63 protein-coding genes and 1 pseudogene (1 of these 64 running past the window's edge) are annotated in these 57671 nt (G+C 45.4%); 9 read left to right on the top strand and 55 right to left on the bottom strand.

The window, feature by feature from the left end; all coding sequences use genetic code 11:
• Both FYJ59_RS05895 and FYJ59_RS05890 read left to right on the top strand, forming a co-directional pair.
• Window positions 1-435 carry the 3' portion of a Rep family protein gene (locus FYJ59_RS05895; RefSeq protein WP_154495916.1) on the top strand. Its footprint begins 1062 nt before the window's first position, so the window shows 435 of its 1497 coding nt (coding positions 1063-1497); its start codon lies beyond the left edge, outside the window; the stop codon is at window positions 433-435.
• A gap of 179 nt (window positions 436-614) precedes the next feature.
• Window positions 615-1940: a plasmid recombination protein gene (locus FYJ59_RS05890; protein WP_205839466.1), complete on the top strand. Its 1326-nt coding sequence runs from the start codon at window positions 615-617 to the stop codon at window positions 1938-1940.
• Between the two features lie 181 nt (window positions 1941-2121).
• Here the strand turns inward: FYJ59_RS05890 and dtd are convergent, their stop codons facing one another.
• Window positions 2122-2571 (bottom strand): D-aminoacyl-tRNA deacylase, encoded by a 450-nt coding sequence (gene dtd, locus FYJ59_RS05885; protein ID WP_154495913.1) that lies wholly within the window; start codon window positions 2569-2571, stop codon window positions 2122-2124.
• Window positions 2572-2575: 4 nt separating this feature from the next.
• Window positions 2576-3916 (bottom strand): AI-2E family transporter, encoded by a 1341-nt coding sequence (locus FYJ59_RS05880; RefSeq protein ID WP_154495911.1) that lies wholly within the window; start codon window positions 3914-3916, stop codon window positions 2576-2578.
• Window positions 3917-4059: 143 nt separating this feature from the next.
• Between FYJ59_RS05880 and FYJ59_RS05875 the strand changes: the two genes are divergently transcribed.
• A complete protein-coding gene (locus FYJ59_RS05875) occupies window positions 4060-4791 on the top strand; it encodes a tRNA 2-thiocytidine biosynthesis TtcA family protein (protein WP_154495909.1) in 732 nt (243 codons plus the stop codon).
• Complete coding sequence (locus tag FYJ59_RS05870) at window positions 4787-5866, top strand: tyrosine-type recombinase/integrase (RefSeq protein ID WP_328597212.1); 1080 nt, start codon at window positions 4787-4789, stop codon at window positions 5864-5866. The genes FYJ59_RS05875 and FYJ59_RS05870 overlap by 5 nt, the downstream gene beginning before the upstream one ends.
• A gap of 44 nt (window positions 5867-5910) precedes the next feature.
• Here the strand turns inward: FYJ59_RS05870 and FYJ59_RS05865 are convergent, their stop codons facing one another.
• Window positions 5911-6306: a LysM peptidoglycan-binding domain-containing protein gene (locus FYJ59_RS05865; RefSeq protein ID WP_154495905.1), complete on the bottom strand. Its 396-nt coding sequence runs from the start codon at window positions 6304-6306 to the stop codon at window positions 5911-5913.
• Window positions 6307-6498: 192 nt separating this feature from the next.
• Between FYJ59_RS05865 and lexA the strand changes: the two genes are divergently transcribed.
• The gene (gene lexA / locus FYJ59_RS05860; RefSeq protein WP_022153059.1) at window positions 6499-7116 is read left to right on the top strand and encodes a transcriptional repressor LexA; all 618 of its coding nucleotides are present in this window, start codon (window positions 6499-6501) and stop codon (window positions 7114-7116) included.
• 54 nt (window positions 7117-7170) lie between these two features.
• Here lexA and FYJ59_RS05855 read toward each other — a convergent pair whose 3' ends face one another.
• The 6 genes from FYJ59_RS05855 to FYJ59_RS05830 form a co-directional block, all read right to left on the bottom strand.
• On the bottom strand, window positions 7171-7797 hold the full coding sequence (locus FYJ59_RS05855) for a cytidylate kinase-like family protein (RefSeq protein ID WP_118550395.1): 627 nt from the start codon (window positions 7795-7797) through the stop codon (window positions 7171-7173).
• A 59-nt stretch (window positions 7798-7856) separates the two neighbouring features.
• Window positions 7857-8567 carry an ABC transporter ATP-binding protein gene (locus FYJ59_RS05850; protein WP_118691897.1) on the bottom strand — a complete coding sequence of 237 codons (711 nt, stop codon included), beginning with the start codon at window positions 8565-8567 and terminating at the stop codon, window positions 7857-7859.
• Between the two features lie 14 nt (window positions 8568-8581).
• Window positions 8582-9340 (bottom strand): ABC transporter ATP-binding protein, encoded by a 759-nt coding sequence (locus FYJ59_RS05845; RefSeq protein WP_118550343.1) that lies wholly within the window; start codon window positions 9338-9340, stop codon window positions 8582-8584.
• 2 nt (window positions 9341-9342) lie between these two features.
• Entirely contained in the window at window positions 9343-10425 is a 1083-nt protein-coding gene (locus FYJ59_RS05840; RefSeq protein WP_154495902.1) for a branched-chain amino acid ABC transporter permease, read from the bottom strand.
• Between the two features lie 21 nt (window positions 10426-10446).
• Window positions 10447-11331, bottom strand: coding sequence for a branched-chain amino acid ABC transporter permease (locus FYJ59_RS05835; protein WP_154495900.1), 885 nt, complete (start codon window positions 11329-11331; stop codon window positions 10447-10449).
• 178 nt (window positions 11332-11509) lie between these two features.
• The gene (locus FYJ59_RS05830; protein WP_154495898.1) at window positions 11510-12727 is read right to left on the bottom strand and encodes an ABC transporter substrate-binding protein; all 1218 of its coding nucleotides are present in this window, start codon (window positions 12725-12727) and stop codon (window positions 11510-11512) included.
• 283 nt (window positions 12728-13010) lie between these two features.
• Between FYJ59_RS05830 and FYJ59_RS05825 the strand changes: the two genes are divergently transcribed.
• A complete protein-coding gene (locus FYJ59_RS05825) occupies window positions 13011-13220 on the top strand; it encodes a DUF378 domain-containing protein (RefSeq protein WP_154495896.1) in 210 nt (69 codons plus the stop codon).
• Here FYJ59_RS05825 and rsfS read toward each other — a convergent pair.
• The 43 genes from rsfS to FYJ59_RS05610 form a co-directional block, all read right to left on the bottom strand.
• Window positions 13217-13570, bottom strand: coding sequence for a ribosome silencing factor (rsfS, locus tag FYJ59_RS05820; protein ID WP_154495894.1), 354 nt, complete (start codon window positions 13568-13570; stop codon window positions 13217-13219). The two genes, FYJ59_RS05825 and rsfS, sit on opposite strands and share 4 nt — an antisense overlap.
• A gap of 18 nt (window positions 13571-13588) precedes the next feature.
• On the bottom strand, window positions 13589-14170 hold the full coding sequence (gene yqeK / locus FYJ59_RS05815; RefSeq protein WP_118550340.1) for a bis(5'-nucleosyl)-tetraphosphatase (symmetrical) YqeK: 582 nt from the start codon (window positions 14168-14170) through the stop codon (window positions 13589-13591).
• On the bottom strand, window positions 14163-14777 hold the full coding sequence (gene nadD / locus FYJ59_RS05810) for a nicotinate-nucleotide adenylyltransferase (RefSeq protein ID WP_154495892.1): 615 nt from the start codon (window positions 14775-14777) through the stop codon (window positions 14163-14165). The genes yqeK and nadD overlap by 8 nt, the downstream gene beginning before the upstream one ends.
• Window positions 14778-14817: 40 nt before the next feature.
• Window positions 14818-15108: a ribosome assembly RNA-binding protein YhbY gene (yhbY, locus tag FYJ59_RS05805; RefSeq protein WP_022153048.1), complete on the bottom strand. Its 291-nt coding sequence runs from the start codon at window positions 15106-15108 to the stop codon at window positions 14818-14820.
• Between the two features lie 31 nt (window positions 15109-15139).
• On the bottom strand, window positions 15140-16432 hold the full coding sequence (gene obgE / locus FYJ59_RS05800) for a GTPase ObgE (protein WP_154495890.1): 1293 nt from the start codon (window positions 16430-16432) through the stop codon (window positions 15140-15142).
• 83 nt (window positions 16433-16515) lie between these two features.
• Window positions 16516-16800 carry a 50S ribosomal protein L27 gene (gene rpmA / locus FYJ59_RS05795; protein WP_022153046.1) on the bottom strand — a complete coding sequence of 95 codons (285 nt, stop codon included), beginning with the start codon at window positions 16798-16800 and terminating at the stop codon, window positions 16516-16518.
• A gap of 3 nt (window positions 16801-16803) precedes the next feature.
• Entirely contained in the window at window positions 16804-17148 is a 345-nt protein-coding gene (locus FYJ59_RS05790) for a ribosomal-processing cysteine protease Prp (protein ID WP_154495888.1), read from the bottom strand.
• A 5-nt stretch (window positions 17149-17153) separates the two neighbouring features.
• On the bottom strand, window positions 17154-17459 hold the full coding sequence (gene rplU / locus FYJ59_RS05785; protein WP_022153044.1) for a 50S ribosomal protein L21: 306 nt from the start codon (window positions 17457-17459) through the stop codon (window positions 17154-17156).
• 170 nt (window positions 17460-17629) lie between these two features.
• On the bottom strand, window positions 17630-18274 hold the full coding sequence (locus tag FYJ59_RS05780; RefSeq protein ID WP_154495887.1) for a cytidylate kinase-like family protein: 645 nt from the start codon (window positions 18272-18274) through the stop codon (window positions 17630-17632).
• A 107-nt stretch (window positions 18275-18381) separates the two neighbouring features.
• Window positions 18382-19272, bottom strand: coding sequence for an L-serine ammonia-lyase, iron-sulfur-dependent, subunit alpha (gene sdaAA, locus FYJ59_RS05775; protein ID WP_154495886.1), 891 nt, complete (start codon window positions 19270-19272; stop codon window positions 18382-18384).
• Between the two features lie 2 nt (window positions 19273-19274).
• A complete protein-coding gene (sdaAB, locus tag FYJ59_RS05770) occupies window positions 19275-19937 on the bottom strand; it encodes an L-serine ammonia-lyase, iron-sulfur-dependent subunit beta (protein ID WP_154495884.1) in 663 nt (220 codons plus the stop codon).
• Window positions 19938-19951: 14 nt separating this feature from the next.
• Complete coding sequence (locus FYJ59_RS05765; RefSeq protein WP_154495882.1) at window positions 19952-20863, bottom strand: RluA family pseudouridine synthase; 912 nt, start codon at window positions 20861-20863, stop codon at window positions 19952-19954.
• Window positions 20863-21399: a signal peptidase II gene (gene lspA / locus FYJ59_RS05760; RefSeq protein WP_118550333.1), complete on the bottom strand. Its 537-nt coding sequence runs from the start codon at window positions 21397-21399 to the stop codon at window positions 20863-20865. Before lspA ends, FYJ59_RS05765 begins: the two co-directional genes overlap by 1 nt.
• Complete coding sequence (gene aroB, locus FYJ59_RS05755; RefSeq protein ID WP_154496003.1) at window positions 21392-22501, bottom strand: 3-dehydroquinate synthase; 1110 nt, start codon at window positions 22499-22501, stop codon at window positions 21392-21394. The genes lspA and aroB overlap by 8 nt, the downstream gene beginning before the upstream one ends.
• Before the next feature lie 108 nt (window positions 22502-22609).
• Window positions 22610-23146 (bottom strand): cell division protein SepF, encoded by a 537-nt coding sequence (locus FYJ59_RS05750; RefSeq protein WP_022154411.1) that lies wholly within the window; start codon window positions 23144-23146, stop codon window positions 22610-22612.
• Window positions 23147-23187: 41 nt separating this feature from the next.
• The gene (locus tag FYJ59_RS05745) at window positions 23188-23910 is read right to left on the bottom strand and encodes a YggS family pyridoxal phosphate-dependent enzyme (RefSeq protein WP_118550332.1); all 723 of its coding nucleotides are present in this window, start codon (window positions 23908-23910) and stop codon (window positions 23188-23190) included.
• A 31-nt stretch (window positions 23911-23941) separates the two neighbouring features.
• A complete protein-coding gene (locus tag FYJ59_RS05740; RefSeq protein ID WP_205839465.1) occupies window positions 23942-25426 on the bottom strand; it encodes an HlyD family efflux transporter periplasmic adaptor subunit in 1485 nt (494 codons plus the stop codon).
• A gap of 78 nt (window positions 25427-25504) precedes the next feature.
• Entirely contained in the window at window positions 25505-25924 is a 420-nt protein-coding gene (locus FYJ59_RS05735; RefSeq protein WP_118550331.1) for a twitching motility protein PilT, read from the bottom strand.
• An 87-nt stretch (window positions 25925-26011) separates the two neighbouring features.
• Window positions 26012-27004, bottom strand: coding sequence for a D-alanyl-D-alanine carboxypeptidase family protein (locus tag FYJ59_RS05730; RefSeq protein ID WP_328597208.1), 993 nt, complete (start codon window positions 27002-27004; stop codon window positions 26012-26014).
• Window positions 26988-27383: a methylglyoxal synthase gene (gene mgsA / locus FYJ59_RS05725; RefSeq protein ID WP_022154416.1), complete on the bottom strand. Its 396-nt coding sequence runs from the start codon at window positions 27381-27383 to the stop codon at window positions 26988-26990. The genes FYJ59_RS05730 and mgsA overlap by 17 nt, the downstream gene beginning before the upstream one ends.
• Window positions 27384-27414: 31 nt before the next feature.
• Entirely contained in the window at window positions 27415-28521 is a 1107-nt protein-coding gene (locus FYJ59_RS05720; protein ID WP_118546915.1) for an FtsW/RodA/SpoVE family cell cycle protein, read from the bottom strand.
• A gap of 26 nt (window positions 28522-28547) precedes the next feature.
• The gene (gene minE, locus FYJ59_RS05715) at window positions 28548-28832 is read right to left on the bottom strand and encodes a cell division topological specificity factor MinE (protein WP_118546914.1); all 285 of its coding nucleotides are present in this window, start codon (window positions 28830-28832) and stop codon (window positions 28548-28550) included.
• 11 nt (window positions 28833-28843) lie between these two features.
• Window positions 28844-29665 (bottom strand): septum site-determining protein MinD, encoded by an 822-nt coding sequence (minD, locus tag FYJ59_RS05710; protein ID WP_022154420.1) that lies wholly within the window; start codon window positions 29663-29665, stop codon window positions 28844-28846.
• A 41-nt stretch (window positions 29666-29706) separates the two neighbouring features.
• A complete protein-coding gene (locus FYJ59_RS05705) occupies window positions 29707-30378 on the bottom strand; it encodes a septum site-determining protein MinC (protein ID WP_154495878.1) in 672 nt (223 codons plus the stop codon).
• Between the two features lie 174 nt (window positions 30379-30552).
• On the bottom strand, window positions 30553-33438 hold the full coding sequence (locus tag FYJ59_RS05700; RefSeq protein ID WP_154495877.1) for a penicillin-binding transpeptidase domain-containing protein: 2886 nt from the start codon (window positions 33436-33438) through the stop codon (window positions 30553-30555).
• Window positions 33428-33967: a rod shape-determining protein MreD gene (gene mreD, locus FYJ59_RS05695; RefSeq protein WP_022154423.1), complete on the bottom strand. Its 540-nt coding sequence runs from the start codon at window positions 33965-33967 to the stop codon at window positions 33428-33430. The genes FYJ59_RS05700 and mreD overlap by 11 nt, the downstream gene beginning before the upstream one ends.
• Entirely contained in the window at window positions 33957-34760 is an 804-nt protein-coding gene (gene mreC / locus FYJ59_RS05690) for a rod shape-determining protein MreC (protein WP_328597207.1), read from the bottom strand. Before mreC ends, mreD begins: the two co-directional genes overlap by 11 nt.
• A gap of 83 nt (window positions 34761-34843) precedes the next feature.
• Window positions 34844-35854, bottom strand: a complete 1011-nt coding sequence (gene mreB, locus FYJ59_RS05685; protein WP_328597206.1) for a rod shape-determining protein — start codon at window positions 35852-35854, stop codon at window positions 34844-34846.
• Window positions 35855-35874: 20 nt separating this feature from the next.
• Complete coding sequence (radC, locus tag FYJ59_RS05680) at window positions 35875-36576, bottom strand: RadC family protein (RefSeq protein ID WP_154495876.1); 702 nt, start codon at window positions 36574-36576, stop codon at window positions 35875-35877.
• 33 nt (window positions 36577-36609) lie between these two features.
• Window positions 36610-36849: a DUF4321 domain-containing protein gene (locus FYJ59_RS05675; protein ID WP_022154427.1), complete on the bottom strand. Its 240-nt coding sequence runs from the start codon at window positions 36847-36849 to the stop codon at window positions 36610-36612.
• A gap of 172 nt (window positions 36850-37021) precedes the next feature.
• A complete protein-coding gene (locus FYJ59_RS05670) occupies window positions 37022-38338 on the bottom strand; it encodes a methionine gamma-lyase family protein (protein ID WP_154495874.1) in 1317 nt (438 codons plus the stop codon).
• On the bottom strand, window positions 38322-39296 hold the full coding sequence (miaA, locus tag FYJ59_RS05665; protein ID WP_118546908.1) for a tRNA (adenosine(37)-N6)-dimethylallyltransferase MiaA: 975 nt from the start codon (window positions 39294-39296) through the stop codon (window positions 38322-38324). Before miaA ends, FYJ59_RS05670 begins: the two co-directional genes overlap by 17 nt.
• A gap of 19 nt (window positions 39297-39315) precedes the next feature.
• On the bottom strand, window positions 39316-39792 hold the full coding sequence (locus tag FYJ59_RS05660) for an LURP-one-related/scramblase family protein (protein ID WP_022154430.1): 477 nt from the start codon (window positions 39790-39792) through the stop codon (window positions 39316-39318).
• A complete protein-coding gene (gene mutL / locus FYJ59_RS05655; protein WP_154495873.1) occupies window positions 39792-41864 on the bottom strand; it encodes a DNA mismatch repair endonuclease MutL in 2073 nt (690 codons plus the stop codon). Before mutL ends, FYJ59_RS05660 begins: the two co-directional genes overlap by 1 nt.
• Before the next feature lie 27 nt (window positions 41865-41891).
• Entirely contained in the window at window positions 41892-44549 is a 2658-nt protein-coding gene (gene mutS / locus FYJ59_RS05650; protein ID WP_154495872.1) for a DNA mismatch repair protein MutS, read from the bottom strand.
• 134 nt (window positions 44550-44683) lie between these two features.
• Window positions 44684-46333 carry a SulP family inorganic anion transporter gene (locus FYJ59_RS05645; protein WP_154495871.1) on the bottom strand — a complete coding sequence of 550 codons (1650 nt, stop codon included), beginning with the start codon at window positions 46331-46333 and terminating at the stop codon, window positions 44684-44686.
• Window positions 46334-46462: 129 nt separating this feature from the next.
• Window positions 46463-47515 (bottom strand): GGDEF domain-containing protein, encoded by a 1053-nt coding sequence (locus FYJ59_RS05640; protein WP_154495870.1) that lies wholly within the window; start codon window positions 47513-47515, stop codon window positions 46463-46465.
• A gap of 42 nt (window positions 47516-47557) precedes the next feature.
• On the bottom strand, window positions 47558-48967 hold the full coding sequence (gene miaB, locus FYJ59_RS05635; RefSeq protein WP_154495869.1) for a tRNA (N6-isopentenyl adenosine(37)-C2)-methylthiotransferase MiaB: 1410 nt from the start codon (window positions 48965-48967) through the stop codon (window positions 47558-47560).
• A gap of 35 nt (window positions 48968-49002) precedes the next feature.
• Window positions 49003-50235, bottom strand: coding sequence for a peptidase T (pepT, locus tag FYJ59_RS05630; RefSeq protein ID WP_154495868.1), 1233 nt, complete (start codon window positions 50233-50235; stop codon window positions 49003-49005).
• 150 nt (window positions 50236-50385) lie between these two features.
• Window positions 50386-51759 (bottom strand): alanine/glycine:cation symporter family protein, encoded by a 1374-nt coding sequence (locus FYJ59_RS05625; protein WP_154495867.1) that lies wholly within the window; start codon window positions 51757-51759, stop codon window positions 50386-50388.
• 114 nt (window positions 51760-51873) lie between these two features.
• Window positions 51874-52815: a hypothetical protein gene (locus tag FYJ59_RS05620; protein WP_154495866.1), complete on the bottom strand. Its 942-nt coding sequence runs from the start codon at window positions 52813-52815 to the stop codon at window positions 51874-51876.
• Complete coding sequence (locus tag FYJ59_RS05615; protein WP_154495864.1) at window positions 52812-54290, bottom strand: sensor histidine kinase; 1479 nt, start codon at window positions 54288-54290, stop codon at window positions 52812-52814. Before FYJ59_RS05615 ends, FYJ59_RS05620 begins: the two co-directional genes overlap by 4 nt.
• Window positions 54274-54936 (bottom strand): response regulator transcription factor, encoded by a 663-nt coding sequence (locus FYJ59_RS05610; protein WP_154495862.1) that lies wholly within the window; start codon window positions 54934-54936, stop codon window positions 54274-54276. Before FYJ59_RS05610 ends, FYJ59_RS05615 begins: the two co-directional genes overlap by 17 nt.
• 143 nt (window positions 54937-55079) lie before the next feature.
• Here FYJ59_RS05610 and FYJ59_RS05605 point away from each other — a divergent pair, with 143 nt between their 5' ends.
• The 3 genes and pseudogenes from FYJ59_RS05605 to FYJ59_RS05595 form a co-directional block, all read left to right on the top strand.
• Window positions 55080-55250: a spore coat associated protein CotJA gene (locus FYJ59_RS05605; RefSeq protein ID WP_154495860.1), complete on the top strand. Its 171-nt coding sequence runs from the start codon at window positions 55080-55082 to the stop codon at window positions 55248-55250.
• Complete coding sequence (locus FYJ59_RS05600; protein ID WP_235897932.1) at window positions 55247-55501, top strand: spore coat protein CotJB; 255 nt, start codon at window positions 55247-55249, stop codon at window positions 55499-55501. The genes FYJ59_RS05605 and FYJ59_RS05600 overlap by 4 nt, the downstream gene beginning before the upstream one ends.
• Window positions 55501-55695 (top strand): annotated as a pseudogene (locus tag FYJ59_RS05595) (manganese catalase family protein); the annotation flags it as partial. The gene FYJ59_RS05600 and the pseudogene FYJ59_RS05595, both read left to right, overlap by 1 nt.
• Before the next feature lie 100 nt (window positions 55696-55795).
• On the opposite strand, the gene FYJ59_RS05590 reads toward FYJ59_RS05595, so the two are convergent.
• From FYJ59_RS05590 to FYJ59_RS05580, 3 genes are read right to left on the bottom strand one after another with little or no spacing between them, the layout of a single operon-like run.
• Window positions 55796-56809: a GH25 family lysozyme gene (locus FYJ59_RS05590; RefSeq protein ID WP_154495853.1), complete on the bottom strand. Its 1014-nt coding sequence runs from the start codon at window positions 56807-56809 to the stop codon at window positions 55796-55798.
• 1 nt (window position 56810) lies between these two features.
• Entirely contained in the window at window positions 56811-57089 is a 279-nt protein-coding gene (locus tag FYJ59_RS05585; protein WP_154495851.1) for a phage holin family protein, read from the bottom strand.
• Window positions 57090-57107: 18 nt separating this feature from the next.
• Complete coding sequence (locus FYJ59_RS05580) at window positions 57108-57443, bottom strand: hypothetical protein (protein WP_154495849.1); 336 nt, start codon at window positions 57441-57443, stop codon at window positions 57108-57110.
• Window positions 57444-57671: the final 228 nt, after the last annotated feature.

Genomic DNA, 57671 nt, shown 5'->3' with positions numbered 1-57671 from the left:
ATCTGCCACGTAGAAAATCATGACGGCAAAAACTATTTAATCTGTGATAGTTCCTGTAAGCGTGGCAGTGTAGAAGAGAGACAATACCGCAAAGAAAAATATATGCAGTTCCGAGATATTTATAACGAGACTTTACAGAGCTACAAACCAGTAACCGGGGAAGTAGACTTTGATGATCTGAACGACTACGATTTTATGAAACCAAAGGATGCCCCGAAAAAAACTGCAAAAGAAATCAAAGCAGAAAAACTAGCGAAACTAAAAGATCAAGCAGAAGAAACATATTTCGAGCAATTTCCAACTATCGAAAAAATATCTGGCTCAAATGATGAAAGAGAAATCCTTGAAACATTCTTCCGGGTATATCCGGAATATGATGGACTTTTCACGGAAGAAGAAAAAGAAGCAATGAAAACATATCACTGCTTCACCTAAACACTCGGTAACCCAAAAGGCCCCCTGCAAGGGCACCCATCCGAACGCCAGTGAGGACGAGCGAAGCGAAGCCCCGTTAGGGGTGCTTTACCGCTAGGTAAAGTCTTAGGTGCAAGACCTAGTATTTTTAGGTCGGCAGGGGGACACTACATCACGAGATGACAGAAAGGCGGAAAAAAATGGCGAGCGCAAACTGGATGAAAATGAATAACCAAAAAGCCGGGGCAATGACGATACACCTTGGCACAGAAGAGCGAGCATCCCATGACCATAGCAACAAACATATAGACCCCGAAAAAAGCTATCTTAACACAACCATCGGATGCAATGACTACAAAGAAGCTCTTCAAAAGCTACGAGACAGAAATGCCGAAGTAGATAAAGTACTACCCCCACAGAGAGATATGGGGGCGAGACGTGTCGTAGCTTGTTCCATCGAAATCCCCTGCCCTTATCAGATACAAGAGCAGGGCAAAGACCAAGAATTTTTTGAGGTCATGTATAAAGCTATGCAGGATTATTTTGGCGCAGATAATGTCCACGGTGGTTTCGTACACAGAGACGAACAGCATCTGTATCACGATAAACATGGTAATGAGTGCATCAGTCTATATCATATGCACACGTTAGTATCACCATGCACAGATAAAGGCATCAACGGAAAAGCATTTGAAACGAAAAAAAGGCTAAAAGAATTTAATACACTTGTAAATCGAGAATGCGAAAGAGTTTTTGGAATCGAGTTAAACACCCACACGATGGAAGAGGGTGGACAATCCGTGGAACTGTTAAAAGCGCAGGAAGCTATAAATGTCGCAAAGGGCAAACTGCGCACCATCGAAGACACCATTGAAATGCAAACGGATACTCTGCACGGATTGGATTCTGATGTGTCAGAAATGACAAAGTTGTTAGAAGACAGCCATGAAGCACTGGAACAAAACAAAGAAGATGCCGCTATGATTCAGGGGCGTATCGAAACAAAGCAAAATATAGAACAGGAACTGGATAAATCTATCGAATCAAAATCAAAACAACTGGATAGTATTCAAGGGTCTGTCAAGGCTGCCAAGGACTTGCGGAAAGAGGAACAGGGTAAGGTATTGGGTCTATTTCAAAAAAAGACGGTAACAATACCATATGACGAATACAAAAGCCTGCAGAAGACCGCTAGAGCCGTAAATAACGTCATTAAGCAGGAAGAAGAAGTAAATCAGCGTAGTCAAGCCGTAAATGCCAAAGCAAGCCAAATAGAGCCGTTAAAAGCCGAATTGGAAAACAGCATCCGGGAATATCATGCAAAGACACGAGCCGTTGAAAGAGACTTCGACAGAAAGATGTCTATCTCTTTTGAGCAGGGAAAACAGGCAGGTAAAGAAGAAATCGAAAACCAAATGTCACAGTTACATAATCCGACAGGTCAAAGCTTCTTGGAAGTTTTTCAAACTGCGTGGTCACGTAAGCTCAAAAAAGAAAAATCTCATGATTACGGTATGGAACGATAAGACCTCGGGGAAACCCCGAACCCCGCCCCGCGCAGGAAGAAAAACATGGATTCGAGATGGAACAAGCTAGTCCTTACTACGATAGCAGACACCGAACCAACTATGCGCAAAAGACAAGTTTAACGAATAGTTCTATGAAAAGATGACTCTGTAACGCTTCTAAAAGCTTGTTTTGGCTGTTTTAGCAGATTTCCGCTGAATCCAGCAATATGGTGAATGGGCCGTCATTTAGCAGGGATACTTTCATATCAGCACCAAAGATTCCTTTTTCTACCTTGGTAATACTTTCGCGGCACCTGCTGATGATATATTCGTACAGTTCATTCGCCATATCCGGTTTACCGGCGTTGATAAAGGACGGACGATTTCCTTTTTTGCAATCTGCGTACAGTGTAAATTGTGATACCAGCAACAATTCACCGTTAACGGCATGCAGATCCAGATTGGTCTTGCCCTGGGCATCTTCAAAGATCCGCAGACCAAGAAGCTTTTTAATCATTTTATCGGCAATTTCCCTGGTGTCTGTCTCAGCCACACCGATCAGCACCAGAAATCCTTTGCCGATGCTGCCGGTTACCTCACCATCTACCTTTACCTCTGCATGCTGTACCCGCTGTATTACAAATCTCATCTGTCTACTTCTCTCCTACGTTTTTCTCTTCTTGATCTTTTTTATTCTGCCCAGAATCAACTTGATCTTTGATCTCATGATCCCTTTGCAGCCTGGAATCCAGCTGATGGAATCCTTCCTCATCAATATTCTTCAGATAAGAGTACTTTACAGTCTCTACCGGCAGCTCCTTTTTTCGAAGGAAGGTATTGACTACTGCCTTAATCGCCGCATAAATTACCGCAAAAATGGGCACACCGACGATCATGCCAAGGATTCCAAATAGCCCTCCGAATACCGTGATTGCAAAAATAACCCAAAATCCCGTAAGTCCTGTGGAATTGCCAAGGATCTTAGGGCCTAAGAAATTCCCGTCAAACTGCTGTAATACCAGAATAAACAGTACAAAATAAACACAGTTTAGCGGATGCATCGGGTCGACCACCAGGATCAGAATAGCACTGGGAATCGCTCCAAGATAAGGACCGAAGAAAGGAATAATATTCGTTACACCTACGATTACACTGACCAGAGCTGCATAAGGAGTCTGAAGTAAGGTGGTTCCGATAAAGCATAGACATCCGATAATAAAGGAATCTACGATTTTACCGCCAATGAATCCGATAAAGGTATTGTGAGTAAAACGAAAACTTTTGATCAGCCGATTGGCGGACTTCTGTTCAAAGAAAGCATATGCCATTTTCTTTGCCTGTCCGGCAAACTTTTCCTTGCTTGCCAGAACATAAATAGAAATAATAAATCCTATAATGAAATCCCACAGACCTTTCAGAATATTTATCACACTTAAGGATACTGTCATGATCACCTGACTGGTCTTGGTCAATACTGTATCATTTAACCAATTCTCCAGCTCTACGGAATATTTATCGATCAGAAATGTAATCTGACTGCCCAAGTCCGGATTATCATCCATAATCTTACTGATCCATTTTGTAAAATTGCTGATATAGGTATCAAAATTAGATGCAATGTTTACAATACTGGGAACAATCTGAGAAAGCATCATGGCAACCAGACTGTAGATCAGGGCAATAAACAAAAATGCTGTGATCAGAATGCCGATTCCACGGACAATGGAATTGCGCTTCTTATTTTCCTTCACCTTCAGCTTCCGGCACAAAGGGAATAACAGCTTTGTCTCTATATAATTCAATACCGGAGTCAACAAATATGCCGTCACCAGACCATATAACACGGGCATAAGAATTCCTGTGATTGTATGGAATCCTGTTTTGATACTGTTCCCATGGAATAACAGATAATAGAAACAGATACTGGCTGCAATGGTCAAAAATGCGGTCAGACCCCAACGAAAATATTTATTGTTTTTAAAGTCGTATTTCATTTAACTACACCTTTCTTCATAAAATCTTATCTCTTTTAATATACTATGGTTTTGCACCCACCACAAGAAGAAATCTGTCGTTTTTATTGAAAAAGAATTCCCGGCAGTATAAAATAGATACCAGTAAAAGAATGGAGTTAACAATGACATTACAAAAAGTATTGAGCCGTGTCAGACAGGCTGTGGATGATTATCATATGATCGAAGAAGGTGACCGGATCGCAGTGGGGATCTCCGGCGGTAAGGACAGCCTTACTCTCCTGCTGGCTTTATATGAACTCAGCAAGTTTTATCCGAAGCATTTTACGCTTATTGCAGTAACAGTCGATCTTGGATTTCTCAATCTGAATCTGGATGAAATCCGTACTCTTTGTGCTGACAGAAACATCCCATATACCGTAGTGGAGACTTCTATTGCCCAAATCGTGTTTGAAGATCGTAAGGAAGACAATCCCTGTTCCCTATGTGCCAAAATGCGAAAAGGTGCTCTGAACGATGCCATCAAGGCGGCTGGATGTAACAAGATTGCATACGCACACCATGAAGATGACGTGGTGGAGACTATGATGCTGTCCCTCTTCTATGAGGGTCGTCTGCATACATTCTCTCCGGTAACTCATCTGGATAAAACAGACTTGACCGTGATAAGACCTCTGATCTACATGAGGGAATCGGAAGTCATCGGCTTTGTGCACAAATATCAGATTCCTGTCGTAAAAAGTCCCTGTCCCGCCGACGGACATACCAGGCGGGAATATGTCAAAGAACTGCTTGGGAAGCTTAACAGAGAGAATCCAGGTGTCAAGGATCGTATATTTACGGCAATTCAAAAAGGAAATATGGAAGGATGGACCGATTACTTTGGCAGTCATTAAAGAAGAAAATTACCACGATGAACAAAATAAGAACAATATTCTGAAGCTTCGTAAGGTACTGGATACGCTTCCACCGTTCTGCAGGGATTTCTTTCGTGGGATCGAACCCTATACATCCACCAGAACCAGGCTTGCCTACGCTTATGACATTCGTCTCTTTTTTGAATTTCTTCATGAGACGAACAGCTTTTGTAAAAAAAGAGAGATTACCGAGCTGCCTTTGTCCGTTCTGGATATGGTACAACGGACGGATATTGAGGAATATCTGGATTTTATGAGCCTGTATCAGAAAGACGGAAAAGATATCACCAACGAGGAACGCGGCAAGGCAAGAAAACTTGCCGCTCTTCGGAGTTTCTATAATTACTATTTTCAGAGTGAACGCATTGAGAAAAATACCGCGGCACTGGTTCCCTTGCCGAAACGCCACGAAAAAGAAATCATCCGGTTAGAGCCCAACGAAGTGGCGATTCTGCTGGATCAGGTGGAGGACGGCACCAAGCTGACCAAAAAGGAACTGGAATATCATAAGAAAACCAAGCTCCGCGATGTGGCACTTCTGACACTTTTATTGGGAACCGGTATTCGTGTATCGGAATGTGTGGGACTGGATATTAACGATGTGGATTTCGATAACGGTGGCATCAAAATCCGGAGAAAAGGTGGGTATGAGGCAATCGTCTACTTCGGAGATGAAGTAGAAACCGCTCTGCTCGACTATCTGGAACAGCGGGAACATATCATTCCCGCGGAGGGACATGAAAATGCATTGTTTTTGTCCTTACAGAATCGTCGTATGGCAGTCCGTTCCGTAGAGAATCTGGTAAAAAAATACGCTTCCCGCGTTACCACCCTGAAGAAAATCACGCCCCACAAACTACGCAGTACATACGGTACCGAGCTATATAAAGAGACCGGCGATATCTATCTGGTAGCGGATGTCCTGGGACATAAGGATGTCAATACCACAAGAAAACACTACGCAGCGTTGGAAGAACAACGCCGTAAGCAGGCAGCTAATGCCTTTCACCTGCGGGAACACTCTGACAGACATTCGGAGCATCCGGACAACTAATAGCCGTGTGAAAAATAAGCTATCATGCTTATTTTTCACGCTAATTACTTCACAAAATCATAGGAATAATAGGGTACGATCAGTGTCTGTCCGGCACGGATGCTATCCTCTTCCGTCAGATGATTGATACTCTGTACTTCTGCAATATATTCCTTCTTATCCTTATATTCATCATAATCGATGTAATCATCGGACAGATCCCATAAGGTCTCTCCGTAGGCAACGGTTACCTGTGTATAATATTTGAACTTCAGCTGATCTTCTCCGGAGCTTGCCAGGGAACGGATTCCGTGATAGGACACTGCACAGAATGCAATCACACAGATGGTAGCAAGCATGGTAACTATTCTGCGCTGCAGCTGACGTCTCCGTCTCAGCTGTCTCTTATATATTCTTAACTCTCTGTCTGTCATATAGTATACACTCTTCTGTACTCTCATAACTCATTCACCTCATATAAGAAAACGTGTTCGGGAACATTTGTTCTTTATGTTTGTATTATATCGAACATGCATTCTGATGTCAAGCTCAAAATCGAACATATTTTTGGAATATATGTTTGCTTTTTGTTTTTTGCTATGCTATAATCGTTATATAAAACAACAAGAACCAGCATTTATCGGAGGTCATTTATGGGTTATGGAAAGATCACTGCCAAGCAGCAGGAAATATTAGATTATATCAAGGATGAAATTTTGAAGAGAGGTTATCCCCCTACCGTCCGTGAGATCTGTGAGACGGTGAATCTAAAGTCTACTTCTTCCGTGCATTCTCATTTAGAGACTCTGGAGAAGAACGGCTACATCCGCAGAGACCCGACCAAGCCCCGTGCCATTGAGATCTGTGATGACAGTTTCCAGATGGTACGTACCGAGATGGTAAGCCTCCCTGTCATCGGCAATGTAGCTGCCGGACAGCCAATCCTCGCTGAGGAGAATATTCAGGACTACTTCCCCGTTCCCGCCGATGTAGTTCCCAAGGGAGAATCTTTCATTCTGAATGTTCGTGGAGAATCCATGATCAATGCCGGTATTTTTAACGGCGACCGTGTCTTCGTACATGCTCAGAACACGGCACATAACGGTGAGATTGTCGTAGCTTTGATTGATGATTCCGCTACGGTCAAGACATTCTACAAGGAGAAGGGACATATCCGTCTCCAGCCGGAGAACGACACCATGGATCCCATCATCGTCGATGACTGCCAGATCCTTGGCACTGTGTTCGGTGTATTCCGCTTTTACAGATAGCAAAACAGCCTGCAGCGTGATTTGCTGCAGGCTGTTTTTAACTATATTTTACATTTAGTTCTCTGGGAATCTTACCTTCATATAAGAAATAATCTCATCTACGCATCTCTCATATCCCAGCTTAGAGCTGTCCAGACACAGATCGTAATTTCTTGCATCTGTCCATTCTCGTCCGGTATGATACTTATAGTACTCCGCACGGTGCTTATCCGTCTTATTGATAAAGCGCTCCAATTCCTTCGGGCTCATGCTATGCTTCTTCGCTGCGCCTTCCAGACAATATTCCTTCGGGGCATGAATAAACACGCTGAGGACATTTGGGTAATCCTTCAACACATAATCCGCACAACGACCGATAATGACGCAGGATTCCTCCTTTGCCAGGTCACGGATGATCTTCGCCTGATAGTTAAACAGGTTATCTGTAGATGTGAAATCATCGCTTTCCGGAGGGATCAGTTCTCCGTGATATTCTTTTCTGGCAATATGGAACAGACTGGTGTTTTTCACTTTTTCGTCCGCATTCACGAACAGAGCCTCATTGATTCCGCTGTCATCGCTGGCAAGCTTCATCAGCTCTTTGTCATAATAATGGACATTCAGCTTCTTTGCCAGCATCTCGCCGATGGTTCTTCCTCCGCTTCCATACTGTCTTGCAATGGTAATAACTACATTATTCATCCCAATCACCATACCTTTCTGTCTCTGCTGCTTCCACCCGCAGCGACTTACATCAAGGGTTATTCACCCAGATATGCTTTCTTAATGGAATCATTATTCAGAAGGTCACTTGCTTTGCCTTCCAGAACGATCTTACCGGTCTCTAATACATACGCTCTGTCTGCGATGGACAATGCCTTCTTCGCATTCTGCTCTACTAACAGAACCGTAGTACCGCTCTTGCTTACCTCCTGGATAATATCAAAGATCTCATTTACGAAGATCGGAGACAGTCCCATGGACGGTTCATCCATTAAAATGATCTTGGGATGAGACATCAAGGCTCTGCCCATTGCCAGCATCTGTTGTTCGCCACCGCTTAAGGTTCCTGCCATCTGGTTCTGACGTTCTTTTAAACGGGGAAAACGATCAAATACTGTCTCTAAGGTCTGAGCGATCTCTTCTTTATCTTTTCTAGTGTAAGCACCCATCATCAGATTCTGTAATACGGAAAGCTGTGCAAATACTCGTCTTCCCTCCGGTACATGTGCCATACCCATGGATACGATCTTGTGTCCGGGGATCTTAACCAGATCCTGACCTTCAAAAGTAATGGAACCTTCCTTCGGTGTCAACAGTCCGGATACGGTGTGCAGGATCGTCGTCTTACCGGCACCGTTGGCGCCGATCAGTGCAATGACCTCACCCTCATCTACATGGAAGGACACACCCTTTATGGCCTGTATCATGCCGTAATATACTTTGATATCATTTACTTCTAACATTGCCATAGCCATCTATCCTCCTATTCGCCCAGATAAGCCTTGATGACTTCCGGATTGTTCAGCACATCACTGGTCTTACCCTGACACAGCACACGGCCAAAATTCAACACCGTAAGTTCCTCACAAATTCCGCTTACCAGTTTCATGTCATGCTCAATCAGAAGGATCGTCATATCAAAATGCTCTCTGACAAAACGAATGGTATCCATCAGTTCCTGCGTCTCGTTGGGATTCATGCCTGCAGCAGGCTCATCTAACAGAAGAAGCTTCGGTTTGGTAGCCAGTGCTCTGGCAATCTCTAACTTTCTCTGTTTACCGTAGGGAAGATTATCAGCCAGTGTATCTGCTTCCGCTTCCAGTCCGAATACCTTCAGAAGCTCCATGGCTTCCTCCGTCATCTGCTTTTCTACTTTATAATATTTGGGCAGACGTAAAATTCCGGTAATGGTACTGTAACCCATGTGGTTGTGTAGTCCTACTTTTACATTATCGATTACGGACAGATCCTTGAAAAGCCGGATATTCTGGAAGGTTCTTGCGATACCTGCCTGATTGATGTCGATGGTCTTTTTGCCGGTGATATCCTTGCCATCCAGGGTAATAATTCCCTCTGTGGGTTTATATACGCCGGTCAGCAGATTAAATACGGTGGTTTTTCCGGCACCATTGGGACCGATCAGTCCATACAGTTCACCTTTTTCAATACTGATATTAAAATCATCTACCGCACGAAGTCCGCCAAAAGAAATGCCTAATTTTTTTGCCTCTAATAATGCCATGATTATTCAGCCTCCTTTTTCACAGACTTCTTACTCTTAAATCCGGCTGTTACTTTCTCTCTCCATTCAATACACTTCGGAGCCCAGTTAAACAGCATCATAACGATCAGTACGATGGAATAGATCAACATACGATAATCGTTCAGTCCACGTAAAAGTTCCGGCAATAACGTCAGAATTACAGAAGCAATAATGGAACCGCGGATGTTACCGATACCGCCCAGTACAACGAACACCAAAATCATAATAGACATATTGTATCCGAAGTTCTTAGGCAGTGCTGTCAGGGTAGACAGATTGTGTGCATACAATACTCCTGCCACGCCTGCGAGAGCTGCGGAGATAGAGAAAGCCATCAGCTTATATTTGGTAATATGAATTCCCACGGATTCCGCTGCAATGGTATTATCACGAATAGCCATGATCGCACGACCGTCTCTGGAATGGATCAGGTTCAATACAATGAACAGTGTAACCAGTAATAACACAATACCAATGGTAAAATTGGAGTCATGAGGGGTTCCGGTGATACCCTGCGCACCTTTAATAATGACCTGCCCGTCCTCTGCCATATTCAGATCCATAGTGTTGGTAAAGGAAATGTGGAAACCATTCTCATCCAGTCCCACAAACAGAATATTGACCAGATTCTTAATGATCTCGCCAAATGCCAGCGTTACGATGGCAAGATAATCACCCTTCAGGCGAAGTACGGGAATGCCGATCAGCAGGCCGAAAACACCTGCAAATACAGCGCCGATCAATAACGCGATGAAAAAGCGAAGTCCGGAAGGCATTGCGGTATTTTCCATGACTTTGGAGAAAAAGGCACTGGTAAAGGCACCGATACACATAAATCCGGCATGACCGAGGCTCAACTCTCCCAGGATGCCTACCGTAAGGTTCAGAGATACCGCCAGAATCGCATAAGTACACAGAGGAACCAATAAGCCCTGAAGCAGACTGCTTACCACTCCTGCAGATACAAGGATCTGCATGATCACATAGGCTGCGATCACCATTCCGTAAGTAATAAGGTTATCACGGAAGGTTTTATTCATTTTCTTATTTGATAATTTCTTCATATTATACACCTGCCTCTTCCCTTATACTTTTTCCTGAATATTTTTGCCAAACAATCCGGCAGGTCTTACCAAAAGTACAACAATCAATACTGCAAATACAATGGCGTCTGCCATCTGGGAAGATATGTAGGCTTTGCCGAAGATTTCAATAATACCGAGCAGGATACCACCGACCAAGGCGCCGGGGATGGAGCCGATACCACCGAATACAGCAGCTACGAAAGCTTTGATACCCGGCATGGAACCGGTATAAGGTGTCAGGGAAGGATATGCGGAACATAGCAACACGCCTGCCACTGCAGCCAGACCGGATCCGATTGCAAAGGTAAGTGCAATGGTTCCGTCCACATTAATTCCCATCAGCTGTGCTGCTCCCTTATCCTCGGATACTGCCAGCATAGCCTGACCTGCTTTCGTCTTATTAATAAATAGCATCAGACCGGCCATAATGATCAGACAGGAAACAATCGTTACGATCGTCTCACCAGTAATATTGATCTGTCCGTCTGCCAGCTTCAGCGCCGGAACAGATACTACAGAGGTAAATGCCTTCGCATTGGCACCAAAGATCAAAAGTGCCACATTCTGCAGCAGATAGCTGACACCAATGGCAGTGATCAGTACCGCCAAAGGGGAGGTTGCCTTTCTCAAAGGCTTGTAGGCTACCTTTTCAATAGCCATTCCAAGCAGAGTACAAGCAACAACAGCTGCCAGGACACCAATCACAGGAGAAATCCCCATGGTACTGCACATTGTATAAGTAATAAATGCACCGACCATAATAACATCACCATGTGCGAAGTTCAGCATTTTAGCAATACCATATACCATGGTATAACCTAATGCGATCAGCGCATAGACACTTCCAAGGCTGATACCGTTGATCAGATAACTGATAAAACTCATGTGAACTACCTCCATTCATGCGAATGCACAAATTATCATCTAAAATAAAGTATACTGAAATAAAGTATAACAGAACATACCGGGAAAAACAACTGCTCCCCTATTATTGCAAAGTATTTGACATTAAGTAAAGAGGGCTACCCTGCGGTAACCCTCTTTGGAAACTTTGTCAGCAAAATTACATAGCCTTGTAAGCACCATTCTCGATCACAACAGCCTTAGGAGCCTTGTTAGCCTCACCGTCTGCGGTCCAGGTCATGCCGCTACCGGTCAGACCATCTACAGTGATCTCTGTCATGGCAGCCTTCATACCATCACAAATATCAGAAACACTCATATCAGGAGTAACACCGCTCTTCTCGATAGCAGCCTTGATCACATAGATAGCATCATAGCTGTCTGCTGCGAACTGGTTGGGAGTCTCACCGTATTTTTCCTTATACTTAGTTACGAAAGACTGGGTCAGATCATCGGTTGCATCAGCTGCGAAAGGAGTTAACAGCATAACGCCTTCAGTCAGAGATACATCAAAGTTATCTACACCACCGAGAATACCATCCATACCGTCACATGAGAACCACTTGGGAGCATAACCCATAGCAGCTGCCTGTGTCAGGATAAGTGCGGATTCCTGATAATAAATAGGAAGGAATACCATGTCTGCTCCGGCATCCTTTGCCTTCTGTAACTGTACGGAGAAATCAGTCTTGTTATCAGCGGTAAAAGCTTCTGCAGCTACGATTTCAAACGGCTGATTCTCAGCTTCTTTTGCAAACTTTTCATAAATACCGGAAGAATATACATCGGAGCTGTCATAAATAACGGCAATCTTCTCAGCCAGACCATTCTCACCAATATACTGTGCGGATGCAAGACCCTGGTTAGGATCGGAGAAGCATACGCGGAAGTTGTTATCATACTGAACACATTCTACTGCAGAACCGGAAGGAGTAATCTGGAACATATTGTCCTCTTTGGTCTTGTCGGTAACTGCAATACATGCACCACTGGTGGTAGAACCATCAATGATCTGAGCGCCCCAGTCCTTTAATGCATTATAAGCATTTACGGATTTCTCAGCATCTGCCTCGTCATCCTGGAACTTGAATTCAACCTGATAACCGTTGATACCGCCTGCTGCATTGATCTCTTCTACTGCAATCTCTGCACCGTGCTGTACAGCCAGTCCATAAACTGCTGCGCCACCGGTAGTAGGTCCGATACCACCGATCTTAAATACGCTGCCGGATGCTGCACTGTCGGAAGCTGCTGCACTCTCAGTTGCTGCGTTTGTACCGGTTGCTGCAGAACCATTGTCTGTATTACCACAGCCAGCCATAGTCATTACCATAGCAGATGCTACGGCAACACTTAAAAACTTGTTAAATTTCTTCATAATATCTTCCTCCTTTTTAACAATGTATACAAATATACAATGTATAATTGTTATTTTTGTATATTACTCGCTTCTATTTCCTTTGTCAATGGATTTTATTTTCTAATTTGATGTTTTTTGACATTAAAATAGATCAACCAAGTTATATTTTAATATAATTGCAGTATATTTTTGACTCTGGTGGAAAGACTATCTACGAAACAATTATTTAAAAGAAACTTCAAAAAATGCCTGTATGGATTTTGCAACAGCAAATTTCATACAGACAGGATAAGGAGATTTTATGGGTAATAAATATTTGGACGGAACCGCTCTCACCATTGCCATAATCGGTGCCGTGAACTGGGGACTGATCGGACTTTTCCGCTTTGATCTTGTAGCCTTCCTGTTCGGTGACATGTCCTGGCTTTCCAGAATTGTATATGTGCTGGTGGGAATCAGCGGGCTCTATCTCGTCAGCTTCTTTCTCCATCTGGGAGACAACGAAGCTTAAAGTTCCTCTACGGGAATCTGTACGCCATCTCTCCAGATACGTTCCAGATCATAGAGCAGACGGTTTTCCTTGTCAAAGACATGTACGATCACGTCGCCAAAGTCTAACAGTACCCAGTTGGCTGTCTCATAGCCTTCGGTCTGTCTGGCAGGGAAACCGGCTCTTCCCATTTTTTCTTCCACATTATCACATAATGCCTGAATCTGACTGGAATTATTACCACCGGCAATAATAAAATAATCTGCGATCACAGATACATTACTGATGTCTATTACTTTAATATCTTCTGCTTTTTTATCATCCAATGCTTCTACGGCAAGCTTTGCCATTTTTCTGGATTCTTCGCTCATGCTTACTCCTCACACTTTCTATTTTATTGATTCATTCTTCTTATAATAGTTATAGGTTTCTTCTGTCATGGGATCCATCTCACCGTCTCCCGATTTCAGGTATTCCAGCGTATCCTCTAAAATCTTCGTCACGGCAGCATCCAGATCCGTAAATGCCAGGTGGCGGATCTGGGTAAGGTTCGGTGCCTGCTTTCGACCCGGTTCAATATAATCTGCAGTAAAAATGATCTGCTCCAGAAGAGTCATGCCCGGACGCCCTGTAGTATGATACAAAATTGCACTTAAAATCTCAGGATCTTCGATTTTATATTCCTTTTTCGCCAGATAGCTTCCCACTCTGGCATGTAAAAGATAGGGATTGCGCTTTTCCACATCCGTCGCGGGAAGATGATACTTTTCGCAGGCAGACAAAAGTTTATCATTTTCCATGCATTTGGCACAATCATGAAGCAGACCTGCGATCTGTGCACGCTCCACATCTTCACCGTATCGCATGGCAAGGGCCGCTGCCGTGTATTCCACACCTAATGTATGGGTAAAACGCTTGGGATCCTGTACTTTTTGCATCTCTTTGGTCAGTTTTTTTAAGATATCACTCATCCAGGTAAAGCCCCTTTTCTTCCATATATTCCCTCACTGCTTCCGGCACAAGATAGCGCACGGAAAGACCTTCGGATCTTCTTGCACGGATTTCCGAAGAAGATATCTCAATTCTTCGAAAAGAGAGCAGCTGTATCTTCGCAGAAAAATGTTCCTCCAACTGGCTGATCTTCTCCTTCATTCCCTTCATATCCGCATCTCCCCGTACCGCAGCTATAATCTCACAGGCAACAAACAGGCGGTCTGCGCATTTCCAGTGTTCCATCGTAAACAGACAGTCAGCTCCGCAGATGAAATAAAAAAGATGTTCCGGATATTCTCTGTGCAGCTGCTCCATGGTCTCATAGCTGTAAGAGTCTCCGGGACGTTTTATCTCGATGTCCAGGCAGCGGAATCTGTCGTTATCTGCGATAGCACGCTGTACCATGTCATAACGTTCTGTCCCGGGCAGAACCGTGATGCCCTCTTTTGTCTTCAGATAAGAACAACCCGTCGGTATCATCCAAATCTGGTCTAAGTGTGCCGACTCCAATGCCTGTTCTGCCAGCATCAGATGTCCTATGTGGATTGGGTTAAAGGTACCACCCATAATGCCTATTCTGCTCATACTTCATCCCTCTGTACGGATTCCGATTGCAATATAACGATTAACGAGGCAGTTCGATCTTCGGCTTGTCCTTGTCCGGCTTATACAGTACGATTTTTTTGCCGATGACCTGTACCACCTGGGAGTGGGTACGTTCTGCCACCATCTCTGCGATCGCTCTGGGGTCATCGAAACAATTCTTCAGCACGCCGATCTTGATCAGTTCGTTATTGTTGAAAGACTCACCGATGGCTGCGGTAAGTTCCGGAGTCAGGCTGGATTTTCCCACCTGGAAAATCGGATTCAGATTGCTTGCCAGACTCATCAAATAGGCTCTCTGTTTGCTCGTCATAATTTATTCCTTTCTCAAACGTTTCCATTTTTTACTTATAGTAATCAAAGGACAGACCATACATACGGACTGTATCACCCTCCTGGATACCTAAGCTTTCCAGTTCTTCCAGAATTCCGGCATCCTTCAGGAAATTCTGGAAGAAAGTAAATCCCTTCTCGCTGTCCAGATTTGTATAACCTAACATCTTCTCGATCTTAGGTCCTTCTACTACATACTCGTCCTCTTCCTCATCATAGGCTACGGTATAGGCATCGTCTACAGATTCCGTCATGCTATCCGGAAAGTACTCCTGTGCGAAGACCGTAGTCTCTTCTCCAATTCCCTGAAGCATTTCATTTACTTCATATAAAAGCTCCTTTACACCCTGACCGGTTACTGCAGACATAGGGAATACCTTTATCCCCTTCGGCTCAAACTCTGCACGGATCGCCTCCACGGGGTCGGAGCCGTCCTCGGTGTAAATAGCATCGATCTTATTCGCTGCAATTACCTGGGGGCGTGCAGCAATCTCCGGATTATAGGCTTCCAGTTCCTTATTGATGGCATAAATATCCTGAATGGGATCTCTGCCTTCCGTACCTGCCGCATCCACGATATGGATGATCACCTTGGTACGCTCAATATGGCGCAGGAACTCATGTCCCAGTCCCACGCCTTCGGAAGCACCTTCGATCAGTCCGGGGATATCCGCAATAACGAAACCACCGGTTCCTTCCAGATCCACCACACCTAAATTTGGATTCAGAGTAGTGAAATGATAGTTGGCAATCTTGGGTCTGGCATTGGTTACTCTGGACAGAAAAGTGGACTTACCCACATTGGGGAATCCCACCAGTCCTACATCGGCGATGACCTTTAGCTCCAACAAAAGCTCCAGTTCCTGCGCTGCCTGTCCCGGCTGTGCATACTTCGGAGCCTGCATGGTGCTGGTGGCATAATGCTGGTTACCGTTGCCGCCCTTACCGCCTTTTAGAAGAACAACCCGTTTGTTGTCTCCCGACATATCCGTAATTACCTGCCCGCTCTGTGCTTCTTTGATTACAGTTCCCGCAGGGACTTTGATAATAATATCTTCTCCGTCCTTACCACGGCAATTCTTTTTGCCGCCTTCTTCCCCGTCTCCGGCCTTGTACTTACGGATGTGCCGGAAATCGATCAGGGTATTCAGTCCCTCATCCACAACAAAGATCACGTCTCCGCCGTGACCACCGTCTCCACCGTCAGGGCCGCCACTGGGAACATATTTTTCACGGCGAAAGGACACATGACCATCTCCGCCTTTACCGCTTCTTACGTAAATTTTAGCTCTGTCAGCAAACATTTTGTTCTCCTTTCCGACAAAATCCTTTACGGACTAAAAGGGCTTCAAACAATCAGTATGTTTGAAGCCCTGGTTAAATCAACTTATTTCTCTACAGGATATACAGAAGCCTGCTTCTTGTCTCTGCCCTTTCTCTCGAAACGGAGAACGCCGTCAACTAAAGCAAACAGAGTATCATCTCCACCGATACCAACATTGACACCGGGATGGATCTTTGTACCGCGCTGTCTGTAAAGAATATTTCCAGCTTTTACAAACTGGCCATCAGCTCTCTTCGCACCTAATCTCTTGGATTCGGAGTCTCTACCGTTCTTAGTAGAACCAACTCCCTTTTTATGTGCAAAAAATTGAAGGTTAAAGTTAAACATGGTCTACACCTCCTCGATTTTTACTTGCAAATACTGTTCCCCGTACTGTCTGCTGAGATTCTGTAGTGAGAACACCATGGAATCCATCAGAAATACGGATTTGTCCTGCAGAACATTCCGAAAATCACATTTGATAAAGCCCGTCTCCTCATTCTGGGTCAGCTGAAGTTCTTCACCTGCCAGTTGTGAAAGCGATCCGATGGTACTTTGCACCAGTACAGAAATCGCTGCACAGAGGATATCCGGTTCCGTACCAAATAATCTTTTCTTGGCATATCCTGCATGCCCCATGCAGTAGAATCCACGATAGATTCCCTCATGGTCCTTACGAATGATAATAGTTGTCATAACGATTACGCGTTAATCTTTTCAATCTTAACCTGAGTGTATGCTTGTCTATGACCATTCTTCTTATGGTAACCGGTTTTTCTCTTGTACTTGTATACAATAACCTTCTTACCTCTACCCTGCTCCATAACAGTTGCGGTAACAGTTGCATTAGCAACGTCAGCACCAACCTTGAGGGTATTGTCACTTACTGCGATCACCTGGTCAAAAGTAACAGTATTACCAGCTTCTGCATCGATCTTCTCAACTTTGATCACATCACCCTCAGAAACTTTGTACTGCTTTCCACCTGTTGCAATAATTGCGTACATAATAAGGCACCTCCTATTATTTACTCGCTAACTTTGGTGGTGTAAGACCTTAAAATCCAACACACTTATACCTAGTTATGCGGCATACCGTAGTATAATAGCATGAGGTGCCCTAATTCGTCAAGATATAATTGTAATATTTTTTGAAAAAATTTCAAAATTTCAAATACTTACTTTTCCATAATGTCAGCGTTGTTTTTCTTCTCGAAATCTTCCACATACTGAATGATTAGTTTTACGGTTCCTTCGATTCCCAGGATACTACTGTTGATACACAGATCGTAGCTGTCAGCTCTGCCCCATTTCTTGGAAGAATAATAATTGTAATAACTCTGACGCTGCTTATCCTTCTTCGTGATCATTTCCTTTGCCTTGGCCTCTGTCAGATCATATCTGGCCATGATACGCTTGGTCTTCACATCATCATCACCGAAGATGAACAGGTTAATGCAGTTCTTGTAATCTGCCAGTGCATAGTCTGCGCAACGGCCAACGATAACGCAGGGACCTTCATCAGCGATCTTCTTAATCGTGTCGAACTGTGCCAGGAACACCTTGTGGCTGATAGGCATATCTACAAAAGAGGATGCATTGTAGCCGAAAGAATAAGTATCCATAACCAGATTATACAGGAAGGAATTGGTAGGTCTCTCATCATGATTCCGAATCATTTCCTCACAGAAACCACTTTCCCGTGCCGCTCTGGTAAGTAGTTCCTTATCATAACATTTGATTCCGAAATACTCTGCAACCTTTTCCCCGATCTCACGGCCTGCAGAACCAAACTGACGTCCAATGGTAATAATAGTATTCATACACACACCCACTTTCTGCTGAACTTGATAACTAGCATTTTTTATAGTTTTATTATACGTGATATTTAACAAAAAATCAATCAATTATCAGATTTTTTAGTCGCAATTCAACAATTTTTATGTGATGAGTACATTTTTTCTGCTATTTTCATGCCTTCTTCCGTATGCGCCAGTCCACCCAGTGCTGTTTCCCGCAGGGAAGCGTCCATTTTATCTCCCACTTCTTTCATGGCATCCATGACCTGATCCGGAGGGATACGGCTTGTAATTCCCGCCATAGCCATATCTGCAGCAGACATAGCATTCACAGTGCCAATCACATTCCGCTTTACACAAGGGACCTCCACCAGTCCTGCCACCGGATCACACACCAGTCCCAGCAGATTCTTCATGGCCATAGCCGCTGCAGTGGCGATTTGTGTGCAGTCACCGCCCTGGAGATATACCAGCGCTCCGGCAGCCATGGAACTGGCCGCTCCAATCTCCGCCTGACATCCGCCCGCAGCTCCGCTGATGGAAGAACGGGTGGCTATGATCTGCCCGATTCCCGCCGCCACGTACATGGCTTTCAGGATTTTATCGGTATCTTTGCACCGCTTCTGAAAATAAGGCACCAACACCGCAGGCAATACTCCGCAGGCTCCCGCCGTAGGTGCCGCTACAATACGTTTCATGCAGGCATTGGATTCACCCATCTGCAAAGCTCCTGCAATGCAGGTGTCCACATACTCCCCACACAGTGACTCAGTCACGGCACTATGAATATATTCCTCCATTCGTCTGCCATCACCGCCCACAAGCCCGCTGGAAGAATTCAGATTTCCTTCGTAAGTGGCTGCCGCAAGTAACATGGCATCCCAGGTGACCCGCATGTGTTCCATGCTGTCCTCTTCGGATACATTCCGCTCCGCCATATCGTCCTCTAAGATCACCCTCCAGAATTCCTTTTCTTCTGTATGACATTTTTGCAATACCTGCTCAAACGACTGATAAGACATGCTTAATCCTCCACATTGATATATGTCACCTTAATGATGCCATTCAGTTGCTCCAGCCATTCCACGGAATCTTGTGGCACCTCCTGATCCGTCTCTATGACCATAACTGCATAACCGCCTCTTTTATCCCGGTACAGCTGCAAGGTCGCGATATTGACATTTCTCTCCGCCAGCATGGTTGTCACCTGTGCCACATGTCCCGGTTGGTCCACGTTATGCACGATCAGCGTCGGTTTTTCTGCAGAGAAATTCACATCGATTCCGTCCAGTTTTGCGATCAGAATTCGTCCTCCACCGATGGACGCCGCCTGCACTTCTATTTTCCGTCCATGTTCCCCGGTCAGCCGCAGAACCGCCGTATTTGGATGAGCATCCTTAAGAGTAACGGTGGAAAACGAAAATTCCATTCCGTTTTTTTTCGCAAGTTCAAAACTTGTGGGAATCCGGATATCATCCGGCCGCATTCCCAGAAGTCCGGCGATCAGAGCCTTGTCGGTTCCGTGTCCGATTCCCGTGGTAGCAAAGGAACCATGCAGAAGGATCTCAGCCTTCCTCACATGGTCCTGAAGTAATTTTTCTGAAATATATCCGATCCGGACAGCTCCCGCAGTATGGGAACTGCTTGGGCCGACCATCACAGGTCCTAAAATGTCAAACAGATTCATAAACGCCTCATTTCTCACGCCAATACTTTCAGAAGATGTTCAAAATATTCCGGCAGAGGTGCGTCGATCTCCAGATATTCTCCGGTCGTAGGATGTATAAATCCCAATGTTTTGGCATGTAAGGTCTGTCCCTGTAATTTAAAGGGGCTCTTCCGATTGGAATACACCTCATCTCCCAAAAGCGGGTGTCCGATACTTGCCATATGCACACGGATCTGATGAGTTCTCCCTGTCTCTAATACGCACTCTATATAAGTATATCCCTGAAACCGCTGCAATACACGATAATGCGTCACCGCCCGTTTTCCGTTCTGAGGATTGACCGCCATCTTCTTTCGGTCATTCGGATGTCTGCCGATGGGCTGATCTATGGTTCCTTCCTCCTGCTCCAATTCCCCGAAACAGATGGCCCGATATCTCCGGTTAATGGAATGTTCCTTTAGCTGCTCTGCAATGCATCTGTGTGCTTTATCATTTTTGCAGGCGATCACGGATCCTGTGGTATCTCTGTCAATGCGATGCACAATTCCCGGGCGCAGCACACCGTTAATTCCCGACAGTTCATTCCCACAATGATACATCAGCGCATTCACCAGTGTACCGGTATAATGTCCCGCTGCCGGATGTACCACCATTCCTTTCGGTTTGTTCACCACAATGAGGTCCGCATCCTCATACAGGATATCCAGCGGTATATTTTCCGGTTCAATGTCCGGTTCCACCGATTCAGGAACGGAAAACACCACCTCATCTTCACACTTGACGCGAAAGCTGCCTTTTACAGGTTTCCCATTGACCAGAACATTTCCATCTTTGATCAGCTTCTGAATAAAAGACCGTGACAGTTCCTCCACCAACAGGCTGATGCACTTGTCGATCCGTTCGTCCTCCATGTCCTCAGCAATCTCAAATCGGAGTTCTTCCATTATTTCATCTCCCGATAACGGTTCTGCTTAAAATTAAGGAACTCCAGATCCTTTTCCTTATAGACAAACAAAAACAGAATAAACAGCCCAATCGTAGCGACCACCACATAAATATCCGCCACATTAAAGATCGGGTAATTGATCAATACAAAAGAAATAAAATCCACCACATAATCCAGACGGAATCTGTCGATCATATTTCCGATGCCACCGGCAATGATCACCGCGAGCAGAATATGAACAATACGGAATTTCTTCTGTTCGGGAAGCTTGAGTAGGAAAAACAAAAGCACTGCCAGGAATACGATCCCCACGAACAGAATAAACACTTTCTGGTTCTGCAGCATTCCGAAAGCAGAGCCTCTGTTCTCCAGATACTGCAGCTCCAGTACACCGTCAATAAGTACATAGGGCGCCTGCCCCTTCAGATGTACGACAGCCAGATGTTTCGTAAATTGATCGAATACCAAAAGTACCGCCGTGATCAGCACATCTATAAGTAACATAATAATACGACTCTTTTTTTCTTTATTCATGAGCATCCTCTTCACTAAAATTGATTTCTTCGATCGCAGCCAGAATCTCGTCATCTGTAACGGTTCTGTCGATGACTGCCTTACCGATCTTTTTAAGTAGAATAAATTTAATCTTACCGGCTTCCATCTTTTTATCGGATTTGGTAAGCTTCAGAATCTCCTGCGGATCAATATCATCCACGGAGATCGGAAGATAAAACGGTACGAACATATCGCGGATCTCATAGAATTCCTCCATGCTGAGCATTTCCTTTTTCCAGGAAATATAAGCAGCCGCCACGGTTCCCAGTGCAACACACTCCCCATGGTACAATTCAAAGTTTTTAGCCTTTTCAATAGCATGTCCGATCGTATGACCCAGATTTAAGAGTGCTCTGTCTCCCTGTTCGGTAGGATCCTTCTCTACCACCATCTTTTTAATGGAACAGGTACGGATCACCATCTCTTCCAAAGTGGCAGGCTCTCTCTCGCAGATCTCATACATGTTCTCGATCAGCCACTCATAAAATAAAGCATCCTTGATCAGAGCAGACTTCATAACTTCCGCAAAACCGGAATAGAACTGTCTCTCTTCCAGAGTCTTAAGTACCGAAAGATTCATATATACCAATCTGGGCATTTTAAAAGCGCCGACCATATTCTTATAACTGTCAAAATCCACGCCTGTCTTACCGCCAATGGAACTATCAACCTGCGCTAATAATGTGGTGGGAATCTGTACGAAATCAATGCCTCTTAAATACGTTGCCGCAACGAAACCGGTCAGATCGCCGGTCACGCCGCCGCCGAGTGCCAACAGCATATCCTTTCTGTCAAAGCCCTCTTCGATCAGATAACGATATACATCCTTTACCGTCTCCAGATTCTTGTTTTCCTCTCCGGCAGGAAATGCATATTTTACAATTTTGCAGCATTTCCCTTCTAAGAGTTCTGCAACCTGCGCTCCGTACAGTTCATCCACTCTGGAATCTGTGACAATGCATAATTTCTTTTCAGAAGCGCCCAGTTCCTGAAGTTCTTCCCATAAGCCGTCAAAAGACTGCTGAAATACAATATCGTAGCAAGGCTTTTTGTTGTAAAGCACCGGTAATCTCTGTGCCATATTTTCACCCTCCGGTTTGATTCCAAACCGTTCTTTCTGTGTTTTCATTCTTTTTCTTTTAAAAAACTTCCTACAGCCAGCTGCAGGAAGTTATCCGTCTATGACATTTTATGACATTCCGTTGTTAATAGGCATTTCAAAGGATCCGGCGCCACCGAAAATATCCTGGAAATCACCGGAGATATCTACGCTTGCCGGTGTGATGATAAATATATAATGCGATATTTTCTGTAAATTACCTGAGATTGCAAAACAGGATCCGGAAGTAAAATCAATGATCCTCTGTGCAATATCCACATCCAGACCTTCCAGGTTCAGTACCACTGTCCGGTTCGCCAAAAGTGTCTCTGTAATCTCCCGTGCATCCTCTACAGAAGTAGGTTTGATCACACAGACTTCCATGCCGGTTCCGGGCATTTTCTTGGTAACGGTACGATGGATCGGAGTAACCTTGGGCTGTGAAGTACGCTTTCCCTTATCATCCAGAGCCTCCTCATCCTGTGCCTGCTGTCTGTTCTTGGCAGCGCCGAACTTTTTCACAGGCTCTACTTCTTCCTCATCATCCAGATAATCATCATCATAGAAACCTTCATCTTCTTCATCGTTCAGTTTCATATAATTCAGGAACTTATCCATTACACCCATGCTTACGAGTCTCCTTTATTAAAATCTTCTTAAAATATTCTTTATATCGTCTTACTGTAATCTCGCTCTCCGAATATACCGGTTCCGACTCTGACGATTGCAGAACCTTCCTGTACTGCCACCGTATAATCTCCTGTCATTCCCATGGAAAGTATGCTCATAGAAACATTATCAATGTTTTTATTTCCGATGTCAACAGCTAATTGTCTAAGTTTCCGAAAATATATCCTGTTTTCCTCCGGGTCTTCAACAAAAGGAGCGATAGTCATAAGTCCCTTAATATGTACACCTGGTAAAAACGAAATATCGCGAACCAGTTTTTCGGTCTCTTCTGTTGTGGTACCAAACTTGCTCTCTTCCTGTGCCACATTGACTTCAATCAGAATATTGACTTCCACCTGCTTCTTCACAGCTTCCCTGCTGATCTCCTCTGCCAGTCTGAGACTGTCCACACTGTGGATCAGGTAGACCTTGTCCACAATATATTTTACTTTATTACGCTGTAAGTGTCCGATCAGGTGCCATCTGATATCCGAAGGCAGCTGTGGTATCTTGTCCACCAGTTCCTGTACTTTATTCTCTCCGAAGTCCCTGGCACCCGCATGGTAGACATCCATAAGCATATCCACCGGCTTTGTCTTGCTTACCGCCAATAGAGTAACTTCCTCTTGTGATCTGCCTGCCTGTTCGCAGGCTTTTTTTATATTTTCCTTTACGGCATTATAATTTTTTGCCAGTGTTTTGCTCTGCTCAGTCGTCTGCATTTTAAATATCCGCCGTCCTTTTCAGCTTATCTTACCATTCCGGCACCGGACTGTTCTCCGGGGCCATATCATCACCACTGACCGTAGTATCCGTCTTATTGGTACCGGTCTTCTTAATATTCGTAATGATCTGATCATCCGATACCGCCGAACCGTCCAGGACTATATAGTCATATACATTCAGACCATAGGTTGTGTTTGCCCTCACAATGGAATACTCATCATTCTGATACAGAATATTGATCTGTTTGAAATCCGCATATCCCTTGTTGACATTATACACGCCGATCAGCGTTGCACGTTTGCTCACCGTATAGGTATCCTGACTGTCCGTCTTATATAGAACATCTCCCGCCTTAAGCACGGAAGTATCCATGTAATACACGCCTTCTGTCTCATCATAGCTATAGGCATCCGTCTCCACGAATTCACTGGATATATTGCCGTTTTCCAGATAGCACTGTCTGATGACACCCTGGGTTCCCGTGTTTTCATCTGTCGAAACGAAGTCTTCGTCGATCAGGAAAAATTCTTTCTCCACAATAGAGGAATTCGGGATCTTCAGTCCCGTCTCATCGTTTAAGATCAGCTCAATATCCAGGAAACGATCGGATATAAATGTTACCATAGAATTGGTAAAGGTAAGAGACAGAAAGGTGTTCCCGTCACTTCCGGTGAACAGCTTTGCCTGCCCCCAGGATTCATACTGGTTCTTCAGAAAACGGACCTTTACATAATCTTCCTGCTGGATCTGGGCACCACGTTCCGCATCTATGGGGATCACCACAGACCAGTTCTCATCGGTAGACAGCTTGTACACTGGATCTCCCACTGCCATCAGTTCATTACCCAGCATCTGTTTTTTCTCGTAGTCCTTATGATCAAAAACAGCCTCCGTCACACCTTCTACCGTCAGGCCTTCATAGCCATCCGTCCAATAAGCTACGATTCCCGTGGTGGGTGCATAGCAAAAATTGACAATATTGGCTGTTGAACCGCCGTTTTCATTTTTTATGCTTTGCAGCATATTTACATTTGCCAGTTTTAATACCGTATTTTTTAAAGAATATTTAAAATCATAGGTACTTTCATAAGTAACATCATCATACCCATGCATAAAATTCACAATTTCATTTCGGAACTCGGAAAGTTCCTGATTGCTCAGGGTGTTTTCCCCAAGGCTGGCATCTTCTAATTCCTGACTCAGCCGTCCGGTCTCATCAACAATATATACCGTATCTCCCTTAGCGACACGCTCTCCCTCTCGCGCATAAAAATTCACATACCCTGCGGTATCTGTGCTGACTACCTCTTCTTTGCGGATGGCAATTCCTTTGTAAATATTATTTGTAGCAAGAGAGCCTTCTGTTACTTCATAACGGACAATGTGATCTGTCTGAAAATACATGATCACGCAAATGATCACATAAATAAAAATGGCACCAAAAATAAGCATGCCGATATTAAGGTTCAGAGGTTTTCTGTATTTTTTTACTTTATTCTGTCGTTCTGCCATCAGGAAACCTCCTTTTCACTTGAGAAGCCCCGGTTGGCATCCGAGGCTTCTCATACGTGAAAATTATAATACGTTTTCTTACAAAGATACGATGATCTTATCCTTAACAGCCTCCGGTAATTCGGATTCATCCATCGATACGCTGAGGATAAAATCTACCTGGAAGAAATCGCTCATTTTGTCCAGCTTCTCAATCACAGCTGAAATATCTTTGCCTTCCAGTGCTGCAATCTTCAGAAAGCTGTCAAAATACATCTGTTCCAGATCATGATCCTGAGAAATGATACCGCACACGAACCCTAAAAATTCGTCCGCATTCTCGATCATATAACGGGAAACGTCAATCAGACGCACCTTGTTGTTCAGTTCATACATATGTTTCGTACTTTTGTCCAGATATACGATACTGCCCGAAATATCCTTTACCTCGCTGTTTACTTTGTCCAACAGCTGCTTTGTCTTGCCCTTACCCTTTTTGCCTACAATCAACTGAACCATTGGTGTAACCCTCCTGTCGTAAAATTTATAGGAATTCACGCAACCTATTTACTTTATTATAGTTTATATACCCTTAAAAAACAACATCTATTTGTTGATTTGCTCCAGTAATTGTACCATCTCAGGATATAGGACATCGCTGGCCGATGAATTCAATATAACGGATATATACGGTGCGCCGTTCACATCTCTAGACAGCAGAATCAGGCAATGTCCGGCCGCATTGGTCGTACCGGTTTTACCGCCGATGACGGTAATATTTTCCGGTGCATTGAAGTCACCTTTCAAAAAACGGTTGGTATTATTCACCGTAAGCTCTTTTGCCTTGCCGTCCTTGTCGTAGAAGGTTGTCTGATAAGAAGTCATATGAATGATTTCATTAAAAGAATCATATTTGATAGCTTCATTGAAAATCAGGTAAAGGTCATATGCGGTGGTAAAATGATTGTCATCCGAAAGTCCATGGGGATTGGCAAAGCTGGTGTTGGTCGCCCCAAGCCGCATAGCCTCTTCATTCATCATTTCCACAAAATGATCCACACTTCCGCCAACATTTTCCGCAATCAGCATAGCTGCATCATTGGCCGAATACATTAAAAGAATATGTAATGCCTGATCAAGTGTCATAGTATCTCCGGACTTCAGTCCGCACAGCTGGGCCCCGGATTCATTGATCTTCACGGAATCCGTAGCTGTAAGCACCGTATCCAGGGATGCGTTTTTCAGAGCCACCAGTGCAGTCATCACTTTGGTAAGGCTGGCCGGATATAATCTTTCATGTGCATTTTTGGAATACAACACTTCACGGTTGTTCACATCAAACAGCATTGCCGCGGATGCCTGCGTCATATCCACGCTTCCATCCCCCATTCGGTCTTCCGTAACCACACAGAGATCCGATGCAAACGCATCTGCTTTCCCGGCGCCGGTTCCCGCCAGCACATTAAAGCTGCTGACATTGGAATTTACATTGTACGGAAATGTATAGGAAATATTGCCGCAGCCTGTCAGCAGAAACACGCAAAGTAACGCAGCTATGCAGGAAAATCGTATTCTGCAAAATCTATTTATACATTTCACGCCACTCTAAATCTCCTCTGTCTAAGGACTTGATCAACAGTTCAGCACTTGCCAGATTTGTTGCCAGTGGAATATTATGCATATCACAGAGACGCATTACATTGCTCACGTCCGGTTCATGTGCCTTCGGTGCCAGCGGATCCCGCAAAAAAATTACCAGATCAATTTCATTATGCTCAATCTGTGCACCAATCTGCTGTTCTCCGCCCAAGTGTCCGGCCAGGTATTTGTGAACATTGAGATTTGTAACCTCTTCGATCAGTCGTCCGGTGGTACCGGTTGCATATAATTCATTTTTGCTCAGGATTCCACGATATGCAATGCAAAAGTTCTGCATCAATTTCTTTTTGGCATCATGTGCGATCAGTGCAATGTTCATATTCTATACCCCTTCTTTTCTTCTATTATTCTCAGCTTTTCCTTGCCTGCAGTCGAATATTCAGTACAATACCCATTCCTATATACAGACTGAGCAAAGATGTCAGTCCGTAACTTACAAACGGTAAAGGAAGTCCCGTATTGGGGAGAATAAATGTAGCCACTCCTATGTTTACAAAACTCTGGAATGCGATCAGTCCCCCCATGGCCGCTGCAATAATAGTCCCTGCGACATCCTTAGCCCTTACTGCTACGGAAATACACTCCATTGCCGTAAGCAACAGAAGAATAATGACTGCTATACTTCCCTTAAATCCGAACTCTTCACCGATTACCGCAAATATGAAATCGGTTTCCGCTTCCGACAGGAAATTGCCGTTCTTCACAGATGTGATCTCATTGTTTTTATATCCCTTGCCATCCAGTTCGCCGGAACCGATTGCCATCACGGAGTTCAGCTGCTGATACGCCAGATCCGTGGAATATTCTTCCGGATTTACAAAGGCAAGGATACGATTTTTCTGGTAGGTTTCCAATATGGTACTATCCGGCTGCATCGCCAGAGATACCAGTATCACCACCGCCGGTATCGCTACCGCCAATGCTCCGAAGACAAGCTTATAACTGATGCCTCCGACATACAGGATCACACAGAAGATAAAGATCAGTACAATACTGGTAGACAGTGCCGGCTGTTTCAGTACCATGATCCACGGTACTCCCATCAGTACAGCAATTGAAGCGATCACACGAAAAGTATTCAGCTTTTCCTTATACTTCATAATAAACTGTGCAAAGAATAAAATCAATAAAATTTTTGCAAGTTCTGAAGGTTGAAACTGTAGTCCGCCGATCTTCAGCCATCTCTGCGCACCGTTTCCTTCCTCACCCATTATAATGACCAGTCCCAACAGTACCAGATTGCCGATATACATCAGCCAGTACAATTTTAGTATCACAGAATAATTAAAAAAAGAAAGGGCGATCATAATCACCACGCCGGCAGCAACTCCAGCCATCTGCCTGCTCTGCTGGGCAGGCTCCGCGCTGCCGATGGTCATAATTCCCACGGCAGACAGGGCCAGCACCAGTATTATTAATTTAAAATCATAATCCCGCAATCTATAGTTCTTAAACATTTATCCGGCCTTTCTCTCTTATGTACTTACGGTATTTTCGCAGTTTTCTGCAGATCAAGAATCGGTATATTTGCAATCAGGCTGGGGGATTTATTTCTCCCGCTTTTGTTGCCGCCTTTTGCCTGTATCTCTATCTCCATATGGTCGGTATCGATTCTCATGTATTTGGAAATCACTTTGGTAATGTCCGCCTTGATCAGTTCCATCATTTCGGGGGAACAATTTACCCGGTCCGATATCAGAAGGATCTTCAGACGGTCTTTTGCAACCTGGCAGGAACTTTTCCTGCGAAAAAAATGCTTCATATTCATCCTTCCCCTTCCTATGCTTTTCGAAAAATACCGGTTACTTTCGTCCAAAAAGATACTCCCTTTTCGAAATCCAGAAAGGGAATCTCTCTTCCCCTCAGTCGTTCGACCACATTAAAATAAGCTTTTCCTGCGGGGGTATCGGTTCCCACTAAAGGTTCGCCCTGATTGGTGGCAATGACCACATTTTCATCATCCGGAATGATTCCGATGAGAGGTATTGCCAGAATATCCACCACATCATCCGCGGACATCATATCTCCCCTGCGTACCATATCCATTCGTAGTCTGTTAATGATCAGATCCATCTGTTTAAAACCGTTTGCTTCCAGCAAGCCTATGATCCGATCCGCATCACGGATTGCCGAGACTTCCGGTGTAGTGACTACCAGTGCTCTGTCCGCTCCGGCAATGGCATTTTGGAAACCCTGTTCGATCCCGGCCGGGCAATCGAGAATAATATAATCAAACTGTTCTCTGAGATGATCGATCACTTTGATCATCTGTCCGGGTGTTACCGCCGTTTTATCTCTGGTCTGCGCCGAGGGCATCAGATAAAGTCCGGGATGTCTCTTGTCCCGGATCAGTGCCTGCTTGATCCGGCAATTTCCCTCCACTACATCTACCAGATTGTATACGATACGGTTCTCCAGACCCATAACCACATCCAGGTTACGTAAACCGATATCCGTATCAATGAGACAGACTTTACAGCCTGCCTTCGCAAGACCTGTACCGACGTTTGCGGATGTAGTGGTCTTACCTACACCGCCTTTTCCTGAAGTGACGACAATGACTTCGGAGCTTTTCTTCTCCGTGGAAACATTTTGTTCCATATGGGATTCCTCCTGTTTGATTTTGTCGTCCCCTGAATTCTTTAAAAAGAACCCAGTAATTCTTTTGTAAGGGGATCAAATACTATCTTCCCATTCTTCAGGTGTGCAATTTTCGGTTGTACTTTGGGGCGTATTCCCCATTTCGACTGTTTCGCATTGGTTTTATATTTGAAATCGCCGATTTTTAATCTTTCCGGCTCCATTTCAAGCGCTACGATATAGCAATCTTCCCTGCCGGTTCCGCCCGCATAAGCTTCCCCGTACAGTCCTCCTAAAATAATGATATTTCCGCCTGACATCACAGCACTTCCGGGGTATACATCCCCCAGGATCACAATGCTGTTCTCCGTCTCTATCACTTCACGGTTTTTCAGAGTTCCTTTATAGAACTGCCCCTCATCACCGCCGGAAAGCTTTTTCTCCATATGCTGGAGTGCCTTAATAAAGTTTTTGTTCGTGGCTTCATCATGACCGACAATACAGGCGATCCTGACATTACTGTTTTGCCGAATGGTATCCAGAATACGAATCTCCTCCACTTCACTGACTTCACGTCCCTCCATGGACAATGCCATGGTGGACGATCCGAAGAAATTCTTTGCCTCGGTGAATTTCACTGCAAGTTCCTGCAGGATTTCCTCCAGGGAAGCATCTTCTCTCATTAAAAGCGTGATTCCGTTGGTAAAGCTTTTGATCAATACTGCATCTTTCATTTTCTTGTACCTGTCTTTTTAATTTATCTATCCGGAGTCCCACATTCGCATAATCGCTTCTTTGAAGCTTTCCTTTTGCGAATGTGGTTACTTCGTCATATAAACCCTGTCAGATTCTCTTACGAATGCCAGCATTCGACGTTCATCTGCCCGTGTTTACCTGACTCCGGATAGTTACATTTCGTTGGATACTGCATTATCCAGTGAATCTGCGGTGCCGGTGATCAGATCATCTTCCTCTGCCAGTCCGTAATAATACTTAATAATATCTCTGGTAAACTGTGCTGCATAATCAGAAGAATATCCAAAAGGAATTCTCGTTGCGATGGCGATCTCCGGATTTTCATAGGGGGCATAGCAGATAAAAAGTGCATGGTTTGGTCTGGATGCCGTCTGCTCTGCCGTACCGGTCTTACCTGCAACATTTACCGCCAGATCGCTGAAATATTTCTTATTTTCCACTACCTGTCGCATTCCCAGATGGAACGCATTCCAATACTCCTGCGGCAAATCGATCTGATTTCTCACTTCCGCATGATATTCTTTCAGAAGATTTCCCCGGGAATCCGTTGTTTTATCCAACAAAGTCAGATTATAACAGGTTCCGCTGTTGGCAATCGTGGTAACATATCTGGCCAGACCTACCGTAGTATAACTGTTACTGCCCTGACCGATGGCGGAACGCACCGGGTCCTTGGTAGATACATCCGGCGCATACTCGCCGATCTCTACCCCGGACTTATCGGTCAGGCCGTATAGATCCGCATATTTGCTCAATGTCTCCAGACCTGCTTCTTCATTGTAACTACCGCTGCTCGTTGCCAGCTGGTAACCCACATTATAGAAGAAATAGTTACAGGAATCCTTGATTGCTGAAGTCACATTTTCATACCCATGTCCGGAGATCTTCCAACATCTGGGAGACGGAGTGATCTCAGTGAAGGTTCCGACACAATTCACCTTGGTCTGCAGATTGATCACGTTCTCCATCAGTCCCGCCGTAGCGGATACGATCTTGAAGGTTGATCCGGGTGCCGCCTTATACTGTGTGGCAAAATTCAGCTGCGGACTTGATTTGTCCGCGTTCAGACGGGCATAATATTCCGCATCCACAGTATTTGCCATTTTGTTATTGTCATATCCCGGATAAGACACCATGGCCAGCACATCACCGGTATTGACATCCGTAATGACCACCGAAGCATTGCAGGGATCCAACGCCAGCTGTGCCGGTGTAATCTCCAGATTGGTGATCCGGTTCATCATGAACTGATATGCCGACATTTTACCGGCATACAATGCCTCTTCATCCTCCGCGGGAATATCTACCACACGTTGTTCACACAACAGCATGCAGATCTGTCTTCCGGTGATCTTATCATTTAATAGCATATATTTGTAAAATCGTTTTTGGAATTCCGTAGTATGATCAATTGTCTCTATGATATACTCCTGAAGCTTGTTATACACCTCCGCAGAATCCGAATACTTTTCATTCAGATCCAGTCTGCTTACATCGATCCAGTTCATGGCAATGCAATACTGGAGATATTCCTTCAGCGAGATGACTTCATCCTTGGCCCATGCGATCTGAGTAGCATCATTGTCATCTACAAGTTCCTTCATGATCACGCCGTCGTCTCTTAAGAGACTTACGATATTGCTCTGGTATACCTGATATTCTTTGGAAAGCTTGTTATAAGGAGTTCCGCCTTCTGTCAGTTCATAATTCAGTTTGTCGTAGACACCCTGCTTGTACTCCAGATATGCCGCATATACCGCCCGTTCCGTTTCGCCGGCATCCTCTGCCTCAAAGTGTTTGTGATCCAGAATATTATTATTGATCATTGTAAAATATACATCATAGATTGGAATCTTAATTGAGGAGCTTTTAGCATTTTCCGGCAGATTAAACTCTTTGGCATTGATAATCTTGCTGGATACCAGGCCTGCCAGTTTTTGCTCCACAATATTGTAGACTGCTTCCGTAAGATCCTTGTCAATGGTCAGGTAGACGTCCGCTCCCGGCTGGGCCTCTTTCCGCTCCAGGATGGTAATTACCTTACCGGTATTATCTACCACCACTTTTTCACTGCCCTTGGTTCCCTGCAGAGTGGTCTCCATATAGGACTCAATGCCGCTTTTTCCTACGACATCATTAATGGTATAGGCATCCTCGCTTCCGCCTTCTGCCACCACCTGTTCATTCAGATCCGTCAGTTCATCGGAAGAGATTTTGCCGGTATAACCGAGTATATGTGCGAAATACTTGCTGTCTATGTAATGTCTCACCGTATCTTCCACAATGGAAACACCATCTAACTGATCGGAATTCTCCATAATGACAGCAACTGTTTTCTCGCTGACATTCGTTGCCACGGTAGTTCCCACATATTTTCGGAAGGAGGTCAGATTCATGGCATACCGGATGGTCACCATCTGCAGCCATTCTTCCTTCGTATAACCTTTTCCGACAATAAAAGGTGAAGTACGATCTTCCGGATCCTCATACTGTCCGATGGCAAAACCTTTTGCCCGGCTTAAGTATTCCATTAGTTCCTGGGCTGTCATAGCCTTCTCTTCTTCAGAGAGCTTGTCTACCGTCTTATAACCAAGCACATCCGCCTGGAAACGCAGCAATGCGGTTCCATCTACAGAATAGACATAATCCCCATCCTCATCAATGACAATTTTAAAATCCGTGATGACGCTGTCACCGTTTTTCTCAATCAGCTTGATCAGTCGGTACACAACATCATTCACCTCGGCATTTTTATTCCGGCTTGACTCAAATACATCCTCGATCTTCACGGAATAAGCCAGTTCATTTTCCGCCAGTACATTACCGTTACGATCCAGGATCCGGCCTCTGGTGCTGGTAATATCTCTCGTCTTCTCAATCTGCAGAATAAAATCATTCAGGTACTCTTCTCCATTGATGATCTGCAGATTAAAACAGCGATAGACCAGTACTCCGGCAAAAAAGAAAAACATTATGGTAAGTACGGTCAGTCTGCTGGTCACAATATTTATGATGTGATCTCTTATTTCATGAAACAAATTTCTGTGCGCTCCTTTTTTCCTTTTCCTCCAGCTTCTGGTTCACTTTCAGAATCAGAGGATATAACACGATCGTTACAACAATGGTATAGAGTGCTTCCGGCAGGATCACTCTTGTAAAATAATACGGGAAATGAAAACGCCCTCTCAGAAGAAACATCAGAATATAGCACAACAGTCCATAGGAAATATCGCTCACCACAATGAGTGCCAACGGCAATTTAATATCCTCCGGATAAAAGATTCTGCAGAATTTCCCGTTTATAAATCCTATGTACATCATGATCATGGCATAGAAACCTAAAAAACTGCCAAAAAAGATATCGCATAACAGCCCGCTGAAAAAACCGATCAGAAGTCCTTCCTTTTCCCCTCTCATAAATCCGAAAGAAGAAGTCAGAATGATCATCAGATTGGGAATGATCCCTCCCAGCGCAAGGCTGTTAAATACACTGCATTGTAAAATGAAGCACAGGACAACAAACAGAGTCACAATCACTTTTCGCAGGATACTGCTATTATTTTCCATCCGTGTTTCCTCCGCTTGGAATCTGTTGCTTTTTATCTGTGATCACCAGGACTTCACTCAGATGTTCAAAATCCACCACCGGAGTTAAATATCCCGACTTGGTCAGATTGTTGGTGTCCTTATTGATCGTGCTGATATAACCGATCAGGATATTCGGAAGATATTTGTCACTGATATCGGAAGTGACTACCTTATCTCCCTCCACAACCGCATCCTGACTGTCCACCAGTTTGCTAAAGGAAATGACTCCCTGCGCCATAAGCTGCAGGTCTCCCGATACGATCAGGTTATCCCCGGTAGCCAGTGTCATGCCGCTGACGTTGGAATTATCAGAGATGATCGAAGTCACTCTGGACCAGTTCGGACCCACAGAAGTAATGCGGCCTACCAGGCCTCCCCCCGCTATAACATTCATATCGTCCGCCAGTCCGTCATTGGATCCCTTATCAATAACAAAGGAAGAATACCAGTTGCCGGAATCTCTGCTGATGATCCGGGCTCCGATCTTATTATAATCTCCGTATTCCTCATCCAGCTCCAATAAGCCTCTTAATTCATTCAGTTCATATTTGTCCTGCTGCAGCAGGGTGTTTTCCTCCGTGAGCGATGCCACCTGCTCCTTTAGGGCACTATTCTCCGCTAAAAGTGTGCGGATCTGCACCAGTTCATCCGAACGGTTTGATAGCCATTCTCCCGCCTTAGCGATGCCCTGTTCAAAGGGAACGATCACATATCCCACCACACGGTTAAACGGGCGGTTAAACACATTGGTCCCGAAGGTCACCAACATCATTACAGTACACAGGATAGTTAAAATAAAAAGGAGATATTTACTCGGTAAAGTAAACCTCTCCCCTTTTCTTTTTACGACTGGGCTCATTTACTCATCCCTTCAATTGCGTAAGCTACAGATTTATAGTTATCATCCTTGATGATCTTGGCAAGTCCCATTGCCACGCTGGTCAGAGGATTCTCTGCTACATTAACATGCAGTCCGGTACCTGTTGCCAGTCTCTCAGCTAAATGGTTCACCTGGGATGCGCCGCCGGTCAGATAAATGCCGTGACGATAAATATCCGCTGCCAGTTCGGGCGGAGTTCTCTCCAAAATCACCTTTACATTATCGATAATCGTATTGAAATGCTCTTCCAGGGACTCATCCACCATTTTTGTGGGGATCTCACGTTCTACCGGAAGACCGGTCACAATATCTCTGCCGTATACGATGGCACCCTTGCCCTCTTCTTCCAGTTCTTTCAGGGCAATCTTTACATTTTCCGCTGTCTTGCCACCGATGATCAGTGAGAATTCTCTTCTGACCGCGGCACGGATGGCATCGTCAAATTTCATACCACCCACCTTGATCAGACGGCTTAATACGATACCACCCAAAGACAGAATGGAGATCTCCGTGGTCTCGTAACCGACATTTACCACCAGCACACCCTGGGAATTTTTCACATCGATATCCAGTCCCAGGCCGTCGGCTACCGCCTTTTCCACTACCATGATCTTTTTAGCTTTTACGTTTGCTCCCTTGATCAGATCGTAGAACGCCCTTTTTTCCACCTCAGTGACATCCGTCGGCACCGCAATGAAGAAATCGGAAGGCTTGGTATTGCCTTTTTGCAGATCTCCGATAAAATACTTCACCAGAGTCTCCATATTTTTAATATCCGCGATCACACCGTTGGAAAGCGGATAAGAAATATGAATATTACTGGGCGCTTTTTCATACATTTCAAATGCAGAGTTTCCGTAAGCAAATAAAGTATTTTTGTTCTCGATGGCAATCATATTCTTCTCGATCATAATGTTGTCATCATTGCGATTATAGATCTTTATATTGTTGGTACCGAGGTCGATACCGAATGCGTTGTTTGACACTGTCGTTTTCCTTTCTTATATCATCTCAATAATTTTTGTTCTTTAAAGCTAGTATACCTGTTATCCCCGATAATAATGTGGTCTAACAGTGGAATATCCATCTGTTCTCCCGCTCCAGCCACGTTGTCGGTAAGTTCCCTGTCCGCTCTGCTGGGCGTCGGATCACCGCTGGGATGGTTATGCACAAGGATGATATTCACCGCTTTGTCTTTCAATGCTTCTAAAAATATCTCTCTGGGAGAGATCAGAGCCATGTTCACACAGCCGTCCGACAGCTTTTTCTCCCGGATCAACTGTCCCTTGGCATCCAGACAGAGCAGATACACACATTCTGTATCCTTATGTCGCAGCTTCTCCATGAAATATTCCGCCACCATATCCGCACGGGTAAAGCAGATCCCGGTGCTTGCTCTCGCCCGGCTCATACGATTGGATAATTCAGCGATGCATTTTAATTTCACTGCTTTCACTATGCCGATCCCACGGATCTGTGTCAATTCCTCCACGCTTACATCGTGCAGACCCAAAAGTCCTTCCCTGGGATATTTTGCCAGTGCCAGGACCTTTTCTGCCAGCTCCACTGCGGAAGTATCTTTGGTTCCTGTCCGCAGGATGACTGCCAGAAGTTCCGCCTCCGTAAGGTTCTCCGGTCCGAATTGTTGGAATCGTTCATAGGGCAGCTGTGCGTTAATGTTACTTTGTTGTGTCAATTTAACAGGCATAAGTCTCCTTCTGCCTTCTCCGACGTATGATATCTAACGGATAAAACGATATACCACAAACGAAATGATCACACCGATCACACTCGCTATGGTAATATTGAACTCCAGCCCGAACGTAAGAATGATAAAACCAAGATTCAGTTCTACCGGACTGCTGAGTCCGAAATTTTGTCCGTAATTCAGAAAGGTACCGTCAAAGTAAGTTCCTATAAATCTGCCGATCACAAATCCGATCAGCACCAGTACAACCAAAACCCAATTTATTCTCTTCAAACTACTTCCTCTTCTTTCTTTCGTGTACACTTTCCGGATCCGATGGGTGCTCCCCGCGAGCCACCATCTTCCATACGTCTTTTAATACTATCACAAAAAGCTTCTTCTGTACACAAATTTAGTGGATTTTATTTTGCGCTTTTTCTACAGGATTCGTATTCCTTGGCAGGTTCTACATTGCCTGCCTTAGCTGTTCTTCTGTCACGATTCCCTTCTGCAGCAACGCCTGCAGGGATTTCAAAATGCCGAACTTGGCATGCTGCCAGGTCAGTCCACCCTGAAAATATACGGCATAGGGTGGCTTAATGGGACCATCTGCGGACAGTTCAATGGAGGATCCGGATACGAATGCCCCTGCCGCCATGATGACCTGTGCATCATATCCCGGCATATCCCAGGGTTCCGGTGTCACATGGCTGTCTACCGGAGCCGCTGCCTGAATTCCCTGGCAGAAGCCGATGACGCCTTCCGGCTGTCCAAACGTTATCGCCTGGATAATATCATGTCTGCTCTCCGTACCGTTCGGTACTACCGCAAAACCTAATTTTTCATAGACATTAGCTGCAAAGATCGCTCCCTTTAATGCACCCGCCGTCACAGTAGGCGCCAGGAAAAATCCCTGATAAAAATCCTTCAGAATGCCAAGAGATGCTCCTACTTCCTTACCGAGTCCCGGGGATGTCAGACGGTATGCAGCATTTTCCACACACTCTTTTTTACCGGCAATATAGCCACCAATGGGAGCCAGTCCGCCGCCGGGATTTTTGATGAGGGATCCCACGATCATGTCCGCACCCACATCGGAGGGTTCCATCGTCTCCACGAATTCTCCGTAGCAGTTATCCACCATACAGATCACATCCGGCTTGATGCCTTTGATAAAGGCGATCAGCTCGCCGATCCGCTGTACGGACAGGGTCGGTCTGGTCTGATATCCCTTGGATCTCTGAATGGTTACCAGATGGGTCTTCTCATTAATGTTTTCACGGATCTTATCATAGTCAAAGCTTCCGTCCGGCAGCAGGTCTACCTGGCGATAGGTTACACCGTATTCTGCCAGAGACCCTTTAGAAGGGCGGATGCCGATGACTTCTTCCAAAGTATCATAAGGCTTGCCTACGGGGGACAGCAGCTCGTCTCCGGGTCTTAAGTTGCTCATCAGAGCCAGTGCCAGTGCATGGGTACCACAGGTGATCTGGGGACGCACCAGAGCATCCTCTGTGTGGAACGTTGCCGCATAAACCGCCTCTAAGGTATCCCTTCCCAGGTCGTTATATCCGTAGCCGGTAGTACCCAGCAGGCAGGCTTCACTTACCTGATGCTGTTGCATGGCTTTTACCACCTTTAACTGATTATACTCCGCATTCCGGTCCACCTCGTCAAAACGCTCCCGCAGACTTTTCTCTATGACACATCCATAGTCATATACCGTCTTGCTGATCCCCATGGAAAGATACATTTCTTCATTACTGTTATTGCTGTTTTTCATAGATCCCTTTTTCTCCTAATTCCTTTATCATATATTCTAAAATTTTCTCTTCGTCATAGTCAAATTGCTGTTTATCCAGCCAGGTAACTGCGTTCTCCCTGCGGAACCAGGTCAGCTGTCTCTTGGCAAAATGCCTGGTGTCCCGCTTCAGAGTATACACCGCTTCCTCCAGGCTACATTCTCCGTCCAGGTACTCCAGGATCTCTTTATAGCCCAGCCCCTGCATGGATACCATTCCTCTGTGGCAGCCCATTTTTTTCAGGCTTCTGACTTCCTCCACCAGTCCTTCCGACAGCATTTCATCGATACGGGTTTCGATCCGCGCATACAGATTTTCTCTGTCATCCGTCAGGACAAAATAGCTGAAATTGTATGGGCTCGTGCGCTCTTTTTCCCTTTCATTATGCGCAGAGATGGGTTCTCCGGTCAGTTCATAATATTCCAGTGCACGGATGGTTCTCTTGATATTGTTTGTATGAATGTTCTCTGCTGAAACCGGGTCAATTTTTCTGAGCATGTCATGTAGTACTTCCGGTCCCTTTTCTTTCGCAAGCTGTTCCATTTTTTCCCGGTATTCGGTGTTCTCTTCGTTCTCCGTAAAATCAATACCCCGAAGCACCGCCTGAATATAGAACCCGGTGCCTCCCACCAGGATTGGGATATGCCCTCTGTCATAGATCTGTTCCATGCATTCCAGACACCGTTTCTGAAATACCACCACATTAAATTCTTCCCACGGCTCCAATATATCGATCAGATGATGGGGCACTCCCTGCATTTCCTCAGGGCGGATCTTGGCGGATCCGATATCCATATGTTTATATACCTGCATGGAATCGGCTGACAGGATCTCCCCACCTATAGCTTTCGCCAGGGCAATAGACAGTTTCGTCTTACCAACTGCGGTGGGACCGGTCAGCACGACCAGCGGTCTTTTTACAGATTGTGTTACCGACATAATTTTTCTTCCTTACACATTATCCATTATTCTGGGTGCAGTTTGCAGCATCGATAGCAATGACTAACATCAGCCCTTCCAGTTCGTCCTTAGGATCAGCAAAGTTAATCGTATAGGTATCTCCCCAATGGAACAGTTCCTTGGAGATATGAATGATACTGCTGCATCCGTTGTATACATCATAATCCCATCCCAGAAAATCTCCTTCCACGCGCCAGCCGTTATAATCAATCTCGTATCTGGGTTTGAAAAAAGAAAACTGTTTGCGGATCTCGCCTTTCACCTGCCCGCCGATTTCGATTTCAAATGCCGGAAGCAGGGTAAACAGCCGCTGCCTGATAACTCCCAGTTCACGATCATTTCTGTCATATATGTGTAACTGGTGTCCCAGGGAGAAAAATTCCGCCTTTACAAAGTATTTTGCATTTTCGTTCTCATCATAGACATCATAAGAATCTGTCCAGGAAAACACTCGTTGTTTGATCAGTAAACGCATTATACGATCCTCTTAAATTTCTTCTCCAGGTCAGTCTCCGTCATAGTAATGATGGTGGGTCTGCCGTGGGGACAATTATAGGGGTTATCCAGTGTCAGAAGTTCATCGATCAGCTGTTCCGCCTCCTGAAGGCTTAATCGGTTGTTACCTTTAACAGCTGCCTTACAGGACATGGATGCGATCTTCTCCTCGATGACCTGGAAGCTGCCGCGGTTGCCGGTCTCCTGGGACAGTTCATCAAGCACCGCTAAAAACAGTTCTCTCTCACTGCATCCATAGAGATCTACCGGGACACTGCGCAGGGCATATTCGTTGCCGCCGAAGGCTTCGATCTCGAATCCGAGCTGTGTAAAAGCATCCTCATAAGTATGAAGAATACTTTCCTCCTGCCCCGTCAGGCTGACAATGATGGGAGGCATCAGGCGCTGGGAAACCACGCTCTTTTCGTGGAACTGTTTCATCAGGCGCTCGTATTTCACCTTCTCATGGGCGGCATGCTGGTCAATGATGAACAGCTTATCCTCGAACTGGATCAGCCAGTAGGTATCGAAGACCTGTCCGATGATACGGTAGCGGCTGCGGTTCTGCACAGATAACAGTTTCTCTTCAAACAGATTCATCTGCTGAACAGCCTTCACCTCAGGTTCCTTATCTTCCGGCTGTGTCAGCGCAGGACTATCTTCCTTCGGTTCGATTACCTCAGCGGTCTCCGGGCAGATAACAGGCTCTGATGAAGTCTCATCCCTTGACTCCAGTGGTGCAGCCTCTACGAAAAAATCGTCCTCTTTCGATTCCGGTGTTGCCGCAGGTGCAATAGATTGTACCCCTGTCTGCTCACTTACCGGTTCCGGTTTACGGAGACTCGTCTGTATACCTGCATGTGTCTCCTGCCAGATCGGCTTCTGTATAAATTCCCTCCGGTCTTTCGGTACCGCCTCATATTTGGCAGCCTCCATGACGCGGTAGCTTTCTTCTCGTTTTTTCTCAAACACCTCCGGCGTGTGTTCCTTCCAGGAAGCTTTTCTGTCTTCCTGCTCCTTTTTCTGAATGGATTTTTCATCCTCTAAGGAAGCATCCGGGATCATTTCCCGGTTCCGCAGGGTTATTGCTATCTTCTCGCTCAGCATTCTGGCAAATGCCATGCCGTCAGAGAACCGCACATCCATTTTGGAGGGATGTACGTTCACATCCACGGTCTCCGTATCCATCGTAATATGCAGCACGCACAACGGAAATTTATGCTGCATCAAATACTGCTTATAACCTTCTTCAATGGCTTTGGCAATCACACCGCTGCGGATAAAACGACCGTTGATAAAATAGATCTCAAAATTGCGGTTGGAACGCACCAGTACCGGTTTTCCCAGATACCCCTCTACCTTAATGCCGTTTTCTTCCATCTGGATCGGTACCAGCTCCGCGGCGATCTCTCTGCCGTAGATCCGGTAGATGACTTCCCGCAGGTCACCGTTTCCGGAGGTATGGAATCTGGTCTGATTCCCCAGTACGAATTTGAAAGAGATATCCGGTCTGGACAGTGCCAGATGTTCCATCAGATCCGTGATATAACTCCCCTCCGTGGCAGGCTGTTTTAAAAATTTCCGGCGTACCGGCGTGTTGAAGAACAGATTCCTCATGAGGAATGTGGTACCGTCCGGCGCACCGATCTCATCAATGGACTGTTCCTTTGCACCTTCTAATACCATGCGGGTTCCGGTGAGGTTCTCTTTTCTCTTGGTGATGATCTCCACACGGGATACCGCAGCGATACTGGACAGAGCCTCACCGCGGAAGCCAAGGCTTGCAATATGGTTCAAGTCATCCGCATCTTCGATTTTGCTCGTGGCATGACGCAGAAACGCCGTGGGAAGCTGTTCCCGTTCAATGCCGCAGCCGTTATCCGTCACACGGATGAACTCAATACCGCCTTCTTTTGCCTCTACCGTAATCGCCGTGGAACCGGCATCTATGGCATTTTCCACCAGCTCCTTCACCACGCTGGCAGGTCGTTCTACCACCTCACCGGCAGCGATCCTGTCGATCGTCCGGGAGTCCAGTACATGTATTCCCATATATCTACCTATGCCTTTCCCTTATATCTAACCGTTCCAGCGGTTCTTCAGCTTATTCTGTAACCGGTACAGAGTGTTCAGTGCATCTAATGGGGTCAGCGTCGTCACCTCGATCTCCATCAGTTCCTTCAGAATATCCTCATCCGTCACAGTGTCGAACAGAGACATCTGTGCCAGATCCACCTCATCGTATTTGGGTTGCTTTTTTGCCTTACCATCGTTTTTATTATCGATAGCAATGCTCTGCACCTTTTCCGTAATATCATTGTCCGACAGTTGTTCCACGATCTCCTTGGCACGGTCGATGACCATGTCCGGCACACCTGCCAGCTTCGCTACCTGGATGCCGTAGCTCTTGTCCGCACCTCCTTTTACGATCTTACGCAAGAACACGATATCGTCGCCACATTCTTTCACAGCAATGCAATAGTTGTTCACATTGTTCATTTTGCCTTCCAGCTCGGTCAGCTCATGGTAATGGGTAGCGAACAGTGTCTTGGCTCCTAAAAGCTTGCGGTTGCTGATATGTTCGATCACTGCCCAGGCAATGCTCAATCCGTCAAAAGTGGAAGTACCTCTTCCGATCTCGTCTAAGATCAGAAGGCTCTTGGATGTGGCATTTCGTAAGATATTCGCCACTTCATTCATCTCCACCATAAAAGTGGACTGACCGCTGGCCAGATCATCCGAAGCTCCCACGCGGGTAAAGATCCGGTCTACAATACCGATATTAGCGGTTCTGGCCGGCACGAAGCACCCGATCTGCGCCATCAGTACGATCAGTGCCGTCTGACGCATGTAAGTGGACTTACCCGCCATATTAGGGCCGGTAATGACACTGATACAGTGGCTTCCATTATCCAGATAAGTGTCATTGGCAATAAACATATCATTGGTGATCATCTGTTCCACCACAGGGTGTCTTCCGTCCTTGATGTCAATAACACCCTTTTCATTTAACTTCGGACGTACATAATGATTTCGTTCTGAAACCAACGACAAAGACGCATACACATCCAGCTTCGCAATCGCTTTTGCGGTGTTCTGGATGCGGACCAGTTCCTGTGCAATGGTATCCCGTATTTTGCAGAAGACATCGTATTCCAGTGTCTGTAACTTGTCCTCCGCATTTAAAATAGTGTCTTCCAGTTCCTTTAACCGCGGTGTGGTATATCGTTCCGCATTTGCCAGGGTCTGCTTGCGGATATAGTCCTCCGGCACCAGATTCTTATAGGAATTGGTCACTTCAAAATAATAGCCGAATACTTTGTTATATTTGATCTTCAGATTCTTGATTCCGGTACGCTCTCTGTCCTCTTCCTCCAGCTGGGCAAGCCATTGTTTTCCGTCATGCTTGGCGCTGCGCAGTCTGTCTATGGTCTCATCAAACTGATCCTTGATCATCCCGCCTTCCCGGATGGACAGGGGCGGTTCGTCAATGATCGCTTCATCGATCAGCTGATAAATATCCTCCAGGCCGTCAATCTGCTCCCGGATTTCCGTCAGTTCTTCTTTTTCAAAGGCAGACAGCACTGTCTTAATAGGCGGCAGCATCTGCAGGGAATTCCGAAATGCGATCAGATCTCTGGGATTTGCCGTCTTATAAGTCACCTTACTGAGCAGTCGTTCCAGATCGTAGATGGGATTTAAGTATTCCCGGATCTCATCCCTGGAGATGGAATCCTGATTCAGCTCCTGAATGGCATCCAGACGCTTCTCCATCTCATCCTTTTCGATCAACGGCTGTTCGATGTAATTGCGCAGAAGTCTGGCGCCCATGGCGGTCTTCGTCTTATCTAACACCCACAGAAGAGAGCCTCTCTTCTGCTTCTCTCTGAGAGTCTCCGTCAGTTCCAGATTTCTTCTGGTGGAACTGTCCAGCAGCATATATTTGCTGGTAAGATAGGGATAAATATGGGTAAAATGCTCCAGATCTGTCTTCTGGGTATCATACAGATACTGTAACAGTGCTCCCGCCGCTAAAAGTCCCGTAGGGAATTCTTCGACACCAAGTCCGATCAGTGTATTTACCTTAAAATGTTTCATCAGGATCCGTCTGCAGCCGTCATCATCAAACATATGGGATTCCAACGCATTGACGGAGATATGTAAGCGGGACTTTAAATCATTCACATCAAAGCCACTGACTAAAAATGCCTCGTTACAGATGATCTCCGAAGGTTCGTACTTCATCAGTTCATCATTTAATTTTTTCAGATCTTCGACTTCGGTCACATAATAATCACCGGTAGTTACATCTGCCGCAGAGATACCGATGCCATCCGGAGTATAGGCAACGCTCAGCAGATAATTATTTTTGCCTGCTTCCAGAGATTGTACGTTTAAGTTGGTACCGGGTGTCACCACACGGATCACTTCCCTCTTCACCAATCCCTTGGCAAGCTTCGGATCCTCCACCTGTTCGCAGATAGCCACTTTATAGCCGCGGCTTACCAGCTTGGACAGATAGCCTTCTACGGCATGGTAAGGGATACCGCACATGGGCGCACGTTCCTCCAGGCCACAGCTTTTTCCCGTCAGTGTGATCTCCAGTTCCTTGGAAGCCACCAGCGCATCGTCGAAAAACATTTCATAGAAGTCTCCAAGACGATAAAAAAGGATGCAGTCCTTATACTGCTCCTTGGTCTCCATATATTTTTGCATCATTGGTGTCAATTCAGCCATGATCTTCTCCTGTTCTGTAAAAGGATCCACGACAAAGCGGACACGCAAAAGCTTGCGTATCCGCATCTATCTTAGCACAAAATATTGAGGTTGTAAATTAAAGAACCACTATGAAAAATGATAGTTTTTCACACTTACTGCAGCTTTGCTGCGCGTTCCAGTGCATCATCAATATGGGCACAGACATTTTCTCTGCCCACCTTATCTAAGAAGCCGCTCTTCTCCATGACATGCATGGGTTGTTCCCCTACATGAGACAGAATGATCTGGATGTTTTTCTTTTTACAGTCCGCATATAACTGCTCCAGATTGTGCATGGCTGTGGCGTCGATGGCGCTTACGCTGCGCATACGCAGTACCAGGCAGTTCATTTTCTCATCTAATGTGATCTTCAGGATCTTGTCCGCTGCGCCGAAGAATAAGGGGCCACTCACTTCATAGACCATGGTATTGTGAGGTACGACTCTTAAGGACAGGCTGTCCGCATCATCCTCATCATCCACATATTTCCAGCCTTCCACTTCCGTCACATCGCTCATACGCTTCATGAACAGAATGGCTGCCAGTAAAATACCTACCTCTATCGCTACTACCAGATCAAATACGACAGTCAGAACAAATGTAGTCACCAGAACGATAATGTCACTCTTGGGTGCAGTCTTGCACAGACCTATGAATTTACGCCAGTCGCACATATTGTAAGCCACCATGAACAGAATGGCTGCAATGGTGGGCATGGGGATCAGTGCCGCATAAGGCATCAGTACTACCAGAATCAACAAAAGTGTCACGGAATGCACCATACCGGCAATGGGGGTACGTCCGCCGTTTTTCACATTGGCAGCAGTTCTCGCAATGGCTCCGGTGGCGGGGATCCCACCGAACAATGCGGAAGTAATGTTGCCGGCGCCCTGGGCGATCAGTTCCATATTGGAACGATGTCTGCTGTTCACCATACTGTCCGCTACCACACAGGAAAGCAATGACTCAATGGCAGCCAGAATCGCGATGGTAAAAGCATCCGGCAGGACGTTCTGTACCATCTTCAGGCTGAAGGCGGGCAGAGAAATTGACGGAAGCTTATTGGAAATCTCATACAGATCTCCGATCGTATTTACATTCATGTTAAGTAGTGCAACCATGGCACTTCCCACCAGTACTGCGATCAGAGAAGGGGGAATCTTCTTGCAAAAGCCCGGCAGATACTGCCACAGAATCAGGATCAGGAGACTGATCACACCTACAAGCAGTGCCTGCACATTTGTGGTGGAGATGAACTGAAATACTGCTTTCAGTTTATCCATGGTCTCGATCAGCGGCTCTTCGCTGACAATGGTCAGTCCCAGGAAGTCCTTGATCTGTCCGATAAAGATCGTCACAGCAATACCGGAAGTAAAACCGGTGGTGATCGTATAGGGGATAAACTTGATCAGATTGCCAAGTCGTAAAAATCCCATCAGGATCAGGATCACACCCGCTAACAATGTCGCGATGATCAGACCGTCCATGCCGTTCTTCGCTACAATTCCTGCAACAATGGTGGCAAATGCCGCAGTAGGACCTGCGATCTGTACGCGACTGCCCCCTAAGAAAGAGATCACAAAGCCTGCGGTGATTGCTGTATAGATACCCTTTTCCGGTGTTACTCCGGAAGCCAGTGCCAGTGCAATGGATAAGGGCAGAGCAATGATCGCCACAATGATACCTGCGACCACATCTTTTACAAACTGTTCTTTCGTGTAGCTTTTCATCACTGAGAAAAGCTTCGGTTTCAATTTTTCCATAACATTCTCCTCAATATAATCTCCTCTGTAAAAAGACCCGTGTGAAATTATAAAATTTTTATAAAATCACACGGGTCTTATCATAGCTCTATTTTTTAGGCTTTGCAAGACTTTTTTATTATTTTAAACCTATTCTACAATACGGTTTTTACCGTTATTTTTGGCAGTATATAATTTCCGGTCCACAGAAGTAAACAATAGATCCAGCTGTTTATCAGCCTCATAACGTTCCATTCCACCGCTGATGGTAATATCCATCTGTCTGGTATTCTGGGAATATCTCCTTAAGCCTTCCTGGATATTCCGGAATGAATGTAACACTTGTTCCCGATCATCCTGTTCAAACACCAGCATAAACTCCTCGCCGCCGAACCGGGCTGCGATTCCTTTTCCCATCATTTCTTCCAGCATCAGTCTGCCGGCTTCCCGCAGTACATCATCACCGTATCCATGCCCATAGGTATCATTGACTGCCTTGAAATCATCTACATCCATCAATACGATCCAGAAGCTCTTCTCCGGCTTGCATATCCATTCATTCACCTGATTTACAAGATAGCGCCGATTATACAGCCTAGTCAGAGGATCATGGTTCGCTGCAAAGTTCAGATCCTCACTCAGACTCAGCAATTGCTTTCGTTGTTCCTCATAACTTCTGAGCAATTCAAATATCATGGCAAATACAGACACTCCCACAATAACAAAGGACCCAAGCGTAGTTCCTATTTTACCCGCTTCATCCATATTTCTCCATACGGAAGGCCGTTCAAAGCTGCTCATCATGATCACCAGATATTCCAGCAGTGTGACCGTAAAAGAAACGATCACCACATTTCTCGGGAAAAATATCGCCAGTCCAACGACCCCCAGGACAAGATATACGATAGAGGCATCCCCGTAGCAATAATACAAATAAGGAAATTCAATCCATACAAGTAGTAATATGATCAAGACCGCCGGTATTTGCACCTTTTTCGTAGTCCATCCGATAATGCCGATGGTCACGATCATCAGAAGACATATCCCGCAGATTATGGTCGGCAGTTTCGTACCGTGAATACAGAAATTGCAGATTGTTCCGATCAGATTTGCAGTGCACGCCGTTATCGTCAGTATCTGATACATTTTCCAGGACATGTCCTGTTCCAGTTCTATTCTCTTTTTCTTCTCTTGTTCTTCCATTTCTATTCCCTTTTACAATTTATTCATCTGTCATATTCATGGCTAAACCATATGGCCCATATAATAAAATCCATGACATTCATCCAGTGAAACATTCACAAGCTTCCCCACCAGCGATGCATCTCCCGGAAAATGTACCAGCGTATTATTTGACATTCTTCCGGTCACTAAGGAACTGTCATTTTCATTGATCTCTTCTACCAGCACATCGCAGATCTGTCCCTGATACCTGGATACCTGTTCTCTGGCTGTCTCCTGCACGGTCTTAAGCACCCGGTCAAACTGCTCCTTTACCAGTTCCTCCGGCACCTGTTCCATGGCTGCCGCCGGTGTTCCGGTTCGTTTGGAATAAATAAAGGTAAAAGCATTGTCGTATTTTACGCGACGGATCACATCGATGGTCTCGTCTACGTCTTCCTTCGTCTCTCCAGGGAATCCTACAATAATATCCGTAGTGATTGCCATATCCGGAATCTCCTTACGGATCTTCTCCGCCAGCTCCAGATACTGTTCCTTGGTATAACGGCGGTTCATTGCTGTTAATATCTTCGTGGAACCGGATTGCAAAGGAAGATGGAGATGTCTGCAGATCTTCTTGGAATGCTTCATCACCTCGATCAGCTCATCCGACAGATCTTTGGGGTGGGAGGTCATGAAACGGATCCTCTCCAATCCTTCGATTCTTTCTACATCCTGCAAAAGCTGTGCAAAGGTAATGGGCTCTTCCAGATTTTTACCGTAAGAATTTACATTCTGTCCCAGCAGCATGATCTCTACAACGCCGTCTGCCACCAGACCCTCGATCTCCCGGATGATATCCTTCGGATTACGGCTTCGCTCTCTGCCGCGGACATAGGGGACAATACAATAGCTGCAGAAATTATTGCAGCCGAACATAATATTGATACCTGATTTGAAAGAATACTTTCTCTCCACCGGCAGATCTTCCACGATCTTGTCCGTATCCTTCCAGATATCAATGACCATTCCCTCATTTTCAAACAGGGAGCATAACAGCTCTGCGAATTTGAAAATATTATGAGTTCCGAAGATCAGATCCACGAAGCGGTAACTGTTTTTAATCTTCTCGATCACGGTGGGTTCCTGCATCATACAGCCGCACAGTGCGATCTTCATATGCGGATTTTTCCTTTTATAGCCGTTTAATACTCCCAGTCTTCCATAGACACGCTGGTTGGCGTTATCTCTCACCGTACAGGTATTATAGATCACAAAGTCCGCATTCTCATCTTCAATGATCTCATAGCCGACTTTTTCCAGGATTCCCACCAGTTTTTCCGAATCCCTGGCATTCATCTGACATCCGAAAGTAGTCACACAGCAGGTAGGCTTTCTGCCCAGTTCTTCTCCAAGCTTTGCCACATGACCGGAGGCTTTCTCCATAAAATAATACTGTCTGTCGGTTTCGTTCATTTGTGTTACATTTGTCATATAAAAAATATTGCCTTTCTAAATATCTGTATCTATTATCTGTCTGCGTATTTTGTTGCAATGGCGATCAATAGTCCGGTCGTTTTTTCCATGGACTGTACACAGGCATACTCATATCTGCCGTGATAATTTTCTCCGCCGGTGCACAGGTTCGGGCAGGGCAGTCCCATGAAGGACAGTCTGGCGCCGTCGGTACCGCCGCGGATGGGAGATACTTTGGGCTCGATTCCCAGCTCTTCCATGGCAGCTTTCGCGTTGTCGATCAGGTGCATATGCTGCTCCATGATCTCCCGCATGTTATAGTAAGAATCTTTCATATCCACTATAGCGGTGCCTTCCCCATACTTCCGGTTCAGGAAATCCGCACAGGACAAAAACAGCTCTTTTTTCTGTTCAAACAGCTGTCTGTTATGATCACGGATAATATAGTCCGCAGTAACTTCCTCCACATTGCCGCATATAGCATCCAGATGGAAGAAGCCCTCATAGCCTTCGGTATACATTGGATTCTGCTCTACCGGCAGCAGCTTCTGGAACTCCTGCGCGATCAGAATGGCATTTTTCATTTTGCCTTTGGCAGAACCGGGATGCACACTTCTGCCATATACATGAAGCTTTGCCCCGGCGGCATTAAAATTCTCATATTCCAGTTCGCCCAGTGCACCACCGTCTACGGTATACGCATAATCTGCACCAAACAGTTTCACATCAAAATGATCCGCTCCGGCACCGACTTCCTCATCCGGGGTGAAACCAATGCGGATCTTGCCGTGCTTTTTCTCAGGATGATTTAACAAGTCTTCTGCCATGGTCATGATCTCAGCAACACCTGCTTTGTCATCTGCGCCAAGCAGCGTCGTTCCGTCTGTCACGATCAAATCTTTTCCCACATAATTTAACAGCTCCGGGAAATCCACTGTCTTCATAACGATGTTCTCTGCTGCATTCAGTACGATATCTTTTCCGTCATAATGCTCTACGATCCGGGGCTTCACATTGGTATCCGTCACCGCAGGCGATGTATCCATATGGGCGATAAATCCAAGTACCGGTGCATTCTCGTAGCCTGCGGATGCAGGAACGGTAGCATAGACATAGCAGTGCTCCTTATCATAAGTGATCTCTGTGGCGCCCATAGCTTCCAGCTCACTGACAAGCAGACCTGCCAGGTCATGCTGCTTCATGGTGCTGGGGGTCGTGGTGCTCTCTTCACTGGACTGGGTATCGATCTTCACATATCGCAAAAAATTCTCTATCGTCTTAGTCATAATCTCACTCCTAACGTTTCAACACAAATACAACTTATCCGGGCATGTTCTTCTCTCAAATTCGAATAGCCATACTTTATTCATCATATCATGGTGCCCGCATCGCTTCAATATTTAATTTTATTTAAAAGGTAATTTCGGCGTGATCGTTCAGAGCTTATAGGTTCTTATTTCCCGGCAGATTCCCTGCGACAGCATCACTACCGCCAGTAGATTCGGCACCGCCATCAGACCGTTACAGATATCCGAGAAATCCCATACCGCTTCCAGCGAACAGACCGCCCCAAAAAAGGCAAACATTCCATAGCACAGACGATACCACCCTGTCCGGCGACTATTTCCAGCCAGATATTCAAAGGCTTTCTCTCCCTGATATTCCCAGGCAATAATTGTAGCAAACGCAAACAATGCGATAGATAGTGCAAGCATCCATTCCCCCGGCCTGCCAAATGTGGCGGAAAATACAGCTATCATAAGCGCTGTTCCGTTCAAAAGCTCCCCCTGCGCATCCCTCTGTCCCAGCATACCGCTGGATGCTATGGCAAGCCCTGTCAGGGAACAGATCACAATGGTATCGATAAAAACTCCCGTCATGCTGATATAGCCTTGCCGCACCGCATCCGGTGTATCTGCACAAGCCGCACTAATTCCGGCTGCTCCGAGTCCCGCTTCGTTGGAAAATACTCCACGGGAGACACCATAGCGCATAGCCTGCCTGCCGGAACATAAGAATCCAATGCTCCCTCCTGCCATAGCTTCCGGGCAGAAAGCACCGCATAAAATCTGCAGAATTCCTGCCGGTAGATTATGGAAATGCGTAAAGATCACCATGCCTGTTCCGAACAAATAAAATACTGCCATACAGGGCACCAGATATTCCGTGACCCTTGCTATTTTATCGATTCCTCCAAGGATCACCAGAATTGTAAATATACCAATCACCAGTCCTGTCACTGTCCGGTCGACTCCAAAAGTCACTGCCAGTGCCTCCGCAATAGAATTCCCCTGTGTCATATTCCCCATGCCAAAGGAGGCTAGTACTGCGAATATTGCAAACAGTACCGCAAGGATCCGCCCCATACGTCTATACGGAAATGCATTTTGAAGAACATACATGGGACCACCCACCGGTTTTCCTTTGTGATCTCTTACACGATATCTGACACACAGCGTACTTTCCACCAGTTTGGTCGACAGCCCGATGATCCCGGACAAAAGCATCCAGAACAATGCTCCCGGTCCTCCCAGCACCATGGCAGTAGCCACGCCTACGATATTTCCCGTGCCTATCGTTGCCGCCAGTTCCGTAGTCAGTGCTGAAAAAGAAGAAACCCCTTCCCCATCTGTGCCTTTCCGGCTCTTAGGATGGAACACCAGCCCAAGTGCCGCCAACAGATTTCTCAGAGGAAGAAAGAACAGACTTATCATCAGATAGCAGCCACAGCTTAATAATAAAAAAATAAGCCAGGGTCCCCATACGATCCGGTCTGTCTTCTGTAAAAAGCCTGTTACCTCTGTGATCATAAAAAGTCTGACTCCCTGACTTATTTTTCTAAACTATATTCTTTATTTTTCTATTTTATACATTGATATCACTGTCCGGCTGCTTTGCCGGATTCCTGTATTTCCGGAATGCATTTACTGGATATCCGGCAGAAAACCCGGGATCTTTTCTGCGATCTCACGAATCCCGAACAAATATCCGATGCCTTTCTCCAGTTGTCCTTCGGAAGCATTGAGCAGTGTTGCGGTCAGATGCAACTTATGCTCTCCGTATTCCAGATCACACATATACTCGTCGTTATCGTTTTCCATGGTCGTCCGGGACTTCGCTTCTATTTCAGCTTCTTTATCCCACATGATCTGTGCATTGGTATCATAAGGCATCTCTCCTTCGATTTCAATATAGGTCCCGGAATTATAATCATGCAGATAGGACTGCATATAATCAAAATAATAAGGGGCATCTGCACCGATATCATCCCAGGTGACAGGTTCTGTCTCATCTTCCAGCACAACCTTCATGGCATAGAGTGTTCCGGTCTCAGAATCCACGACACACTCTATACTGACTCCCGTAACCTCCTCTTCCTTCATGCGCATACAGATGTCATAGGCCATGATCGCGACTCCATCCGACAGCTTTTCATCATACAAAATATATCGTTTGATGGAAATGTTATCTGTATCCATATTTTTGAAAAAATAATCCACCGGGATCACTCCCATATCCTGAAAAGTGTAATTCCATTCCGTATTTAAAATATATTCATCTATCAGACCATATATTTCACCATCTGTTGCAGCTTCATAATCTTGTTCAGAGATATAGTACTGTTTTCCCGCAGCGATACCGTCTGCCAGATTTTGAAGTCTGTGCATGGTGTCTGTCTCATACTCTTCCTTCCAGACGGTATAATCCGTTCCTGTATTTGATATGCTGACTGACCTGGTCAGCCTGCTCTTATCCTGCAATTGTAGCAACCCTTCCGGTCCTGCGAATGCAAATACGATCAGCACGAGCAGTCCACCCATACATAGTAGGAAATTGCGCCGGTTCTTATTCTCCTGTTTTTTCATATTCCGCCTTTTGCTCCCCTGTTGCTTTTATTTTTTACCACCTGCATTCCCCCGGGAAAATATAAGCGCATTACCGTGCCTTCTCCAAGCTTACTGTCAATCTTCAGTTCCCCCTGATGCAGGGTGATGATCTTCTGACAGAGAGCCATTCCGATGCCGGCTCCGCCTTCCTTGCGGGATCTGGACTTATCCACCATATAAAAAGCCTCCGTGATCCTCGCGATCTCTTCCTGCGGGATACCCCTGCCGTTGTCTACAACCTTGATCTCATAGCCCTGTGTGAGCTTACTTCCCTTCATCAGGATAAATCCGCCTTCTTCCACAGCCTTTACAGCATTATCCAGCAGATTATATAACAGTGACAAAAGCAGATCCCTGTCGCCTAAAATCACCCCTCTTTCCAGATTGATCTTTCCCCGGATCCCTTTGCGTTCAAAGGGGATCCGCATCGTATCCCGGATATTTTCCTCCAGTTCTTTCGTCTGAATCTTCTTGAATTCCAATTCCTGTCTGTCCATTCCCACCAGCTCCAGCAATTTGTGAGACAGACTTTCCAGACGTTTTCCCTGACTGAAAATATAATAGGTGGCTTCGCCCCGCTCCTGCTCTGTCAGTTCATAGGAGTTCAGCATATCCGCATATCCAATGATGGAAGTTAAAGGTGTCTTGAGTTCATGAGCAAATGCCGCCGTAAAATCCTCCTTCTGTTTTGCTTCCAGCTCTTTTTCCTCCATCTGGCGTACCAGTCTGTCCGTCATCCGGTTAAAGCTCCGGGACAGTTCTCCGATCTCATCTGCACCCTGATAGGCAGCCCTCTTCTCCAGATTTCCCTCGGCAATCCTCCCCGCCGTGCGGTTTAACTGCTCTATGGGCCGGGTCAGATATCTGGACAGTAAAAATGCTGCCAGACCACCGATCACCAGCAGACCTGCCAGAGCAATACCATATTGCCGCATCATATTGCTCCGCTCTTCATAAATGCCGCTCAGGTCCTTCAGGATCCCAAGATATACCATATCTGCCGAATCCGTCGCCTGATCTGTGATAATGCTGAGCAGATAATAACGCGTTCCTACCTTGCGGACACCGTAGACCTGATCTGCACCGGGATCCATGGTGCGGATCATTTCTTCCGCAAGCCTCCTGATCTCATCCTGTGGCAGTTTCAGGCTGCCCTCCAGAGTGATCGTGCCATCCGTTTCAAGGATCATACATTCCGTACCGTTCTGATCCGTCATCCGTTCTGTTGCGGAATTTCCCGCCTGTATCCCCGCGAATTCTGCTCCGTATTTTTCCATGTTCTGATACACCATATCATAAATGGTCTGAAAGAGCAGGTTCTCACGTTTTCCCTGCTCCGTCTCCCGTTCTAACATACGGTTAAAATAGAAAAACAGCATAAAGCTTCCAAACAGCATGAAGGCTACCGTAAGAAGTGCTGTGATGGAAAAAAATAATTTATACGTGAACTTCATTCAAACGATACCCCACTTTATATACCGCTATTATAATATTTTCCCAATGTAACTTTTTCTTCAGCCGCTGCACATGCAGATCCACGGTACGGCTCTGTCCCATATATTCACCACCCCATACAGTCTCGTATATGGTTTCCCGATACAACGCCCTGTTTTTATTTCTGGCAAATAATAACAGCAGATCGAATTCCTTCGGTGTCAGATAGATTTCCTCCCCGTCCAGAGTCACTCTGTGGGATGCCGTGTCAATGGTGGCATTACACGCCCGGATGACCGTCTCCGTCTTATGATATCTACGCAGCACCGCCTCCACTCTGGCAAGCAGTTCTACGATCTCAAACGGCTTGGGCAGATAATCATCCGCCCCCATTCGGAGTCCTTTCACCTTATGTTCTGTAGATCCCAGCGCCGTCAGGAAGATCACCGGCAGCTCACAGGCTTTCGCATAATCCATCAGCTCATAGCCGTTGATCCCCGGCAGCATGATATCTAACAATGCCAGGTCATACTTCTCCCGTTCCATAAGATCTGCCGCGCTTTTTCCATCCGGCGCCCAGGTACACAGATACCCTGCCTTGGTCAGATTCATCCGGATCAGATTAGCGATCGGCTCTTCATCTTCCGCAATTAATATCCTGAACATTTCTTCTGCCCCTCATTCTATAAATTCTTATATTACTTTAACTCCTGATTGTATCCATTTTGTATCATCCAAAGCTATGCACTCTTTTCTTCTCTGTTCATACCATATAATAAATGTTTTTACGGAAAGGAAAGCGGATTGCTATGAAAGATTATTCTTTCGAGGAACCTTTTGAAAAATATCCTCTTGCCATGGCTTATGTCCCCTGGCAGCATTTTACGCAAATGTATGAAAATCTGGAAAAAGGCTACAAAGCCGGTACCATTTTCCCCGAACTTGACAAACCCTTTACAGGAAGGAGATGTATCAAATGAACAGCGAAGAAAAAAAGCTGCATGATATCGGCATCGCTGATTTCGTCCTGACAGATCTGATGCTGTATCTGGACACCCACCCTTCGGATCAAAAAGCCATGGAATACTTCAATCACTACGCACGGATCAAAACACAGATGGAGCGGGAATTCGCCAGAGATCATTACCCACTGCGCAAGGATCTCGCCGAAAGTAACAGGGACTGGCGCTGGGGCAGTGCCCCTCTCCCCTGGGAAGGAGGCTGTAACTGATGTGGAACTATGAAAAAAGACTGCAATTTCCGATAAATATAAAAGAGCCCAACGCGAAGCTGGCGCAGGTCATCATCTCCCAGTACGGCGGACCGGACGGTGAAATGGGGGCCAGCATGCGTTACCTGTCACAACGGTATTCCATGCCTTATAAGGAAGTAGCCGGACTGCTTACTGATATAGGGACCGAAGAATCAGTTTAGTGATGCTGTATGTGGATATTTCAAAACAAAAAGCGGAGAACATTCGCACCTGTTCTCCGCCCTTCAATTTACCATGTAACTTACTATTATGTCAATTATAGAATGCCGCCTGCAGGCTGTTATATCCCGCCTTACCATCGGATGTGAGATTAAGCTTTTTCTGCAGCTTGATTGTCTCCGCTCTAGCAGTCTTGCCATACCTGCCATCGGTGTCCTGATTACTTCCAAGGATCTCGTTACAACGTGTCTGCCACCATCTGGCTACCTCACCGGTAGATCCCACCTTATATGTAAGCCCTAAACGCTTTGCCTGCAAGCAGATCTGCTTGCGGACATACTGGGTGTTCTTTCCGTCCTTACCATCCTCTGTAAGCTTACGACCGTATGCATCCCTGTATCCGTCTGCGTTGGCCGCCTTCTGGAAGTTCTGAATATTGATATTACAGGTCTCTTCCCTCTGCGCCGGAACAGAAGATACCATTTCAAAGTCAGTATAAAAAATGTTTATGTCGCACTTTCCGCTGATTCCGGGAACAGATCCAGAAGAAGTGTACTGCCAAATGTCTGCAAGGTTCAGCTCTGCATCTGTCAGGCTGGTGCCGTATCTTGCATACCAAACATATACCTTTCCCAGCGCTGCAACTATCTTATCCATGTTAAAATAATTTTTGAGATAATCCCTATTAGTGTAAATGACTGGGACATGTCCTCTTTCCTTTACTCTCGTCAAGAACGCAATGGCCATATTCGTTGCCAAATCTTTTGTGATGTTCACACCCTTCGTTCTGGCATATCTTACGGTATCATATTCGAGATCATATGCAACCGGACATTTTTGCCAGTACTTTTCCACCTGATCACAGCAATAGTCCGCTTCATTTTTTGCCATAATCACAGATAAGGCATACGAAAACCAGTAAATGACAGCTGCCACTCCCAAATTAAAGCATGCCAGCGCATTGCTCACAAATTTTTCGTCTACATTATTCTTACCGTAACCGGCGCGGATACCGATACGCTTGTAGCCAGCATCTCTCACTCTTTTAATGTTTACATTCCCGTTATGTTTGGAAATGTCAGGTCCTTTATACAATGCTTGTTTCATGTTACTCCTCCTTCTTTCCGTCAAAGTCCAGCAGATTCCTCAGCAGCTCGTACATACCAGTGGCCGCCAGTCCGGAGATCATACCGCCAAGTACAACCTCTGCATTGATACCGGCCTGCAAGTGGATAATTATTGCTATGATGGTTCCCATGCTCAATGATGCCAACGGAATAAACTTGTTCGGAAATTTGTCAAATGCTTCCTTCAGCACATAACCAGTCAACAGACAGATGCCCAAAATAATAGGGTCTACGAGTTGCAATAAAAATGATAAATCCATAATGTTATCCTCTCTTTCTTAAAATGCCTGGACCGCTGCGAAGATCAGTCCGGTAATCAGGAATGTAATGATTGCTCCTACTGCAGTATTAAATAGTGTTCGTTTTGCATCGCTCCACTCTTTCCCCGGAGCATTCTCCATCTCGTCCACACGACTGTCCATCTTTTCGACCTTCTTATCAAGGTTAGATACCGTCTCATTCGTGTGCTTCACTTCTTCAACCAGCTTAATCATCGTATTCGACATGATATGTATCTCCTTAACAACAGGTGCAAGTTCTTCCAATCTATGTGTATTTGATTTTGCCCTCTGCTCTACTTCTGTAAGTCTGTGTTCGATATCAAGTTCATCCATTATCCTCACCACCTCCGGAGCTTTCTACGATAAGTGTAAATTAAAAAGAGAGGTTATTTCTAACCTCTCAGATTCTTTTTTTACATATTCTGTTACTCTATTAAATGGCAATTTAAAAATGACAGATTTAAGATTTAGTAACTCTATTACCGGAAAAGCTTATGCCGATGCGGGTATCACAAGTGTATTGGGTTGTGCAAAACAGTATTCTCCGTATGGAATAAGTTA

This window comes from Waltera intestinalis, assembly GCF_009695995.1.
Taxonomy (GTDB): Bacteria; Bacillota; Clostridia; order Lachnospirales; family Lachnospiraceae; genus Acetatifactor; species Acetatifactor intestinalis.
Note: the sequence above shows the minus strand (reverse complement) of the source record. Positions and strands in the feature narration are given on the sequence as shown.

Excerpts from the sequence above, each read along its gene's own strand:
- FYJ59_RS05890 (WP_205839466.1), top strand. The coding sequence starts at position 615 with ATGGCGAGCGCAAACTGGATGAAAATGAATAACCAAAAAGCCGGGGCA.
- dtd (WP_154495913.1), bottom strand. The coding sequence starts at position 2,571 with ATGAGATTTGTAATACAGCGGGTACAGCATGCAGAGGTAAAGGTAGAT.
- FYJ59_RS05880 (WP_154495911.1), bottom strand. The coding sequence starts at position 3,916 with ATGAAATACGACTTTAAAAACAATAAATATTTTCGTTGGGGTCTGACC.
- FYJ59_RS05875 (WP_154495909.1), top strand. The coding sequence starts at position 4,060 with ATGACATTACAAAAAGTATTGAGCCGTGTCAGACAGGCTGTGGATGAT.
- FYJ59_RS05865 (WP_154495905.1), bottom strand. The coding sequence starts at position 6,306 with ATGAGAGTACAGAAGAGTGTATACTATATGACAGACAGAGAGTTAAGA.
- lexA (WP_022153059.1), top strand. The coding sequence starts at position 6,499 with ATGGGTTATGGAAAGATCACTGCCAAGCAGCAGGAAATATTAGATTAT.
- FYJ59_RS05855 (WP_118550395.1), bottom strand. The coding sequence starts at position 7,797 with ATGAATAATGTAGTTATTACCATTGCAAGACAGTATGGAAGCGGAGGA.
- FYJ59_RS05850 (WP_118691897.1), bottom strand. The coding sequence starts at position 8,567 with ATGGCAATGTTAGAAGTAAATGATATCAAAGTATATTACGGCATGATA.
- FYJ59_RS05845 (WP_118550343.1), bottom strand. The coding sequence starts at position 9,340 with ATGGCATTATTAGAGGCAAAAAAATTAGGCATTTCTTTTGGCGGACTT.
- FYJ59_RS05840 (WP_154495902.1), bottom strand. The coding sequence starts at position 10,425 with ATGAAGAAATTATCAAATAAGAAAATGAATAAAACCTTCCGTGATAAC.
- FYJ59_RS05835 (WP_154495900.1), bottom strand. The coding sequence starts at position 11,331 with ATGAGTTTTATCAGTTATCTGATCAACGGTATCAGCCTTGGAAGTGTC.
- FYJ59_RS05830 (WP_154495898.1), bottom strand. The coding sequence starts at position 12,727 with ATGAAGAAATTTAACAAGTTTTTAAGTGTTGCCGTAGCATCTGCTATG.
- FYJ59_RS05825 (WP_154495896.1), top strand. The coding sequence starts at position 13,011 with ATGGGTAATAAATATTTGGACGGAACCGCTCTCACCATTGCCATAATC.
- rsfS (WP_154495894.1), bottom strand. The coding sequence starts at position 13,570 with ATGAGCGAAGAATCCAGAAAAATGGCAAAGCTTGCCGTAGAAGCATTG.
- yqeK (WP_118550340.1), bottom strand. The coding sequence starts at position 14,170 with ATGAGTGATATCTTAAAAAAACTGACCAAAGAGATGCAAAAAGTACAG.
- nadD (WP_154495892.1), bottom strand. The coding sequence starts at position 14,777 with ATGAGCAGAATAGGCATTATGGGTGGTACCTTTAACCCAATCCACATA.
- yhbY (WP_022153048.1), bottom strand. The coding sequence starts at position 15,108 with ATGACGAGCAAACAGAGAGCCTATTTGATGAGTCTGGCAAGCAATCTG.
- obgE (WP_154495890.1), bottom strand. The coding sequence starts at position 16,432 with ATGTTTGCTGACAGAGCTAAAATTTACGTAAGAAGCGGTAAAGGCGGA.
- rpmA (WP_022153046.1), bottom strand. The coding sequence starts at position 16,800 with ATGTTTAACTTTAACCTTCAATTTTTTGCACATAAAAAGGGAGTTGGT.
- FYJ59_RS05790 (WP_154495888.1), bottom strand. The coding sequence starts at position 17,148 with ATGACAACTATTATCATTCGTAAGGACCATGAGGGAATCTATCGTGGA.
- rplU (WP_022153044.1), bottom strand. The coding sequence starts at position 17,459 with ATGTACGCAATTATTGCAACAGGTGGAAAGCAGTACAAAGTTTCTGAG.
- FYJ59_RS05780 (WP_154495887.1), bottom strand. The coding sequence starts at position 18,274 with ATGAATACTATTATTACCATTGGACGTCAGTTTGGTTCTGCAGGCCGT.
- sdaAA (WP_154495886.1), bottom strand. The coding sequence starts at position 19,272 with ATGTCTTATCAGTCGTTTGAGCAGGTATTGCAAAAATGTCATACAGAA.
- sdaAB (WP_154495884.1), bottom strand. The coding sequence starts at position 19,937 with ATGAATCTGTTTGACATTTTAGGACCTGTGATGGTCGGCCCAAGCAGT.
- FYJ59_RS05765 (WP_154495882.1), bottom strand. The coding sequence starts at position 20,863 with ATGGAAGAACTCCGATTTGAGATTGCTGAGGACATGGAGGACGAACGG.
- lspA (WP_118550333.1), bottom strand. The coding sequence starts at position 21,399 with ATGAATAAAGAAAAAAAGAGTCGTATTATTATGTTACTTATAGATGTG.
- aroB (WP_154496003.1), bottom strand. The coding sequence starts at position 22,501 with ATGGCACAGAGATTACCGGTGCTTTACAACAAAAAGCCTTGCTACGAT.
- FYJ59_RS05750 (WP_022154411.1), bottom strand. The coding sequence starts at position 23,146 with ATGGGTGTAATGGATAAGTTCCTGAATTATATGAAACTGAACGATGAA.
- FYJ59_RS05745 (WP_118550332.1), bottom strand. The coding sequence starts at position 23,910 with ATGCAGACGACTGAGCAGAGCAAAACACTGGCAAAAAATTATAATGCC.
- FYJ59_RS05740 (WP_205839465.1), bottom strand. The coding sequence starts at position 25,426 with ATGGCAGAACGACAGAATAAAGTAAAAAAATACAGAAAACCTCTGAAC.
- FYJ59_RS05735 (WP_118550331.1), bottom strand. The coding sequence starts at position 25,924 with ATGGTTCAGTTGATTGTAGGCAAAAAGGGTAAGGGCAAGACAAAGCAG.
- mgsA (WP_022154416.1), bottom strand. The coding sequence starts at position 27,383 with ATGAACATTGCACTGATCGCACATGATGCCAAAAAGAAATTGATGCAG.
- FYJ59_RS05720 (WP_118546915.1), bottom strand. The coding sequence starts at position 28,521 with ATGTTTAAGAACTATAGATTGCGGGATTATGATTTTAAATTAATAATA.
- minE (WP_118546914.1), bottom strand. The coding sequence starts at position 28,832 with ATGAATATGAAGCATTTTTTTCGCAGGAAAAGTTCCTGCCAGGTTGCA.
- minD (WP_022154420.1), bottom strand. The coding sequence starts at position 29,665 with ATGGAACAAAATGTTTCCACGGAGAAGAAAAGCTCCGAAGTCATTGTC.
- FYJ59_RS05705 (WP_154495878.1), bottom strand. The coding sequence starts at position 30,378 with ATGAAAGATGCAGTATTGATCAAAAGCTTTACCAACGGAATCACGCTT.
- mreD (WP_022154423.1), bottom strand. The coding sequence starts at position 33,967 with ATGGAAAATAATAGCAGTATCCTGCGAAAAGTGATTGTGACTCTGTTT.
- mreC (WP_328597207.1), bottom strand. The coding sequence starts at position 34,760 with ATGATGTTGGTGACCTTCGGGACCAATGTGTTTAACCGCCCGTTTAAC.
- radC (WP_154495876.1), bottom strand. The coding sequence starts at position 36,576 with ATGCCTGTTAAATTGACACAACAAAGTAACATTAACGCACAGCTGCCC.
- FYJ59_RS05670 (WP_154495874.1), bottom strand. The coding sequence starts at position 38,338 with ATGAAAAACAGCAATAACAGTAATGAAGAAATGTATCTTTCCATGGGG.
- miaA (WP_118546908.1), bottom strand. The coding sequence starts at position 39,296 with ATGTCGGTAACACAATCTGTAAAAAGACCGCTGGTCGTGCTGACCGGT.
- FYJ59_RS05660 (WP_022154430.1), bottom strand. The coding sequence starts at position 39,792 with ATGCGTTTACTGATCAAACAACGAGTGTTTTCCTGGACAGATTCTTAT.
- mutL (WP_154495873.1), bottom strand. The coding sequence starts at position 41,864 with ATGGGAATACATGTACTGGACTCCCGGACGATCGACAGGATCGCTGCC.
- mutS (WP_154495872.1), bottom strand. The coding sequence starts at position 44,549 with ATGGCTGAATTGACACCAATGATGCAAAAATATATGGAGACCAAGGAG.
- FYJ59_RS05645 (WP_154495871.1), bottom strand. The coding sequence starts at position 46,333 with ATGGAAAAATTGAAACCGAAGCTTTTCTCAGTGATGAAAAGCTACACG.
- FYJ59_RS05640 (WP_154495870.1), bottom strand. The coding sequence starts at position 47,515 with ATGGAAGAACAAGAGAAGAAAAAGAGAATAGAACTGGAACAGGACATG.
- miaB (WP_154495869.1), bottom strand. The coding sequence starts at position 48,967 with ATGACAAATGTAACACAAATGAACGAAACCGACAGACAGTATTATTTT.
- pepT (WP_154495868.1), bottom strand. The coding sequence starts at position 50,235 with ATGACTAAGACGATAGAGAATTTTTTGCGATATGTGAAGATCGATACC.
- FYJ59_RS05625 (WP_154495867.1), bottom strand. The coding sequence starts at position 51,759 with ATGATCACAGAGGTAACAGGCTTTTTACAGAAGACAGACCGGATCGTA.
- FYJ59_RS05620 (WP_154495866.1), bottom strand. The coding sequence starts at position 52,815 with ATGAAAAAACAGGAGAATAAGAACCGGCGCAATTTCCTACTATGTATG.
- FYJ59_RS05615 (WP_154495864.1), bottom strand. The coding sequence starts at position 54,290 with ATGAAGTTCACGTATAAATTATTTTTTTCCATCACAGCACTTCTTACG.
- FYJ59_RS05610 (WP_154495862.1), bottom strand. The coding sequence starts at position 54,936 with ATGTTCAGGATATTAATTGCGGAAGATGAAGAGCCGATCGCTAATCTG.
- FYJ59_RS05605 (WP_154495860.1), top strand. The coding sequence starts at position 55,080 with ATGAAAGATTATTCTTTCGAGGAACCTTTTGAAAAATATCCTCTTGCC.
- FYJ59_RS05600 (WP_235897932.1), top strand. The coding sequence starts at position 55,247 with ATGAACAGCGAAGAAAAAAAGCTGCATGATATCGGCATCGCTGATTTC.
- FYJ59_RS05590 (WP_154495853.1), bottom strand. The coding sequence starts at position 56,809 with ATGAAACAAGCATTGTATAAAGGACCTGACATTTCCAAACATAACGGG.
- FYJ59_RS05585 (WP_154495851.1), bottom strand. The coding sequence starts at position 57,089 with ATGGATTTATCATTTTTATTGCAACTCGTAGACCCTATTATTTTGGGC.
- FYJ59_RS05580 (WP_154495849.1), bottom strand. The coding sequence starts at position 57,443 with ATGGATGAACTTGATATCGAACACAGACTTACAGAAGTAGAGCAGAGG.